This is a genomic window from Streptomyces sp. NPDC002324, assembly GCF_053593335.1.
In genome coordinates, this window is record NZ_JBSFCF010000034.1 from 1 (window position 1) to 56388 (window position 56388).

52 protein-coding genes, 1 tRNA gene and 2 pseudogenes are annotated in these 56388 nt (G+C 70.9%); 19 read left to right on the plus strand and 36 right to left on the minus strand.

What is annotated here, in order from left to right:
- Window positions 1-308: trypco2 family protein (locus tag ACWCRJ_RS33350; protein ID WP_450942796.1), on the minus strand; the 308-nt coding region annotated here is incomplete at its 3' end.
- Between the two features lie 219 nt (window positions 309-527).
- Between ACWCRJ_RS33350 and ACWCRJ_RS33355 the strand changes: the two are divergent.
- A pseudogene (locus tag ACWCRJ_RS33355) lies at window positions 528-650 on the plus strand (EamA family transporter); the annotation flags it as partial.
- 80 nt (window positions 651-730) lie between these two features.
- Window positions 731-1006, plus strand: coding sequence for a DUF1876 domain-containing protein (locus ACWCRJ_RS33360; protein WP_028797039.1), 276 nt, complete (start codon window positions 731-733; stop codon window positions 1004-1006).
- A 334-nt stretch (window positions 1007-1340) separates the two neighbouring features.
- Here the strand turns inward: ACWCRJ_RS33360 and ACWCRJ_RS33365 are convergent, their stop codons facing one another.
- The 6 genes from ACWCRJ_RS33365 to ACWCRJ_RS33390 all read right to left on the minus strand — a co-directional run bounded on the left by ACWCRJ_RS33365 (window position 1341) and on the right by ACWCRJ_RS33390 (window position 6863).
- On the minus strand, window positions 1341-2519 hold the full coding sequence (locus ACWCRJ_RS33365; RefSeq protein WP_450942797.1) for a serine hydrolase domain-containing protein: 1179 nt from the start codon (window positions 2517-2519) through the stop codon (window positions 1341-1343).
- 220 nt (window positions 2520-2739) lie between these two features.
- Window positions 2740-3210: an organic hydroperoxide resistance protein gene (locus ACWCRJ_RS33370; protein WP_450942798.1), complete on the minus strand. Its 471-nt coding sequence runs from the start codon at window positions 3208-3210 to the stop codon at window positions 2740-2742.
- A gap of 148 nt (window positions 3211-3358) precedes the next feature.
- Window positions 3359-3832 (minus strand): MarR family winged helix-turn-helix transcriptional regulator, encoded by a 474-nt coding sequence (locus ACWCRJ_RS33375; protein WP_450942799.1) that lies wholly within the window; start codon window positions 3830-3832, stop codon window positions 3359-3361.
- A gap of 388 nt (window positions 3833-4220) precedes the next feature.
- Window positions 4221-5042 (minus strand): energy-coupling factor ABC transporter ATP-binding protein, encoded by an 822-nt coding sequence (locus tag ACWCRJ_RS33380; protein ID WP_450942800.1) that lies wholly within the window; start codon window positions 5040-5042, stop codon window positions 4221-4223.
- The gene (cbiQ, locus tag ACWCRJ_RS33385; protein WP_046912800.1) at window positions 5030-5791 is read right to left on the minus strand and encodes a cobalt ECF transporter T component CbiQ; all 762 of its coding nucleotides are present in this window, start codon (window positions 5789-5791) and stop codon (window positions 5030-5032) included. Before cbiQ ends, ACWCRJ_RS33380 begins: the two co-directional genes overlap by 13 nt.
- 1 nt (window position 5792) lies before the next feature.
- Entirely contained in the window at window positions 5793-6863 is a 1071-nt protein-coding gene (locus ACWCRJ_RS33390; protein ID WP_450942801.1) for an energy-coupling factor ABC transporter permease, read from the minus strand.
- Window positions 6864-7152: 289 nt separating this feature from the next.
- Here ACWCRJ_RS33390 and ACWCRJ_RS33395 point away from each other — a divergent pair, with 289 nt between their 5' ends.
- Both ACWCRJ_RS33395 and ACWCRJ_RS33400 read left to right on the plus strand, forming a co-directional pair.
- Window positions 7153-7497 carry an SsgA family sporulation/cell division regulator gene (locus ACWCRJ_RS33395; protein ID WP_450942802.1) on the plus strand — a complete coding sequence of 115 codons (345 nt, stop codon included), beginning with the start codon at window positions 7153-7155 and terminating at the stop codon, window positions 7495-7497.
- Between the two features lie 74 nt (window positions 7498-7571).
- Window positions 7572-8255 carry a histidine phosphatase family protein gene (locus ACWCRJ_RS33400; RefSeq protein WP_450942884.1) on the plus strand — a complete coding sequence of 228 codons (684 nt, stop codon included), beginning with the start codon at window positions 7572-7574 and terminating at the stop codon, window positions 8253-8255.
- A 22-nt stretch (window positions 8256-8277) separates the two neighbouring features.
- On the opposite strand, the gene ACWCRJ_RS33405 is transcribed toward ACWCRJ_RS33400, so the two are convergent.
- On the minus strand, window positions 8278-9183 hold the full coding sequence (locus tag ACWCRJ_RS33405) for an intradiol ring-cleavage dioxygenase (RefSeq protein ID WP_450942803.1): 906 nt from the start codon (window positions 9181-9183) through the stop codon (window positions 8278-8280).
- A gap of 120 nt (window positions 9184-9303) precedes the next feature.
- On the minus strand, window positions 9304-9531 hold the full coding sequence (locus ACWCRJ_RS33410) for a hypothetical protein (protein ID WP_450942804.1): 228 nt from the start codon (window positions 9529-9531) through the stop codon (window positions 9304-9306).
- 234 nt (window positions 9532-9765) lie between these two features.
- Here ACWCRJ_RS33410 and ACWCRJ_RS33415 point away from each other — a divergent pair, with 234 nt between their 5' ends.
- Window positions 9766-10230, plus strand: a complete 465-nt coding sequence (locus ACWCRJ_RS33415; RefSeq protein ID WP_450942805.1) for a hypothetical protein — start codon at window positions 9766-9768, stop codon at window positions 10228-10230.
- A 14-nt stretch (window positions 10231-10244) separates the two neighbouring features.
- Here the strand turns inward: ACWCRJ_RS33415 and ACWCRJ_RS33420 are convergent, their stop codons facing one another.
- The 3 genes from ACWCRJ_RS33420 to ACWCRJ_RS33430 form a co-directional block, all read right to left on the minus strand.
- The gene (locus tag ACWCRJ_RS33420; protein WP_450942885.1) at window positions 10245-10736 is read right to left on the minus strand and encodes a DinB family protein; all 492 of its coding nucleotides are present in this window, start codon (window positions 10734-10736) and stop codon (window positions 10245-10247) included.
- 268 nt (window positions 10737-11004) lie between these two features.
- Entirely contained in the window at window positions 11005-13329 is a 2325-nt protein-coding gene (locus ACWCRJ_RS33425; protein WP_450942806.1) for an MMPL family transporter, read from the minus strand.
- A 148-nt stretch (window positions 13330-13477) separates the two neighbouring features.
- Window positions 13478-14083, minus strand: a complete 606-nt coding sequence (locus ACWCRJ_RS33430; protein WP_450942807.1) for a TetR/AcrR family transcriptional regulator — start codon at window positions 14081-14083, stop codon at window positions 13478-13480.
- A 619-nt stretch (window positions 14084-14702) separates the two neighbouring features.
- Here ACWCRJ_RS33430 and ACWCRJ_RS33435 point away from each other — a divergent pair.
- Window positions 14703-17936 carry a S41 family peptidase gene (locus ACWCRJ_RS33435; RefSeq protein WP_450942808.1) on the plus strand — a complete coding sequence of 1078 codons (3234 nt, stop codon included), beginning with the start codon at window positions 14703-14705 and terminating at the stop codon, window positions 17934-17936.
- A 123-nt stretch (window positions 17937-18059) separates the two neighbouring features.
- On the opposite strand, the gene ACWCRJ_RS33440 is transcribed toward ACWCRJ_RS33435, so the two are convergent.
- The 4 genes from ACWCRJ_RS33440 to ACWCRJ_RS33455 all read right to left on the minus strand — a co-directional run bounded on the left by ACWCRJ_RS33440 (window position 18060) and on the right by ACWCRJ_RS33455 (window position 21820).
- On the minus strand, window positions 18060-18329 hold the full coding sequence (locus ACWCRJ_RS33440) for a hypothetical protein (protein WP_450942809.1): 270 nt from the start codon (window positions 18327-18329) through the stop codon (window positions 18060-18062).
- A gap of 94 nt (window positions 18330-18423) precedes the next feature.
- On the minus strand, window positions 18424-19317 hold the full coding sequence (locus tag ACWCRJ_RS33445; protein WP_450942810.1) for an SDR family oxidoreductase: 894 nt from the start codon (window positions 19315-19317) through the stop codon (window positions 18424-18426).
- Window positions 19314-20249, minus strand: coding sequence for an alpha/beta fold hydrolase (locus tag ACWCRJ_RS33450; RefSeq protein WP_450942811.1), 936 nt, complete (start codon window positions 20247-20249; stop codon window positions 19314-19316). Before ACWCRJ_RS33450 ends, ACWCRJ_RS33445 begins: the two co-directional genes overlap by 4 nt.
- Window positions 20246-21820: a flavin-containing monooxygenase gene (locus ACWCRJ_RS33455; protein WP_450942812.1), complete on the minus strand. Its 1575-nt coding sequence runs from the start codon at window positions 21818-21820 to the stop codon at window positions 20246-20248. The genes ACWCRJ_RS33450 and ACWCRJ_RS33455 overlap by 4 nt, the downstream gene beginning before the upstream one ends.
- Window positions 21821-22009: 189 nt before the next feature.
- On the opposite strand from ACWCRJ_RS33455, the gene ACWCRJ_RS33460 reads away from it, so the two are divergent.
- The gene (locus ACWCRJ_RS33460; RefSeq protein WP_450942886.1) at window positions 22010-22642 is read left to right on the plus strand and encodes a MerR family transcriptional regulator; all 633 of its coding nucleotides are present in this window, start codon (window positions 22010-22012) and stop codon (window positions 22640-22642) included.
- 236 nt (window positions 22643-22878) lie between these two features.
- On the opposite strand, the gene ACWCRJ_RS33465 is transcribed toward ACWCRJ_RS33460, so the two are convergent.
- Complete coding sequence (locus tag ACWCRJ_RS33465) at window positions 22879-26085, minus strand: AfsR/SARP family transcriptional regulator (RefSeq protein ID WP_450942813.1); 3207 nt, start codon at window positions 26083-26085, stop codon at window positions 22879-22881.
- Window positions 26086-26409: 324 nt separating this feature from the next.
- On the opposite strand from ACWCRJ_RS33465, the gene ACWCRJ_RS33470 reads away from it, so the two are divergent.
- Window positions 26410-27672 carry a hypothetical protein gene (locus ACWCRJ_RS33470; RefSeq protein ID WP_450942814.1) on the plus strand — a complete coding sequence of 421 codons (1263 nt, stop codon included), beginning with the start codon at window positions 26410-26412 and terminating at the stop codon, window positions 27670-27672.
- Window positions 27673-27930: 258 nt separating this feature from the next.
- Here ACWCRJ_RS33470 and ACWCRJ_RS33475 read toward each other — a convergent pair whose 3' ends face one another.
- On the minus strand, window positions 27931-30165 hold the full coding sequence (locus tag ACWCRJ_RS33475; RefSeq protein ID WP_450942815.1) for an ATP-binding protein: 2235 nt from the start codon (window positions 30163-30165) through the stop codon (window positions 27931-27933).
- 127 nt (window positions 30166-30292) lie between these two features.
- Window positions 30293-31087, minus strand: coding sequence for an exodeoxyribonuclease III (locus tag ACWCRJ_RS33480; RefSeq protein ID WP_450942816.1), 795 nt, complete (start codon window positions 31085-31087; stop codon window positions 30293-30295).
- Between the two features lie 171 nt (window positions 31088-31258).
- On the opposite strand from ACWCRJ_RS33480, the gene ACWCRJ_RS33485 reads away from it, so the two are divergent.
- Both ACWCRJ_RS33485 and ACWCRJ_RS33490 read left to right on the plus strand, forming a co-directional pair.
- The gene (locus ACWCRJ_RS33485) at window positions 31259-31741 is read left to right on the plus strand and encodes a GNAT family N-acetyltransferase (RefSeq protein ID WP_450942817.1); all 483 of its coding nucleotides are present in this window, start codon (window positions 31259-31261) and stop codon (window positions 31739-31741) included.
- Window positions 31742-31798: 57 nt separating this feature from the next.
- Window positions 31799-32224, plus strand: coding sequence for a hypothetical protein (locus ACWCRJ_RS33490; RefSeq protein WP_450942818.1), 426 nt, complete (start codon window positions 31799-31801; stop codon window positions 32222-32224).
- Window positions 32225-32275: 51 nt separating this feature from the next.
- Here the strand turns inward: ACWCRJ_RS33490 and ACWCRJ_RS33495 are convergent.
- From ACWCRJ_RS33495 to galU, 7 genes are all read right to left on the minus strand, one after another.
- Window positions 32276-32349: transfer RNA gene (locus ACWCRJ_RS33495), tRNA-Ala, on the minus strand.
- A 124-nt stretch (window positions 32350-32473) separates the two neighbouring features.
- Window positions 32474-33895, minus strand: a complete 1422-nt coding sequence (gene sepX / locus ACWCRJ_RS33500; protein ID WP_450942819.1) for a divisome protein SepX/GlpR — start codon at window positions 33893-33895, stop codon at window positions 32474-32476.
- A gap of 222 nt (window positions 33896-34117) precedes the next feature.
- On the minus strand, window positions 34118-34759 hold the full coding sequence (locus ACWCRJ_RS33505) for a GNAT family N-acetyltransferase (protein ID WP_450942820.1): 642 nt from the start codon (window positions 34757-34759) through the stop codon (window positions 34118-34120).
- 17 nt (window positions 34760-34776) lie between these two features.
- Window positions 34777-35307, minus strand: a complete 531-nt coding sequence (locus ACWCRJ_RS33510; RefSeq protein WP_450942821.1) for a MogA/MoaB family molybdenum cofactor biosynthesis protein — start codon at window positions 35305-35307, stop codon at window positions 34777-34779.
- Window positions 35304-35786, minus strand: coding sequence for a cyclic pyranopterin monophosphate synthase MoaC (gene moaC, locus ACWCRJ_RS33515; protein ID WP_005485947.1), 483 nt, complete (start codon window positions 35784-35786; stop codon window positions 35304-35306). Before moaC ends, ACWCRJ_RS33510 begins: the two co-directional genes overlap by 4 nt.
- An 84-nt stretch (window positions 35787-35870) precedes the next feature.
- Entirely contained in the window at window positions 35871-37193 is a 1323-nt protein-coding gene (gene glp / locus ACWCRJ_RS33520) for a molybdotransferase-like divisome protein Glp (protein WP_450942822.1), read from the minus strand.
- A gap of 5 nt (window positions 37194-37198) precedes the next feature.
- Window positions 37199-38101 (minus strand): UTP--glucose-1-phosphate uridylyltransferase GalU, encoded by a 903-nt coding sequence (gene galU / locus ACWCRJ_RS33525; protein WP_450942823.1) that lies wholly within the window; start codon window positions 38099-38101, stop codon window positions 37199-37201.
- A 103-nt stretch (window positions 38102-38204) separates the two neighbouring features.
- Between galU and ACWCRJ_RS33530 the strand changes: the two genes are divergently transcribed.
- Window positions 38205-38813 carry a 5-formyltetrahydrofolate cyclo-ligase gene (locus ACWCRJ_RS33530; RefSeq protein ID WP_450942824.1) on the plus strand — a complete coding sequence of 203 codons (609 nt, stop codon included), beginning with the start codon at window positions 38205-38207 and terminating at the stop codon, window positions 38811-38813.
- A gap of 63 nt (window positions 38814-38876) precedes the next feature.
- Here ACWCRJ_RS33530 and ACWCRJ_RS33535 read toward each other — a convergent pair whose 3' ends face one another.
- The gene (locus tag ACWCRJ_RS33535) at window positions 38877-41714 is read right to left on the minus strand and encodes a penicillin acylase family protein (protein WP_450942825.1); all 2838 of its coding nucleotides are present in this window, start codon (window positions 41712-41714) and stop codon (window positions 38877-38879) included.
- A 247-nt stretch (window positions 41715-41961) separates the two neighbouring features.
- Between ACWCRJ_RS33535 and ACWCRJ_RS33540 the strand changes: the two genes are divergently transcribed.
- The 6 genes from ACWCRJ_RS33540 to mscL all read left to right on the plus strand — a co-directional run bounded on the left by ACWCRJ_RS33540 (window position 41962) and on the right by mscL (window position 48157).
- On the plus strand, window positions 41962-43581 hold the full coding sequence (locus ACWCRJ_RS33540; protein WP_450942826.1) for a potassium/proton antiporter: 1620 nt from the start codon (window positions 41962-41964) through the stop codon (window positions 43579-43581).
- Window positions 43582-43847: 266 nt separating this feature from the next.
- The gene (locus ACWCRJ_RS33545; RefSeq protein WP_450942827.1) at window positions 43848-45128 is read left to right on the plus strand and encodes an MFS transporter; all 1281 of its coding nucleotides are present in this window, start codon (window positions 43848-43850) and stop codon (window positions 45126-45128) included.
- Between the two features lie 70 nt (window positions 45129-45198).
- Window positions 45199-45543, plus strand: coding sequence for an FmdB family zinc ribbon protein (locus ACWCRJ_RS33550; RefSeq protein ID WP_450942828.1), 345 nt, complete (start codon window positions 45199-45201; stop codon window positions 45541-45543).
- Between the two features lie 178 nt (window positions 45544-45721).
- Window positions 45722-46585, plus strand: coding sequence for an S-methyl-5'-thioadenosine phosphorylase (locus ACWCRJ_RS33555; protein ID WP_450942887.1), 864 nt, complete (start codon window positions 45722-45724; stop codon window positions 46583-46585).
- 402 nt (window positions 46586-46987) lie between these two features.
- Complete coding sequence (locus ACWCRJ_RS33560; RefSeq protein ID WP_450942829.1) at window positions 46988-47578, plus strand: hypothetical protein; 591 nt, start codon at window positions 46988-46990, stop codon at window positions 47576-47578.
- Between the two features lie 99 nt (window positions 47579-47677).
- On the plus strand, window positions 47678-48157 hold the full coding sequence (gene mscL / locus ACWCRJ_RS33565; RefSeq protein ID WP_450942830.1) for a large conductance mechanosensitive channel protein MscL: 480 nt from the start codon (window positions 47678-47680) through the stop codon (window positions 48155-48157).
- A gap of 31 nt (window positions 48158-48188) precedes the next feature.
- On the opposite strand, the gene ACWCRJ_RS33570 is transcribed toward mscL, so the two are convergent.
- Entirely contained in the window at window positions 48189-48371 is a 183-nt protein-coding gene (locus ACWCRJ_RS33570; RefSeq protein WP_005485959.1) for a hypothetical protein, read from the minus strand.
- Between the two features lie 157 nt (window positions 48372-48528).
- Between ACWCRJ_RS33570 and ACWCRJ_RS33575 the strand changes: the two are divergent.
- Together ACWCRJ_RS33575 and ACWCRJ_RS33580 are read left to right on the plus strand one after the other, a co-directional pair.
- Window positions 48529-48852 (plus strand): annotated as a pseudogene (locus ACWCRJ_RS33575) (low temperature requirement protein A); the annotation flags it as partial.
- Window positions 48853-49128: 276 nt separating this feature from the next.
- Window positions 49129-49533, plus strand: a complete 405-nt coding sequence (locus ACWCRJ_RS33580; RefSeq protein ID WP_450942831.1) for a hypothetical protein — start codon at window positions 49129-49131, stop codon at window positions 49531-49533.
- Here the strand turns inward: ACWCRJ_RS33580 and ACWCRJ_RS33585 are convergent.
- The 8 genes from ACWCRJ_RS33585 to ACWCRJ_RS33620 form a co-directional block, all read right to left on the minus strand.
- Window positions 49530-50111 (minus strand): hypothetical protein, encoded by a 582-nt coding sequence (locus ACWCRJ_RS33585; RefSeq protein WP_450942832.1) that lies wholly within the window; start codon window positions 50109-50111, stop codon window positions 49530-49532. The genes ACWCRJ_RS33580 and ACWCRJ_RS33585 overlap by 4 nt on opposite strands.
- Window positions 50112-50567: 456 nt before the next feature.
- Window positions 50568-50789 (minus strand): hypothetical protein, encoded by a 222-nt coding sequence (locus ACWCRJ_RS33590; RefSeq protein ID WP_450942833.1) that lies wholly within the window; start codon window positions 50787-50789, stop codon window positions 50568-50570.
- Between the two features lie 90 nt (window positions 50790-50879).
- The gene (locus tag ACWCRJ_RS33595; protein ID WP_450942834.1) at window positions 50880-51728 is read right to left on the minus strand and encodes a helix-turn-helix domain-containing protein; all 849 of its coding nucleotides are present in this window, start codon (window positions 51726-51728) and stop codon (window positions 50880-50882) included.
- Between the two features lie 3 nt (window positions 51729-51731).
- Window positions 51732-52241 carry a DUF6879 family protein gene (locus tag ACWCRJ_RS33600; RefSeq protein ID WP_450942835.1) on the minus strand — a complete coding sequence of 170 codons (510 nt, stop codon included), beginning with the start codon at window positions 52239-52241 and terminating at the stop codon, window positions 51732-51734.
- Window positions 52222-52494 (minus strand): hypothetical protein, encoded by a 273-nt coding sequence (locus ACWCRJ_RS33605; RefSeq protein WP_450942836.1) that lies wholly within the window; start codon window positions 52492-52494, stop codon window positions 52222-52224. The genes ACWCRJ_RS33600 and ACWCRJ_RS33605 overlap by 20 nt, the downstream gene beginning before the upstream one ends.
- Before the next feature lie 699 nt (window positions 52495-53193).
- Window positions 53194-53550, minus strand: a complete 357-nt coding sequence (locus ACWCRJ_RS33610; RefSeq protein ID WP_450942837.1) for a P27 family phage terminase small subunit — start codon at window positions 53548-53550, stop codon at window positions 53194-53196.
- 609 nt (window positions 53551-54159) lie between these two features.
- On the minus strand, window positions 54160-55026 hold the full coding sequence (locus ACWCRJ_RS33615; protein ID WP_450942838.1) for a hypothetical protein: 867 nt from the start codon (window positions 55024-55026) through the stop codon (window positions 54160-54162).
- Between the two features lie 28 nt (window positions 55027-55054).
- Window positions 55055-55462: a hypothetical protein gene (locus ACWCRJ_RS33620; protein ID WP_450942839.1), complete on the minus strand. Its 408-nt coding sequence runs from the start codon at window positions 55460-55462 to the stop codon at window positions 55055-55057.
- Window positions 55463-56388: the final 926 nt, after the last annotated feature.

The following is a 56388-nucleotide window of genomic DNA, read 5'->3' on the forward strand; positions in this document are numbered from 1 at the left end:
CGCTGCGGGCTCCGGGCACCGATCTTCTGATCCTGGCCGTGCTCGTCGACCGGCTGCAACGTGATCTTCAGCCGGGACGTAGTACCGGCCGCGTATCCAGCCTTGGCCTCGGCGCTGGCACTCCAGGGCAGGATCGACACCTTCGCGCCGGCCTGGGCATCCTTCTTCACGTCCACAGCGAACTCCATCTCCACCGCACCGGCGCGGAACTGGATCGCATGCCCGTCACCATCGGCCATGGCCTGCTCCAACTCAGCCCGGATCGCACTGATCGCCTCAGACAAACCCGCCCACGGCTCCTGCGACATACCTAACTCCCCCTGGTCTGCTGAAGTGACGCCAGGCAGGCAGCGTAACGGCTGCCGCATACAGAAATGCCCCGGAATGACGATCTACTCCCCTGCCAGGAGGCGACCGGCAGCTGGCTCTGACACAGACCGTCGGCGCAGCACCTACGGGAGACACCCGGCAAGGCCTCCGAGACTGCAGCGAACCTGGGCGCACACACCTACCGCCGTCCTGCATGAGCATCGATCCTCGTGGGGGCGGCCATCGGGGCGGTGTTCTTCAAGGAGCGGTTCGGGGCGCCGCGGCTCGTGGCGGCCGGCCTGCTGGTGGTGGGGATCGGGCTGATGCTGCACGCCGGGTAGACGGAACGCGTGCCGGGCAGGCCGTGCGTCCCCGGGCACGGAGGGGCACTCTGGAAAGAGCGGTTCCGGAGGTGATCGTCATGATGAAATCCACAGTCGGATGGCATATCGAGCTGGAGTTCCAGGAGGACGACCAGCGCACCCGGGCGGCGGCCCTCGTACGGCTCCCCGACGGGCAGGAAGTACGTGCGAACGGCTACGCCAGCCGTCACCGCTCCGACTCCCGGCAGCCCCGGGTCGGCGAGGAGATTGCCGGCGCGCGGGCCTTGAACGAGCTGGCCATGAAGCTCCTCACCAAGGCCCACGACGAGATAGACGAGGCATCGGGCCGGACGTCCCACCCGATCGCGCTCTGACGCCGCGGGTCGGCGAGGACGGCCGGACGGCCGGACGGCGCCATCGTGCCCACCCGTTCGTGGCCGGAAGACGGCTGCGCGCGAGCGGGCGCGGTGGCGTCCGCGCATGTCGGCGCGCGAAGAGTGGACGCGTTGCCAAGTGACAGTGGACCGTCAGCCAACGACATTGGCCGGATTTCCGCGCATCCTGGTGATCGCCGCCGCGGAGTGCGGCCGTCCGGAAAACACCGGGACCGTGCCAGGACACCAGCGGGGGAGCCCTGGGCCGGTCCGGCCGCTCACCCGTGACGGCCCCTCCGCGGCGGCGATCCGTGCGGGTGCGGCCGATCGGCGCTCAGCGCCGGGCCAGCGCCTCCCGCACCGCCCTCACCAGGGCCTGCGCCCGGGGGTCCGCCGTCACCGTCTTGCGGTAGCCGTTCGTGACGTAGCCGAAGGCGATGCCGGTCTCCGGGTCGGCGAAGCCGAGGGGGCCACCCCGGCCGGGGTGGCCGAAGGAGCCGGCGCCGAGCAGTGGTGAGGCGGTGCCGTGGAGCATGTACCCGAGGCCGAAGCGGGTGTTGATGACGAGGACGCGGTCGGGACCGGCGGATTCCTCGGCACGGGCCGCCTCCATGGTCGCCGGACCGAACAGCCGTACGCCGTCGACCTCGCCGAGGAGCGCCGCGTAGAAGCGGGCCAGGCCGTCCGCCGTGGCGACGCCGTTGGTCGCGGGGAGGGCGGACGCGCGATACGCCGGGTCGTTCTGGTCCGGGAACGGGGTGATCGCGGCGAAGGCGCGGCGGGTGAGGGAGTCGGGGTCGTCGTAGGCCTCGGTGACCGACCGCTTGGCGCGTACCCGCAGGCCGCCCGTGGGTTCGGGGGCCGACTCCAGACGTCCCGCGCGGCCCACCCGGCCCGCCGCCGCCACCGTGTCCGGCAGGCCCAGCCACAGGTCGTCGTCCAGGCCCAGCGGGGCGGCGATGTCGGACGCGATCCACTCGCCCGTCCCCCGGCCGGTCACGCGCCGGACCAGTTCGTCGAGCATCCAGCCGTACGTCAGCGGGTGGTAGCCGTGGTCGGTGCCGGGCTCCCAGGCGGGGGTCTGCGCGGCCACGGCCGCCGGTCCCCGGCGCGGGTCCAGCGCCTCGGCGGGGGTGAGGGGCCGGTCCAGGACGGGGAGCCCCGTCCGGTGGCCGAGCACGTGACGCACCAGCGCGCGGTCCTTGCCGTGTGCCTTGAACTCCGGCCAGTACCGGCCCACCGGCGCGTCGAGGTCCAACTCCCCGCGCTCGACCAGCGTCAGCGCCACCGCGGCGGCCACGCCCTTCGTCGCCGAGCGCATGATCTGGGCGGTGCCGTGCCGCCAGGGCTCGTCGCCGTCGATGTCACGGGTGCCGGCCCACAGGTCGACGACCTTGCGCCCGTGCCGGTACACGACGACCGCCGCGCCTCGTTCGCCGAGCGCCTCGAAGTTGCGTACGAACGCGGTCCTGACCGGCTCGAAGTCCTCGGCGACCGTACCGTTCACGTCCACGCCGAGCTCCCTGTCCGTTCGTTCACCGCGACCACGCACCGCGACCGCCCACAGCGATCCGTTCGCCGCGATCCGTTCGCCGCGATCCGTTCGCCGCGATCCGTTCGCCGCGACGACGGATGCAACGTACAGGCAGGGTTCCGGATTCCTCCTGCCCGGGGCCGCTCCCGCCGCCCCGACCGCCCCCACCGCTCCCGTCGCTCCCGCCGCCGCGCCGCACTCAGCCCAGCAGGATCGAGACCTCGATGTTGTCGCGGGTGGCGTTCGAGTACGGGCAGACCTGGTGGGCCGCGTCGACGAGTTCGGCCGCGATGCCCTGGTCGATGATCGGGAGCGAGACGCTGAGGGCGACGGCCAGGCCGTAGCCGCGCTGCTTGTTGGGACCGATGCCGACCTTCGCGGCGACGGTGGAGCCGGTCAGGTCGTAGCCCGCGCGGCGGCCGACGAGGACCAGCGCGTTGTGGAAGCAGGAGCTGTACCCGGCGGCGAACAGCTGCTCGGGGTTGGTGCCGTCGCCGTCGCCGCCCATCGCCCGCGGCATCGCGACCTTGAGGTCGATCTGGCCGTCCTGGCTGGTGATGTAGCCGTTCCGGCCGCCGTGCGCGGTGGCCTCGGCGACGTACATGATCTTCGTCGGACGCGTGTCCGGACGGGTGTCCGCACCGGTCTCCAGCGCGGCGTCGTCAGTCATGCCCTTGGCCTCCCCCAGGACGAGCGCGTGGCCTCCCCAGGACAGGCGCGCACGAATACATCGTGCACAAGGTACCGGTCGGTAGGGGAGAGCGGTTACCAGGGGGTAGTAACCGCGGGTAACACGAGTATCACTGGGTCGTCTCCGCTCAGCGGCCCGCCGCCTTGGTCGCCCGTGCCGTGACCTGCCACAGTTCCTCGCGCAACCGGGCGACCTCGGGGCCCTGCAGGCCCGTGGCGGCGGCGAGGGTGGCGGGGACGGCCGCCGCGCGGTCGCGGAGCTGTTCGCCGCGGCCGGTGAGCGCGATGCGCACCGTGCGCTCGTCCCGCAGCGAGCGTTCGCGGCGCAGCAGTCCGGCCGCCTCCAGGCGCTTGAGCAGGGGCGAGATGGTGCCGTAGTCGAGGCGCAGGGCGCCCGCGAGTTCCTTGACAGTGGTCTCACCGCGCTCCCAGAGGGAGAGCATGACCAGGTACTGCGGGTAGGTGAGGCCGAGTTCGTCGAGCAGCGGGCGGTAGGCGGCGGTCACCGCGCGCTGGGCCGCGTACAGCGCGAAACAGAGCTGCTCGTCGAGGAGCAGCGAACCGTGCCGTCCGGGTTCCTCAGGATTCGTCACGGGGCCCATTGTCACGGACGCCTGTGGGGTACCGCCGGGGGGTCGTGGTCGTGTGCGGGTGAGTGGGGGTTGTTCGCGCAGTTCCCCGCGCCCCTGAGCAGCACCGGCGCGGGCGGGCCCGGGGCCGCTGTCGTCCGCGGGCCCGGTGGGGCTTCTCGCGCGGTTCCCCGCGCCCCTGAAGCCCTTAGCCCTGCAGCCCGGAGCCCCGGGCCCCCGCGGGCTCGGAAGCCCAAGGCTCTGCGGGCCCGGATGGCGGCGGCTCCGCGTTCCCTGGAAAGCAGTGGGCGCAGCCCCTGCTTTCCAGGGGCGCGGGGAACTGCGCGGCCCGCCCCCACCGGAGCCGCACCCGGCACACGAACCGCAGCCCCGCCCTCTGTTCAGCCCGCCGCCCGCCCCCCTACCCCGCCCTCACCGACCGAGGATCGAAGCCGAAGGGCAATTCGAGCCGATGCGCACGCATCAGGGTGTCGTCGGTGAGGAGTTCCCCCGTCGGACCGTCCGCCGCGATGACCCCCTCGCTGAGGATCAGGGAACGCGGGCAGAGTTCGAGCGCGTACGGCAGGTCGTGCGTGACCATGAGGACGGTGACATCCAACGCCCGCAGAATGTCCGCGAGTTCACGGCGCGACGCGGGATCGAGGTTGGAGGACGGCTCGTCGAGGACGAGGATCTCCGGCTCCATGGCGAGGACCGTGGCGACGGCCACCCGCCGCCGCTGCCCGAACGACAGGTGATGCGGCGGCCGTTCCTTGAACTCCGCCATCCCGACCTGCGCGAGAGCCCGGTCCACCCGGGCCTCCAGCTCGGGACCCGTCATCCCCGCCGCCGCGGGCCCGAAGGCCACGTCCTCCCGCACGGTCGGCATGAACAACTGGTCGTCCGGGTCCTGGAAGACGATGCCGACCTTGCGCCGGATCTCCGCCATGTGCCGCTTGCCGACGGGCATCCCGGCGACGGTCACCGTGCCCGCGCCCCCGGTGAGGATGCCGTTGAGATGCAGGACGAGCGTGGTCTTCCCGGCCCCGTTCGGCCCGAGCAGCGCGACCCGCTCGCCCCGCCCGACGGTGAAGTCGACGCCGAAGAGGGCCTGATGGCCGTCGGGGTAGGCGAAGGCGAGCCCGGCGACCTGGAGGGACAGGGGCACGGGGTTCACGGAGTTCGCGGGGTTCTCGGAGTTCTCGGGGTTCTCGGGGTTCTCGGGCGCGGTCACAGGCTCCATCCCAGCAGACAGACGACGAGCGCGGCGACCGGGAGGGCGAACGCGTACGACCACTGCGCCCGGGACGCGGTCACCTCGTCGATCACGGGCATGGTCCCCGCGTACCCCCGGCTGATCATGGCCAGATGCACCCGCTCGCCCCGCTCGTACGAGCGGATGAACAGCGCCCCGGCCGTCTTGGCGAGGACCCCCCAGTGCCGTACGCCGCTCGCCTCGAACCCGCGTGACTCGCGCGCGATCCGCATCCGCCGCATCTCGTCGGTGATCACGTCCCCGTAGCGGATCATGAAGGACGCGATCTGGACGAGCAGCGGCGGCAGTTTCAGGCGCTGGAGTCCGAGGAGGAGTGCGCGGAGTTCGGTGGTGGACGCGAGGAGGACGGAGGCGGCGACGCCCAGTGTCCCCTTGGCGAGGACGTTCCAGGCACCCCACAGCCCGCTGACGCTCAGCGACATCCCGAGGACCTCGACCCGCTCGCCCTGCGCCACGAACGGCATGAGCACGGCGAACGCGACGAACGGGATCTCGATCAGCAGCCGCCGGAGCAGGAACCCGGCGGGTACGCGGGCCAGGTGCGCGACCACGCCGAGCAGCACGGCGTACAGCCCGAACGCCCACATCGCCTCCCTCGGCGTCGACACCACGACGACGACGAAGGCGAAGACGGCCGCGAGCTTGGTGTGCGGCGGCAGGGCGTGCACGGGCGAGTGCGCGTGCCGGTAGAGCTTGTGGGCGTGGCCGGCGCCCATGTCAGGCGTTCTCGCGGAGGTCCGGGACGGCGGCCGGGGAGGTGTCGTTCGTACGGCGCCTGCGGACGGCCCAGAAGACGCCGGTACCGGCGGCGACAGTGACACCGACTCCGATCACGCCCGCGAGACCGCCCGCGAGCCGGGCGTTGTCGAGGCCCTCGACGCCGTAGTCGGCGAGCGGGGAGCCGGCGGCGGCGTGGTCCTCGACCTCGGCGTCGATGCCCTTGTCGGCGGCGACCTTCTCCAGCCCGTCGGGGTCGGCCGACGCGTAGAAGCTGACGACACCGGCGAGGAGGAGGGATGTGCCGAGGCCGGCGAGGAGGAGGGTGCGCGGGGAGCGGGCGGCGACGGGGGCGGGCGCGGCGGCCGGCTCGGCGGCGGGGGCGTCGACCAGTTCGCCGTCGACCCGCAGCTTCAGCGGCGCGGTCAGACCGCGGGCGCCGTGGACGAGGTCCGGGCGTACGGCGATGACGGCGCCGACCGTGGCGGCGGTGATCGCGGCCTCGCCGATGCCGATGAGGACGTGGACGCCGACCATGGCGGTGAGCACCGAGCCGATCGGTACGTCCGTGGTGCCGCCGACCGCGTAGACGAGCGTGAACGCGGCGGCCGCGGCGGGGACGGAGATCAGGGCGGCAACGAAGGCGGAGACGGTGATCGAGCGGCGCGTCTTCGGCAGGACCTTGGCCAGCCCGCGGAAGACGGCGTAGGCGACGACGGACGTGACGACCGCCATCACGCTGATGTTCACGCCCAGCGCGGTGAGGCCGCCGTCGGCGAAGAGGATGCCCTGCATCAGGAGCACCACGGACACGCACAGGATCCCTGTGCAGGGGCCCACGAGTATCGCGGCCAGGGCCCCGCCGAGCAGATGCCCGCTGGTCCCGGCCGCGACCGGGAAGTTCAGCATCTGCACGGCGAAGATGAACGCCGCGACGAGACCGGCGAGCGGCGCCGTCCGCTCGTCCAGCTCACGCCGGGCGCCACGCAGGCTCACGGCGACCGCACCGGCGGCGACGACTCCGGCGACCGCCGAGACGGGGGCGTTGATGAATCCGTCGGGGACGTGCATACGAGGGCTCGCTCTCCTGGTGCGGGGGCCGGGCCACCGGGTGGGGACGCGCTGGCTGAGGGCTGCCTGTCCGGCCCGGGGGCCGGAGTGGCTGGAACCTTACGATGATAGAGCCTTGTTGCGACCCTCTTGCAAGAGCGCCTTAACGCTGAATAGCGAACGGCTCGCCGCGGCCGCGGGGCCTCCGGGGGCGCCGGGCGGAAAATATGCGACATTGGAGAGGCAGCGGAAGCGATGGACAGCGGATTCACAGCTTCTGCCTGGGTCACTCAGCGTGAGGAGCAGCCCGATGTCTGTCACCGTCGAGCAGTACGCCCGGGCCCATGTCGTCACGGACTCCCCCGATGACCGGGACACCGTGCCGGTCGTCCTGCGCTACGACCCCGACGCCGATGCCTCCGCCGTCCGCGTGCGCCTGCCCGGTCCCGACGAGTGGACCTTCCCCCGCGACCTGCTCGAACGCGGCCTGCGCACCCCCACCACCTCCGGCCCTGTGAGCATCTGGCCCTGCGGGCGGGTCCAGGCCGTCATGGAGTTCCACTCCGCGCAGGGGGTGGCGGTGATGCAGTTCGACACGAAGGCCCTGATCCGCTTCCTGCGGCGGACGTACACGGCCGTGCCGGTGGCGCACTGAGCGCGTCCGGCGCGGGCCCGGCTCCCCCGCCCGGTGAGGGGCTGCCGCCCCCGTACACCCTCGCGTCGTTGTGGGTGGTGCGGCACGGGCAGAGCACCGCGAACGTGGCGTACGCCGAGGCCGAGCGGACCGGGTCGACCGTGCCGTTGCCGGGCCGGGGCAGGGATGTTCCGCTGTCGGCGCTGGGCCGTACGCAGGCCGGGGCGCTGGGCGGGTGGCTGGCGGGGATCGCCGGGGAGGGCGGCGAGGAGGCTGCCGGCGGCGGACCGGGGCCGGACCTGGTGGTCTGCTCGCCGTACGTACGGGCCCGGCAGACCTGGGAGGTGATGGCCGGGCACCCGCGTGTGGTCCCGCCTCCGCTTCTCGTCGACGAGCGGCTGCGGGACCGGGAGACGGGGATCTTCGAGATGCATCCGCCGGGCGCGCGGCGGGCCCGCGCGCCCGAGGAGGCGGCACGGTGGGCTCTCGTCGGCGACTGGTTCTACCGGCCGCCGGGCGGGGAGGCGCTGACCGATGTGGTGCTGCGGGTGCGGGACTTCGTCGGCGAGCTGGACCGGGTCGCCCCCGGCCGGCGGGTGCTGCTGATCGCGCACGACGCGATCGCCGTCGCCGTACGCCTCGTGTGCGCGGGCCTCGGCGCGGCGTGTCCCGACGGGCTGCCGCCCGTCCCCAACGCCTCGGTCTCGCGGTGGGAGAGCGAGGGGGGACGGCTGCGGCTGACGCGGTGGGGGGACACGGCGCACCTCGACCCGGGCTGAGCGAGAGATTCCTGCTGCCGCCTTACACCGGCACGGTGAGGGTGGCCGTGTATCCCTTGTCGGTGCCGCCCTTCATGGTGGCGAGCTGCTGGTCGTAGCCGTCGCTGAAGATGTTGTCGGTCTCCAGGGAGAGCCGGCTGAGGTTCTCGACGCTCGCGCTGTACCCGTCCGTCGCGTACACGGTGTCGCAGACGTCCTTGGGGAAGGCGAGCTGGGAGGTGGCGGCGATGTTCTCGGCGGCGGTGGCGTCGTCCAGGCTGTCGTAGACCTCGAAGTGGATGTGCGGCCAGCGGCCCGTGTAGCAGCCGGGGAAGATCGACGTGAAGGTGACCTGGCCCTTGTCGTCGGCCTCCTGTACGCCGCGCAGGTAGTTCTCCTCGGTGACGCCGTCGGAGTAGAGGGAGTACCGGCCCTCCCGGTCGCAGTGCCACAGGTAGACGGCGGCGCCCTCCTTCGGGGTGTCGCAGCCGGAGGCCTGGTCGACCAGCGTCAGCGTGATCGTCAGCGGGATGCCTTCGGCGACGCCGTCCGCCGAGCCGAAGCTCTTGGTGATGTCCCGCCGGACGACACCGCTCTCCTTGAGGACGTTCGGGCCGTTCGAGCCGTCACCGGGGTACGGACCGGCCGTCTCGGTGGGGATGACCTCGCAGTCCGCGCCGGAGGTGCTGGAGGTGCCGGACGAGGACGAACCGGAGGAGGACGAACCGGAGGAGGACGCGTCCGACGCGGTGCCGCCGCCGGAGCCGTCCGTGGAACAGGCCGCGACCAGCGGGACCATGCTCGCGCCGGCCAGCAGTCTGATCATGCGGCGGCGGGCGAACACGGGGAGGTCGTACGAGAGCCCTCTGTCGAACTCGTCGTCGTGGTCGTGCCCGTGGCCATGGCCACGGCTGCCGCTGCCGCTGCCGTTCGTGGGTGCTGTGCTCATGATGCCGAACCACGCCTTCCGAAGATTCCCGTCATGGAATGCGCGTGATGCTATGAGCGTTTCCTGTGCGCTTCCCAGCCGCCTGCCATGGGCACGCTGTCAGCCGGGCGCCGTATCCGGTCACCGTACGGACCACAGCACCACGAGCGTGAACAGCGCCGGAGGGGTCGCGATCATCGTCGTCAGGTGGACGACCAGCGCCCGCCTCAGCCCCAGCACCGGGAACAGCGCCAGCCCGCCGAGCAGGCACCAGCCGTAGATCCGCCCCGCGAGATGCCAGGCCGCGGTCTCCTCGGCCCGGGTGGCCGGCTCCACGAACAGCGCGCCGACGGCCACGAGAAGAAGCACGCAGCACAGAAGCACATTGCCCGCACCGACGCCGACCGCGACCCGCCTGTCCGCCTGCCGTACCCGCCGCCGCACCTGCCGTGCAAGCCGGATCGCGCGGGGCGGAGGCGGCTCCGTAAGGCTCACAGTCTCCCCAGCTGTCACTCGGCAAAGGCGGCTCTGTGGACCGGGGTCGAGATCGAGCGCATACCGCCGAGAGTGACCCCGGCCGTCACCGCGTGATCAGCTTGGCGGGTGGAGACCATCATCGCCAGTGGCATAGCCGTACTCGGCACACTCCTCGGCTCCGGGCTGACCCTGGCCCTCCAGCAGCGCGCGGCCGACCGGAGTCACGCGTTGGCGCGCCGGGAGAAGCTGCGCCAGGAGCGCCTCGACGCTTACTCCGTGTACGCCGGTGCGCTGATCAACTACCGTCGGGGCCTCGTCCACCTGTGGTTCTGCGAGCACGAACAGCCGCCGCCCGAGGACCCGGACGCGGTCCGGGTACGTACGTACGACATGCGGTCGAACGCCCAGGAGGCGCTGTTCCGGGCGCAGATGCTCACGGACGACGCGGCGCTGAGCCGGAGCGCGGCGACGGTCCTCTCGGACATCACGGCACTGTCGAAGATCGACGACCGGCCGCGGTTCGACGAGCACAGGCTGGCGAGCCTGGACGGCATCACCCGTCTCATCATGACGGCCAAGCAGCACCTCTGAGGGGCCCGCACGGGTCACGCCCCGACCGTCCCGTCCACCCCCTCCCGCAGGAAGTCCGCGTGGCCGTTGTGGCGGGCGTACTCCAGCAGGACGTGGATCATGACCATCCGGAGCGAGACTTCCTCGTTCCAGCGCGGCTGGTGGCCGACGAGGTCGAGTGACTCCGCCTCCCGTTCGATACGGCGCGAAATCTCCACCTCCGCCTCCCACGCCCCGAACGCCTCCGCCCGCGTCGACGCGCTCGCGTCGTACGCCGCCTGGAAGTCGATCTCCTTCGACCACACCATGGGGGCGCCCTGGTCCTCGAACACCCGGCGGAACCAGGCGCGTTCGACCTCCGCCATGTGCCGTACCAGGCCCAGCAGCGAGAGGGTCGACGGGGGCATCGACCGGCGGCGCAGTTCCTCGTCCGTGAGGCCCGCGCACTTCATGGCGAGGGTCGCGCGGTGGTAGTCAAGGAAGGCGCGGAGTGTGGCGCGTTCCGTGCCGAGGTGAGGCGGGCCCACACGGGTGTCAGGAGTCTCGCCGGGCGCATCGGTCTCGTCGGTCGCGCCGGTCGCATCGGTCGCATCGGTCGCGTCGGTCTCTTCGGTCGCGTCGATCGCATCGGTCGCGCCGGTCGCATCGGTCGCATCGGTCGCGTCGATCGCATCGGTCGCGCCGGTCGCGTCGGTCTCTTCGGTCATCCGTCATTTTCACCCCTCACGCGGAAGCCGGTGAGGGCGCCCGTCCTCACGGGCCCTCACCGGCGGTCCTGCGTGTCCGTCCCGCGTGTCAGGCGCGGATCAGCTCCCTGTCCTCGTCGTCCTCCGCCGAGGCCCCGGTGGCGTCGTGCGCCCGCAGCCCCTCACCCTCGACGTCGACGTTCGGCAGCGCCCGGTCGAGCCACTTCGGCAGCCACCAGGCCTTGTCGCCCAGGAGGGCGAGAACGGCCGGGACGATGGCCATGCGGACGACGAACGCGTCGAAGAAGACGGCGATGGCGAGGCCGAAGCCGATCATCTTGATCATCGACTCGCCGGAGCCGATGAAGCCGGCGAAGACGGCCATCATGATCGCCGCGGCGGCCGCGACCACCCGGGCGCTGTACCTGAAGCCCGTCACCACGGCCTGGTGCGCGTTCTCGCCGTGCACGTACGCCTCGCGCATCCGGGTCACGAGGAACACCTCGTAGTCCATGGCCAGACCGAAGACCACGCCCACCATGAAGATCGGCATCATCGACATGATCGGGCCGGTCTCCTCGACCCCGATGAGCCCCGCCAGCCAGCCCCACTGGAAGACCGCGACCACGGCGCCGAGCGCGGCCAGCACGCTGAGCAGGAAGCCGAGGGCCGCCTTCAGCGGAACCAGGATCGACCGGAAGATCACGATCAGCAGGAGGAAGGCCAGGCCCACCACCAGCGCGAGATAGGGGAGCAGCGCGTCGGTGAGCTTCTGCGAGAAGTCGATGTTCATCGCGGTGGCACCGGTGACCAGCACCTTCGCGTCCGTGTCCGCCGTCACGCCGGCGCCCGCGTCACGGATGGAGTGCACCAGGTCCTCGGTCTGCGTCGAGGACGGCTTGGACTTCGGGATCACCGTGATCATCGCGGTGTCGCCGGCCTTGTTGAACGTCGCGGGCGTCACCGTCACGACGTCGTCGAGACCCTTGATCTCGTCGGTCACCGCGGTGGCGGCCCGCTGCGGGGACGCGCTGTCCTTGGCGTCGACGACGACCATCAGGGGGCCGTTGAAGCCGGGCCCGAACCCTTCCGAGAGCAGGTCGTACGCCCGGCGCTGCGTGGTGGACGTCGACTGCGAACCGTCGTCGGGCAGGCCCAGCTCCAGCTGGGTGGCCGGGAGCGCGATCGCCCCGAGGCCGACGACGCCGAGCAGCAGCACGGCCACCGGACGACGGACGACGAAGCTCGCCCAGCGGGTGCCCAGGCTGGGTTTGCCCGCTGCGGCCTCCTCGCCGGTCTGCGCGGCGGAGACCTCGGCAGATCCCTGGGTGGATCCCTGGGTGGATGCCTGGGTGGATCCCTGGGCGGATCCCGGGGTGGACTTCTTCGCCCTGCCGCGTGCGAGCAGTCCGCCCTTCTCACCGGCCGGCCGGACCTTGCGGCCCGCGTAGCCGAGCAGCGCCGGGACCATGGTGAGGGCGATGAGGACCGCGACGACGACCGTGCCCGCCGCCGCGAGACCCATCTTGGTCAGCATCGGCACGTTGACGACCGCGAGACCGGCCAGCGCGATCACGACCGTGAGCCCCGCGAAGACCACCGCCGAGCCGGCGGTGCCGACGGCCCGGCCGACCGCCTCCTCGCGTTGCCTGCCCTCGGCCAGTTCGGACCGGTAGCGGGAGACGATGAACAGGGCGTAGTCGATACCGACCGCGAGACCGATCATCAGGGCGAGGGTGGAGGTGGTGTCGCCGAGGTCGAGCGCGCTGGCGAGGGCGGTGATGGTGGAGACCCCGATGCCGACGCCGATGATCGCCGTCAGCAGCGGCAGCCCGGCCGCGACCAGGGAGCCCAGGGTGATGACGAGGACGACCGCGGCGAGGGCGAGACCGATGATCTCGCCGGTGACCGCCGTCTCCGGCTCGGGCTGCAGGGCGTCGCCGCCCATCTCGACCGTGAGCCCGGCGGCCTGCGCCTTGTGCGCGGTGGTCTCCAGCGCCTCCTTCGAGGAGTCCTTCAGCTCCATGGCCGGGACCTTGTACGTCACCGAGGCGTAGGCGACCGTCCCGTCCTGGCTGACCGCGCGGGTGGTGAACGGGTCGCTGACGGAGACGACTTCGGAGCCGTCGGCCAGTTCCCCGACCGTCTTCTCGACGGCCGCCTTGTTGGCGGCGTCGGTCATCTTCTCGCCCTCGGGCGCCTTGAAGACGACCCGGGCGGTGGCACCGTCGGCGCTCATACCGGGGTAGCGCTGCTCCAGCAGGTCGAAGGCCTTCTGGGCCTCGGTGCCGGGGATGGAGAAGGAGGAGGATCCGGCGGCGGGCGCGGAGGCGGCGCCGACGCCCGCGAGCGTCAGCAGTGCCACCCAGATCAGGGCTACGAAATGTCGTCGCCGGAAGGCGAGTCGACCGAGTTTGTAGAGGAAAGTGGCCACGGGGGCGGTACTCCCGTTCAGGTCGTGGACGTGCAGGAGGGCAGGACGGATCAGCCCGTGCCGGAGGCGGGGAAGGCGAGAGGGGCAGGGGTGATCAGCCCGACGACATGAGCGGTGGCGTCAGGTACGGGTGTTCGCCGACTTCGGGTTACTGAGTGGTCGACACACCGAGGGCGGGGAGGACCACGGCGTCGATGTACGAAGCGAGGAAGCCCTGGGTCGGTGGCAGGTCCTCGATCATGCCGCGCGCGACGAAGGCCCCGATGAACATGTGCAGCACGTAGTCGATGGCGGGGTTGTCCTCGCGGACCTCACCCCGGTCGACGGCACGCTGCAGCATGCGGCGGGTCTCCTCCACCTCGGGCTCGATGATCAGCTCGCGGAAGGCCTTCAGAAGGTCGGGATTTCCGTGGATCGCCATGGCCAGGCCCCGCATGAGCGCGGAGTTCTGTTCCATGGTGCAGTCGTCCTGGGTCCCGATCATCGCGTGCATGTCGCCCCGCAGGGACCCGGTGTCGACGGAGTCGATGTCGGGGCCGGGCTTGTTGGCCCGCATCGCCTTCGCCACCAGCTCGGCCTTGCCGCCCCACTGGCGGTAGAGGGTGGCCTTGCTGGACCGGGTGCGGGCGGCCACGGCGTCCATGGTGAGAGCGTCGTAGCCGACCTCCCGGAGCAGGTCGAGGACGGCCGCGTACAGCTCGGCCTCGCGCTCGGGCGTGATCCGACTGCGGCGCACCGTCGCGGTCTCAGTCATCGCACTCCCCTTGCTCCGGCTTCGCGTTCGGGACGACAAGGCTACCGGCCGCACCGCTGGGGCACGGGCCGACGACCCCGTTCCCGAACGAAACGGTTTCGTACGCTTAAGAAGATACCCCGGCCCACTAAGAAAACGAAACCGTTTCGTACGTGTCCTGGGTCACGGCGGTGAAGTTGCCGGTGCCTCCCGGGCGGAAAAGCATGGGTAGGTGAGCGACACCCATGAGCGAGGGATGAGCCGGGAGCGGGGGCCGGGCCCGGAACAGGGGACGAGCCCGGAACAAGGGACGCACCCGGAACAAGGGACGCACCCGGAGCAAGCGACGGGCCGGAAGCAGGAGACGAGCCCGGAGCGAACGACGGACCCGAGACACGGGACGAGCCCGGGACAAGGGACGAGCCCGGAGCGAACGACGGACCCGAGACACGGGACGAGCCCGGGACAAGGGACGGGCCAGGAGCAAGGGACGCACCCGGAGCAAGGGGCAAGCCGCGAGCAAGAGGCAAGCCGCGAGCAGAGGGCCGGCCGCGAGCAGGCGGCCGGTTATGGTCGAGCGACGGCCACGGACCCCGGCTACCTCCGCTTCCCCCACCTCAGCGGCGACCACCTCTGCTTCGTGGCCGAGGACGACCTGTGGCTGGCCCCCCTCGACGGCTCGGACCGCGCCTGGCGGCTCACCGTCGACCGTACGAAGGTCGCCTGCCCGCGTTTCTCGCCCGACGGCCGGTACATCGCGTACACGAGCTGGCGGAGCATCACCCCGGAGATCCATCTGACCCCGGTGGACGGCGGGGCCCCCGCACGCCGGCTCACCCACTGGGGCAGCCCCGACACCGAGGTCCGCGGCTGGACGCCCCAGACCGCCGGCACGAAGGGCCGGTCGGACATCCTGGCCGTCGCCTCCCACGGCGAGCCCTTCTCGTACTTCACCTGGGCCTACAAGGTCCGCACCGACGGCGACCCCGGCCGCAAACTCCCCTGGGGCCCGGTCTCCGACATCCAGTCCGCCGAGATCGACGGCGAGCGCCGCACGCTGCTGCTCACCGGAACGCCCCCGCACGAACCGGCTTCCTGGAAGCGCTACCGGGGCGGGGCCACGGGCCGCCTCTGGCTGCACGGCGAACGGCTGCTGGCCGACCTCGACGGGCATCTGCACTCCCCCATGTTCGTCGGCGGCCGGATCGCCTTCCTCTCCGATCACGAGGGCGTCGGCAACCTCTACTCCTGCGCGTACGACGGCTCCGACCTGCGCCGGCACACCGACCACGACGCCTTCTACGCCCGGCACGCGGCGAGCGACGGCACCCGGGTGGCGTACCAGTGCGCCGGCGACCTGTGGATCGTCGACGACCTCGCCGCCGACGCCACCCCCCGCCGCCTGGACGTGACGCTCGGCGGCGCTCGCACCGGGCGGCGGCGGTACCAGGTGCCGGCCGCCCAGCACGTCGACGGCCTCTCGGTCGACGAGACGGGCCGGGCGAGCGCGGTCGTCGTACGCGGCAGCCTCTACTGGCTGACCCACCGCGACGGCCCCGCCCGGACCATCGCCGACACCCCCGGCGTACGCGTCCGGCTGCCCGAGATGCTCGGCTCCGGCGGGCAGGTGGCGTACGTGACCGACGCGGACGGCGAGGACGCGATCGAGATCGCCCACCTCCCCCGGGCCACCGGCGACCGTGCACCGCGCCGCCTCGCCTCCGGGGGCCTCGGCCGCGTCCTGGAACTGGTGGCGGACCCGCGCGGCGAACGTCTCGCCGTCGCCGCGCACGACGGCCGCGTCCTCCTCCTGACCGTGCCTGACAGAGCGGCTGCCGCCGCGGGGACGGAGGAGTCGGACGGCGAGGTCACCGAACTCATCGCCTCCCTGAACGGCCCCGTCCGCGACCTCGCCTTCTCCCCCGACGGCGCCTGGCTGACCTGGTCCCACCCGGGCATCGGCCGCACCCTGCGCCAGATCAAGATGGCCCGGATCAAGGACCGGCTCATCGTCGACGTGACGAGCGGCCGCTTCGAGGACGAGAACCCGGTCTTCACGCGGGACGGCCGCTACCTCGCCTTCCTGTCCTGGCGCGGCTTCGACCCGGTGTACGACGTGCACACCGGCGACCTGTCCTTCCCGCTCGGCTGCCGCCCGTACCTGGTCCCGCTCTCCTCCGCCACGCCCTCCCCCTTCGCCCTGAACCCCGACGGCCGCCCGGTCGCCGGGGGCATGGACCCGACCGAGGACGAGGACACCGACGGGACGGTCACCGTCGAGACCGAGGGCCTGGAGAACCGCGTCACCCCCTTCCCCGTCACCGCCTCCAAGTACTCGGCGCTGTGCCCGGTCTCCGGCGGCGGCCTCGTCTGGCTGCGCTGGCCCATCTCGGGCGCCCTGGGCGAGACCTTCGCCGACCCCGACGACATGACCGGCCGCCCGACCCTCGAACACTTCGACATCAGCAGGGCGAAGAGGTCCGAACTGGTGGAGCACCTGGACTGGTTCGCGGTCAGCGGCGACGGCTCACGGCTGGTCGTGGTGGACGAGGGCGACCTGCGCGCCGTCCCCTCCACCGAGTCCGGCGACGGCGACTCGACCGTCTGGATCGACCTCCGGCGCGTCCTGCACGAGGTCGACCCGGCCGCCGAGTGGCGCCAGTCGTACGCGGAGGCCGGCCGCCTGATCCGCGCCCACTTCTGGGACCCGGACATGAGCGGCATCGACTGGGACGCGATCCTCGACCAGTACCGCCCGCTGGTCGAACGGGTCGCCTCCCCCGACGAGTTCGCGGACCTGCTGCGGGAGGTGCTCGGCGAACTCGGCACCTCACACGCCTACGTCACCGCCGCCCGCCGCAACGAGGGCCCGCCCCACTACCAGCGCCGCCAGGGGCTCCTCGGCGCCAACCTCGTCCGCCGGGACGGCGACTGGACGGTCCGCCGCATCCTGCCCGGCGACTCCTCCGACTCCAAGGCCCGCTCCCCGCTGGCCGGCACCGGCATCAGGGAGGGCGCCGCGCTGACGCACGTCGACGGCCGCCCGGTCGACCCGACGACCGGCCCGTATCCCCTGCTGGCGGGCGCGGGCGGCACGACCGTCGAACTGACCTTCTCCCCGGCCGAGGGCGAGGGCCGCTCCCGCCGCGTGGCCGTGGTCCCGCTGCTCGACGAACGCCCCCTGCGCTACCAGGACTGGGTGGCCAAACGCCGCGAGGTGGTCCGGGAGTTGAGCGGCGGCCACTGCGGCTATCTGCACATCCCGGACATGGGCGGCTCCGGCTGGGCCCAGTTCAACCGCGACCTGCGCATGGAGGTCTCCCGGCCCGCCCTGATCGTCGACGTGCGGGGCAACGCGGGCGGCCACATCAGCGAGCTGGTGGTGGAGAAGCTGAGCCGCACGATCCTCGGCTGGGACCTGACCCGGGGCGCCCAGCCGGTGTCGTACGCGTCGAGCGCCCCGCGCGGCCCGGTGGTGGCCCTGGCCGACGAAGCGACCTCGTCCGACGGCGACATGATCACCGCCGCCTTCAAACTCCTCGCGCTCGGCCCCGTCGTCGGCCTGCGCACCTGGGGCGGCGTCGTCGGCATGACCGGCCGCCACCAGCTCGGCGACGGCACGGTCATCACCGTCCCCATGAACGCCGCCTGGTTCGACGCGTACGGCTGGACCATCGAGAACCGAGGCGTCACCCCGGACCTGGAGACCCTGCGCACCCCCCTCGACTGGGCCGAGGGCCGCAACACCCAGCTGGAGGCGGCGGTGACCCTGGCCCTGGACCTCCTCAAGACCCACCCCCCGGCGGACCCCCCGGACTACGCGAACACCCCGAACCGGTCCCGCCCGAAGCTGCCGAACCGCCCCCGCCCCTGAGGGGGTTCTCGCACTCCTACGGCTCTCCTTGACGGTTCTTCTTGCGGGCGGACAACGACGCAGGGCGCCCTCCCGGAAGGAGGGCGCCCCACGTTCGGCGTCGCCGAAGCCAGGTCCGGACGACTACACGTCCTGCCGGAACCGGTCCTCGTCGTCCCGCATCAGCCGCTCGGACTCCTCGTCCCGCCGCTGCGCACCACGCTGCGGCTGACCGTGCTCACGCTGCGGCTGACGCTCGCGCTGCGGCCGGCCGTGCTCACGACCGGGCTCGTGCCCGTGCTGCTCGCGCTCACGTTCACCAGGCCGCTGAGCCCGCTGCCGCTCCTCCGGCGACTGTCCGGCCTTCCGCTTCAGCTGCTCAGCCTTGTCCTGGAACTGGTCCTTCATGCCCATGTGGATTCACTCCCGTTGTGGGTGAGGGGATCGGGCCTCGACCAGACAAACACGCACGAACACGCCCCGCATGTCGATCAGTCACGCTCGGTCATCAGGCGTCCGGCGCCCCGACCCCCCGCGTCCGCTCGTCCGCGGCCCCACCGGCCCCCACCAGCCCCTTGGCGACCCCCCGGAGCCGAGGCTCCATCCGCCGCACCTCGCGCGGCGCGAACGTCCCGATGAGCCCCGGGAGATACCCGCGTACGCCCTGCATCCCCCGCAGCCACCACTGCCCGTACACATGACTCGACCGCCGCTCGATCCCGGCGACCAGCCGGTCCACCGCCGGCCCCAGCGGATATGTCTTCCCGGCCGGCCACGGCAGCCGCTCCCGCAACTCCCGCAACGCCTCGTCCTTGTCGGCGCCCCGCACCATGTCCGTGTCCGTCCAGGACAGATACCCGACCCCGACACCCACGCCCTGATGCGCGACCTCGGCCCGCAGACAGTGCGCGTACGCCTCGACGCCCGACTTGGACGCGCAGTACGCCGTCATCATCGGCGCCGGGGTGATCGCGGCGAGGGAGGCGATCTGCAGCAGATAGCCCCGGCTCTCGATCAGCGCCGGCAGGAACGCCCGCCCGGTGACGGCCGATCCGACGAGGTTGACCTCGATGACCCGCCGCCAGGACTCCGGGTCGGAGTCGACGAAGGGCCCGCTGTTGGCGACGCCCGCGTTGGCTACGACGATGTCGACCCGCCCGAACCGCTCCTTGACCTCCTCGGCGACCCGGGCCATGGCCTCGTGGTCGGTGACGTCGGCGTGCCAGTGGGCGCTGTCCCCGTAGAGCCGCTCCGACACCCGCTTCAGTTCGTCCGGTTCGAGGCCGACGAGCGCGACCTTCACCCCCCGCACCGAGAGTTTGCGCGCGAGGAGTTCCCCGACGCCCCGCGCGGCCCCGGTGACGACCGCGACCCGCCCCTCCAGCCTGCTGCCGTCGCTCATGCGCCCGCCTCCTCCAACTCGTCCTGCCCGGCACGTACATACAGCGCGGCCAGTCCGCGTATCCGGGCGCTGACCGCTTCCGGCGCCTCCACCGGCGCCATGTGTCCGACCCCGGTCAGCTCGCTCACGCCCACGCAGTCGGGCAGCGCTGCGGCCAGCGCCCGCGCGTGCACGGGCGGCGTCATCCGGTCCGCCGTACCCACGACGACGGCCGTCGGCACCGTCAACTCCCGTATTCGGTGGTCGAGATCGAGCGAGGCGAGGACGTGCGACCAGGCGTGCCGCACCCGGGCCGGGCACGCGTGCACGATCCGCGCGCACGCCTCGACCATCACCGGCGACGCGCCGGGGCCCATGGTCGCGTACTTGAGGATGCGCCGGGCGACCGGCGTGACCGGCCCGAGCGGCGCCCGCGCGCCGAGGACCCTCTCCGTGAGCCAGGTGCGTACGCGTCCGGGCCGCATCGGCACGACCAGCGACTCGACGGCCAGCTTCGAACTGCCCGTGCTGCACAGCAGGACCGCCGCCGCGTGCTCCCGCAGGCCGGGCCGTCCGGCGGCCGCCATCAGCGTCATGCCGCCCATGGAGTGCCCGGCCAGCACCGCCTTCTCGCCCGGCGCGAGTGTCGCGGCGAGCACCGCCTCCAGGTCGTCGGCGAGGGCGTCGGCGGTGCACACGGCGGAGGCGGGGCTGCGGCCGTGACCGCGCTGGTCGTAGACGATGACCCGGTGGTCGACGGCGAGGTCCCGCACCTGCGCCGCCCAGTACGCCGTCGAACACGTCCAGCCGTGCACGAGCACCACCGCCGGCGCGTCCTGCGGGCCGTGCACCTCGACGTGCAGCCGCGCCCCGTCGGCGGACTCGGCCGCCAACTCCCTTACGGCGACGGGCGGCGCGTAGGGCCCGTGCTTCACATGGGTCAGTCGGGTCACGCTCCGGCCTCCACCTTCGCCAGGTCGCCCGTCCCGGGCGTCTCCTCGTTCTCCGTACCCGGCCGGGCCGCCCGCAGCACCGTGTACTCGCTCAGATCGACCCGCCGGGTCGCGCCCCGGAACTCGGACGTCGTCCCCGGCCAGACGGTCGTGTTGCGACCGCTGGCGTCGAGATACCAGCTGGTGCAGCCGCCGGTGTTCCAGACCGTGCGCTCCATGCGCTTCTGGACCCGCTCGTTCCAGGCGTCCACGGCCGCGGGCCGGGCGTCCAGGGCGACCCGGCCGCCCAGCACGTCCAACTGCCGTACGAAGTCCGCCATGTAGTTCAGCTGCGACTCGATCATCAGGATCATGCTGGAGTTCCCCAGGCCCGTGTTGGGCCCGATGATCGTCATCCAGTTCGGGAACCCGGTGGCCGACGCCCCGCGCAGTGCCCGCATCCCGCCGTCCGCCCACGCCTCGGCGAGGGTCCGGCCGTCCGCGCCCACGACCCGGTCGGCGATGGGCATGTCGGTGACATGGAACCCGGTGCCGAAGACGATCGCGTCGACCTCGGCGGCGGACCCGTCGGCGGCGACCAGCGTGGAGCCGTCGACCTTGGCCAGCCCGGACGCGATGACGTCGACGTTCGGCCGGGTCAGCGCCGGATAGTAGGTGTTGGACAGCAGGATGCGCTTGCAGCCGATGCGGTAGTCGGGAGTGAGCCGGGCGCGCAGGTCCGGGTCCTTGACGGTCCGGGCCAGGTTCCGCTTCGCCACCCGCTCCACCACGCCCAGCACCTTGGGCCGCTTGGTGAAGGCCTGCACCTGCAACTCCCGCATGCCCCACAGCAGTCCGCGCCGGGCCTGCGCGGTGAAGGGCAACTGCCGGTGCAGCCACCGCTCGACGCCGCCGATGCCCCGGTCGACCCGCGGCAGCACCCAGGGCGGGGTCCGCTGGAAGAGGGTCAGCCGGCCGACCTCGGGCGCGATCGCCGGCACGATCTGGGCCGCCGAGGCCCCCGTGCCGATCATCGCGACCCGCTTGCCGCGCAGGTCGTAGCCGTGGTCCCAGCGGGCGGAGTGGAAGACCTTGCCGGGGAAGGAGCCGAGCCCCGGCAGCTCGGCCTCGGTGGGGATCCGCGGATCGGAGAGCGGGCCGGTCGCGGAGACGACCATGTCGGCGGAGAGCCGCCCGCCGCTGGTCTCGATGTCCCAGCGCAGCCGCTCCCCGTCCCAGGCCATCCTCAGCACCTCGGAGTCGAAGCGGATGTGCGGCCGCAGCCCGAAGACGTCCGTCACATGCTCCAGATAGGCCCGGATGTGCTCCTGCCCGGAGAAGGCGCGCGGCCACGCGTAGTCGGTCGCGAAGGAGAACGAGTACAGATGGGACGGCACGTCACAGGCGCACCCGGGGTAGTCGTTGTCGCGCCAGGTGCCGCCGACGGCACCGGCCCGCTCCAGGACGACGAAGTCGGTGATCCCCTCGCGCCGCAGCCGCACGGCCGCGCCGAGCCCGCCGAACCCGGACCCGACCACCGCCACCCGCACATGCGGCACCCGCTCCCGCCCGCCCTGACCCTGCTCGGCCATCCGGTACCTCCACGCCTCATCGCGTGCGCACACCGCGTTCGCACCTCATATCCGCGCCAGTAATCACTGGCGCAGTGGGAGCGTAGGGCAGGACCGTACCGATGGGTAGGGGTTCGGCACTCTGGGGTTACCAGCGGTACGACATAGGCTGCGCGCGTGGCAGAAGACGGCGAGCGACACGAGTACCGCATGGAGGAGCTGGCCGAGGAGGCCGGCATCACCGTACGCACCCTGCGCTTCTACCGGGAGCGCAAGCTGATCCCGCCACCCCGCCGCGAGGGCCGTATCGCCTGGTACGACGACACCCACCTGGCCCGGCTGCGCACGATCTCGGCGCTGTTGGAGCGCGGCCACACGCTCAGCGGGATAGCCGAGCTGGCCGAGGCCTTCGACCAGGGCCGCGACGTGGGCGACCTGCTGGGCCTCGGGGACCCCACCGACGAGGTCCCGGTCCGCCTCTCCCCCGAGGAACTGGCCGACCACTTCGGCGACCAGTCGACCCCGGAGAACCTGGCCGCCGCCCTGGACCTCGGCTACCTCGCCACCGACGGCGGCGAGATCGTGCACATCAGCCGCCGCCTCCTGGACGTCTCGGCGGCCCTGGTCCGCGAGGGCGTCCCCCTCGCCGACGTCCTCGCCGTCGGCCGCCGCGTACGCGAACACGCCGAGGCCCTCGCCACCCTCTTCACCGACCTCATCCTCACCCAGCCCGGCCGCACCCCCGAAGACCTCCACCGCCTCCGCCCGTTGGCGAAGAGCGTGACGGAGGCGGAGCTGTCGCTGGCATTGGACAGGCGACTGAGGAAGTCGACAAATAAATAAGGGGCGAATAGTCCCGGCAGGCGTCACATTCACTCGAACGAGTGAGCAGAATCGATTCGACTGATCGCCAGGTGAGCTAACGTAAGCTCAAACGTCGATCTGACGTTCCACTTTCTGATACTTTTTCGACCGGGAGAGAAGTGCGCACGCTCGCCGTTTGTTTCGCCACCGCCGCTATTCTCGTCATGAACATGACCTCGGCGCACGCCGAGTGCATTTGGTAGGCCCACCGGCCCTCAGGAGCCGGTAGCACCCCAGTCGTCGAACAGGCGGTGCAGTTCAGCCGCCTCCCCGTCCGCCCCGAGCCTCCGGTACACCGCCAGCGCGCGTTCCGCGTGGGCTCGGGCGGACCGAATGTCGTGCATGCGCAGGCCCACCCGGGAAATACCGGCCAGTGCGCGCGCCGAGCACAGTGAATACCCGTGCTCGTGCGCAATGGACAGCGCGTTCCGGTAGGTCTCCAGCGAGATTCCCCACCGCCTCTCCCGGTAATGCGTGTCGGCAATTCCGAGGAGAGCCCTCTGCCGCTCGTACGCATTGTCAATACGGCGGGCGACCTCCTCCGCCGCACCGAAGTGCGTCAGGGCTTCCGCCGTGCGCCCGGCACCCGCGCACGTCTCGCCCAGGGAGATCAGGGTGTTGACCTCACCGATGGCGTCCCCGCCCGCCCGATGGCTCGCCAGAGCCCGGCGGAAACAGGAGAGCGCCCACTGCGACTGACCGGTCGCGGCGTACACGGCACCGAGATTGGTGTCGAGGATCGCGAGCTCCTTCTTCCCGCCGATCTCGCGCATCAGGGCCAGGGCGTGCTCGTAGTGGTAGCGGGCCTCATCGTGGAGTCCCAGAGCGAGCCGGATGTCGCCGAGGTTGTTCCATGCGACGGCCTCACCGTGACGGTCGCGCAGCTCCCGGTTGATACCCAGCATCGTCCGGAAGCAGTGCGTGGCCTCGGCGTACTCCGCCCTGTGCACCCGGGCCGTGCCCTGCACGTTGAGGGTCGCGGCGATTCCGTGCCGGTCGCCGACAGCGCGGTAGAGCACCAGGCACCGGTCCAGTTCCCGCAGGCACGCCTCGCCGCGCCCCGCCCCCAGATGGGCACGGCCGATCTCCAGCGACGCGTCGGCCCGCCCCCGGGTGTCGCCGAGCTCGTCGAACAGGGTCAGCGCCTCGGCCGCGGCGGCGAGAGCCGCGCCGTGGTTCTCCCGGGCCAGCACGCTCGCCCGCTCCACCAGCGTCCGCGCCAGCGCCGACCGGTCCTCGCCCGCGCGCAGCGCGGTCAGGGCGGCGGCCTGCAGTTCGGCGGTGATGTCGTGCGTCCCCCAGCGCTGCAGGGAGTGGGCCAGGACGTGCGGGAACAGGGCGGCGAACTCGGGGAACTCCGTCGCGGCCGTGCGCGCCACGGCCAGCAGGTTGCCCCGCTCGACCGTCAGCCACACCGACGCCTCGTCGGCGGCGGACTCGGCGTGCGGGGCCGTCGTGAAGCCGGGGCCGATCGGCGCGACCAGTTCCGGCGGGACATCGCGTCTGCGGCGACGCGGATGGGCGAGCCGGTCCGCCCGGTCGGCAGCCGTGAGGTAGTACGACATCAGCCGCCGCAGGGCCGCACGGCGCTCGGCCGGCGGATCCTCCCGGCGGCCGAGACGGCCGCCGAACGCGCGTGCCAGATCGTGCAGTTGATAGCGGTCCCGGACCGGCTCGTCCAGCAGGTGACGGTCCAGCAGCGATTCGGCGGCACGGCGCACCGCACCCGGTTCGACATCGCCGGAGAGCGCCATCGCCGCCTCCAGGGTGATGTCGGGGCCCGGGTGCACGGCCAGCACGCGGAAGAGTCTGCGCGCCGAGGCGTCCAGGTCGGCGCAGGACATCTCCAGGGCGGCGGCGACCCGCTCGTCGAACTCCTCCAGCCGGTCGGTGGCGCCGTCCAGCCGGTCCGCGACGTACTCCAGATCCCAGGTGTCCCGGTGCCGGAACCGGCTCGCGTGCAGTTGCAGGGTGAGCGGGTGCCGGCCGCACAGTTCCACGACGCGACGCAGGGCGGCGGTGTCGCAGACGCGGGCCGCCCCCGCGATCCGGGCGAAGAGCGCGGCGGCCTCGGACACCGGGAGCACGTCCAGCGACAGCGAGGTGGCGCCGTCCAGTTCGGTGAGCCGGTTGCGGCTGGCCACGATCGCGTGGCAGTCCGGGGAGCCGGGCAGCAACGGGCGGATCTGCTCGGCGTCCCGGACGTTGTCGAGTACCACCAGCACCCGGTGCCGGGCCGTCCACTCGCGCCAGCGCGCGGTCCGCTCGTCCAGGGTGACCGGCAGCGGATCGGGGACCCCGACGGTGTGCAGCAGGAACGCCAGCGCGTCCGCGGGATCGCAGGGCGGCTGGTCGCTGTAGGCACGCAGGTCCACATAGAACTGACCGTCCGGGTAGCGTCCCCGCATCCGGTGCGCGGCGTGCACGATCAGCGCGGACTTGCCGACACCGGGCATGCCGTGCACCACGGTGACCGGCAGAGCGGTGCCACTGTCGCCGGGTCCCCGGTCGGCGAGCAGCATGTCGATCTCGCTCGCGCGGCCGGTGAAGTCCCTGGTGTCACGCGGCAGGCTGCTTCCCGGATGCCTGGCCGCCGGGTCCGTCGCCCCCGGGGCACCGCCCCGGCCGGCCCCGAGTCCGTCGGCCGCGGGGGGCAGTTCCCGCAGGGTGGGGTCCTGTCCGAGGATGCGGAGCTGCAGTTCCCGCAGCTCCGTGCCGGGGTCGATGCCGAGTTCCTCGTTCAGCCGGGTGCGTGTCGTGCGGTACAGCGCCAGGGCCTCGCCGTCCCGGCCGGACCGGTACAGGGCCAGCATCAGGGCGGTGACGGCCTGTTGGGCCAGCGGGTCGAGGGAGACCAGCTCGTGGAGTTCGCCCAGGAGATCGGCGTGGCGGCCCAGCTCCAGTTCCAGTCGGATGCGCTCCTCCCGGACCCGGCGGTGGTCCTCGGTCAGCCGCGCGCGGGCGGACGCGGCCCAGTCGCCGGTGAACTCCGCGAACGGCTCCCCCCGCCACAGCGAGGCGGCTTCGTGCAGCAGCCCGACCGCGTACTCCCGGTCACCGCGCCCGGCCGCCGCGCGGGCCTCGCCGCGCAGCCGCTGCAGCCGTACGAAGTCCACGTCGTCCGCGTGCTGGACGCGCAGCCGGTAGCGGCGCGGGGACGGGCGCTCCAGCAGTGCCCGGTCACCGACGGCGCGCCGCAGCCGGTTGCGCAGCCGGGAGAGGTAGGTGTGCAGCGTCTCCACGGCGGTCACGGGTACCTCGTCGTCGTCCCAGACCCGTTCGACGAGCGTATCGACGGCGACGGGATCACCCTGGGCGTAGAGCAGGACCGCGAGCACCCGGCGCTCCTTCAGGGATCCGAGCGGGTACTGCCGTCCCTCGTGCCACAGTTCGAGCGGCCCGAGCGCAAGAAGGTGCACCACTTCCCCCAGGTGGTTCGCTTCGTCCAGGCGTCCTTGGCGGTCGTGCTTTCCTCGCGCCGGCGGTCTCCGCACGGGCGGCCGGTGGATCGCACATCTGTCCACCTCGTGTCTCACTGTCGCCACCCCGCCGGAAGGAACAGAGGTGCAAGGAAGGGCGCACAGTCGCGCGAAGGGGCGCACAGGGCGGGGTGGGGAAATCCGCGGGGCAAGGTGCAAGTTTTCTGCAAGCCCGCCGTCCAGCCTCCCGGGGATACCCAGGTCTGTGGCCGCGCACCAACCGGAGGCGGCCACACCTCAACTCGGTTGATCCACGGGGGAGTTCAGATGAGTCTGCTGATGCCGGACGCCGACCGGCGCCCTGCCGTGCCCTTGCGTCTGGATGTCGAGCGCTGGGCGACCTTCCGCATCCGCAAGCGTGTGCTCGCGGTGGTGCACACCGTGACCTCCGCCCGCCGGCTGCTCGACGCGGTCCGGCTGCTGGAGGGGGATCCGCGGGTGCAGGTCATGTTCACGGTGGCCGGTGACGTCTTCAACCACGGCGTGGACGAGTTCCTGGACGACACCCGGGCGCTCGTCGTGCCCTGGGGCCAGGCGGTGCACACACGCTTCGACCTCGCGCTGGCCGCGAGCTACGGAAGTCTGCACGAACTGAACGTCCCGGTGATCGTGCTCCCGCACGGCGCCTCCTACAACAGACGGGTCTCCCTGCCCCAGGACCGCCGCGTCCGGCTGCCCGCCGTGCGCGAGGTGTACGGACTGGGCCGGCAGTGGCTGATCCGCGACGGGGTGGTGGTGCCCGCCGCGATCGTTCTGGCCCACGAGGACGACCGGACCCGTCTCGGCCGGGAGTGCCCCGAGGCACTGCCGGTGGTCGAGGTGGTCGGGGACCCCTGCTACGACCGCGTCGCCGCGAGCCTGCCCGCACGGGACCTGTACCGGCGTGCGCTCGGCGCGGCGCCCTGGCAGGAGCTCGTCCTCGTCTGCTCGACCTGGGGCCCCGACTCCCTGCTCGGACGCCACTGGGGCCTCCTCGAACAGCTGACCGCCCAGCTGCCCCGGGAGGAGTTCCGGGTCGTGGTCATGCTCCACTCCAACGTCTGGAACGCCCACAGCGAATGGCACATCCGCAGCGCCTTCGCCGGGCTGAGCCGCTGCGGCATCGGGCTGGTCAGCCAGCACGCGGAATGGAGCGGTGCGGTGGTCGCGGCCGACTACATCGTGGGAGACCACGGCTCCGTGTCGCTGTACGGGACGATGACGGGCGCCCGGCTGCTGACGTCCGGCTCTCCGGACACGGACCTCGATCCCTCGTCGCCGATGGCCGAGCTGCGCTCGCTGGCGCCGTGGATCGACACGGACCGGCCGCTGCTCCGCCAGCTGCGGCAGAGCTCCGTCGCCTACCGCCCGGACCGGTACGCGCGCGTCGCGGCCCGGATCAGTTCCGAACCGGGCCGGTTCGCCCGGCGGATGCGCGCCCTCCTCTATCGGAAGCTGCGCCTGCGCGCTCCGGTCGCCCGCCTCGCCCCGGAGGCGGCGGCGCCGCCGGTCCTGGTGCGGTACGGGGCGCCCGAGGGCACCGGGGCGTGAAGCCGGGTCGCGCATACGACTGGGGAGCCGGTGCGGGGGCCGTGCGCGCCCTCGGGCCGGCCGGGACGTACGTGTCGTACAAGTCATACGTGTCGTACGTGTGCCGCACCGAGCGGGGTCGCCACGGTCGGGTACGTGTCGTACGTGCCGGACCGGGCGGCGTCGCCACGGTCGTCGACGAGCGGTTGTACGTGCGACCGCCCGCCCCACACCCTGTCATCCGGCACCACCCCGGCCTCAGGCTTCCGGCCCCCGGCCTCAGGCCTCAGGCCCGGCCACAAGTCGCAGTCGCTCGCGCAGTTCGTCGGCCTGTCCCGGCTGGTTCGCCGCGACGGCCAGCGCGAGCGCCCGCTCGTAGCGGTCCCGGGCGAGAGCACGCTGCCCCCGGCCCTCGGCCACCGCGCCCAGCGCGTGCAGCGCCCGGGCCGTCTCGGAATCCGCTCCCACGGCGCCGAGATCGGCGAGTGCTCCGGAGAGCAGTCGTTCCGCCTCGTCATGTTCGCCTCGTGATAGGGCGGACCGGCCGAGCAATGTGGCGGCGCGGGCGGCGTTGTAGAGGTCGTCCGCGTCCAGCAGCACGGCCCGTGCCGCGGCAGCCCCTTCGGCGGCCTGCCGCGGACGGCCGAGGGCGAGGTCGACGTCGGCCGCGTTGAGCCGGGCGAGTCCGCCCGCGCGTTCGTCCCCGTGTCGGGGGAGTTCGACGGCAGCACGGGCGAACAGGGCGGCCGCTTCGTCCAGTTGCCCCAGGCGCTGGTGGGCCAGACCCGCATAGTTGAGCGTGCGGGCGTGGCCGAGCGGGTCCCCCAGGGAGACGAACAGCCGGGACGCCTCCTCGAACATCTCCAGCGCCCGCCCGTGCCCGCCGCGCCCGAGTTCGCCCTGGCCCCCGGAGGTGAGCATCCGGCACACGGCCTCGGTGTCGCCCACCTCGCGGGCCGCCGCCAGCCCCTCCTCGTACGCGGCGAGCCACTCGTCGTAGTGCTTGCGCCGGATGAAGAGGGGCCCCAGGGCATCGGCGAGCTGCCAGCAGGTCTCCGGCGCGCCCGCCGCCCTGGCGCGCCGGAGCACGGCCATGAGCTGGGGCAGTTCACGCTCCAGCCAGTCCAGTGCGGCCCGTGGTCCGGGGCCCGGGGCCCCCTCGACCACCGGCCCGGGGCCGTAGGAACGCGCACGCAGTGGGTGGTACGGCTCGATGGCCCTCTCCGCCCGAGTCGCGGTGGCCAGACAGTGGTCAGCGACCCGGCGGAACGCGGCCGACCGTTCCGCCTCGGACTCGTCCTGCGCGGCCTTCTCCACCGCGTGCAGCCGGACGAGGTCGTGGAAGCGGTAGCGGTCCTCTCCGGCGTCGATCAGCAGATGGGCGTCGTACAGGTTCTCCAGCGCGTGCTCCGCGCCGGAGTGACGGGCGGCGGTGCCACCGCCGGGCGGCCCGGAGGCGTGGTCGGGCTCCGGCCCGTCGGCGGTGGGCACGCGGGCCAGGACCGCCGCCGCGACGGTGTTCTCGAACTCCCTGCCGGGGTGCACGCCGAGCAGTCGGTAGAGCCGGGCCGCCGTCTCGGGCAGTCCTCGGTACGACAGGTCCAGCGCGGCCCGCACGCCCCTGTCGCCCTCGATCGCGAGCCCGTCCAGCCTCCCCTGCTCGGCGGCGAGGGCTCGCACCATCGCGCCGATCCGCCGCCCCGGCCGTGCGGCGAGCCGTGCGCCCGCGACGCGCACGGCGAGCGGCAGCCCGGCGCACAGAGCCACCAGGGCCCGGGCGTCGTCGGACTGGGTGGCCACGCGGTCGTCGGCGAGGGTCGCCGCGAGCAGTTCCACCGCGGCTTGCGGAGCCAGGGGTTCCAACTGCAGCTGGTGGCACCCTTCGAGCGCCAGACCCGACATCCGCCGCCGACCGGTCACCAGGGTGAGGGTCTGTCCGCCCGGCAGCAGCGGCCGTACCTGGGCGGCCGTGTCCGCGTCGTCGAGCAGGACCACGAGCGCGCGCTCGGCCGTCAACGACCGGTACAGCGCGGCCCGTTCCTCAAGGCCGTGGGGCACCTGCCGCGGGGGCACTCCCAGCCCACGCAGAAATCCGCTCAGCACCTCGGCGGGGTCGGCCGGCCCCGCCGGCGACTGGGCGCCCAGGTCCACGTACAGCTGGCCATCGGGGAAGTCCGCCCGCAGTCCGTGCAGCCAGGACAGGGCGAGGGCGGTCTTTCCCACCCCTCCGAGGCCGCTCACGGCGGCGAGGACGGGATGCCCTCGGCGGGAAGCCGAGGCGCGGTGGTGTTCCAGGCGCTCGATCTCGGCCGTGCGGGCGGTGAGTGGCACCGGAGGAGGAAGCTGCCACGGCACCGTCGCGGGCGGCCGCGGAGTGGCCGGAGCGACGGTCCGGACCTGCACTCCGCCGTACACGACGGCGGCCTGCACGCTGGGCCCGTGCACGACGCCGCCGAGTTCGTTGTGACTGTCCGGCCCCTGCCCTCGTTCTCGCCCCTGCCCCTGCCCCCGCACGACTCCCCCTCCGACCGGTAGGCACCGTCCGCCGGTAGGGAGTATGTCCGCACAGCGATCGAACAACCGATGCCGCTCGGCGCGGAGCGTCAGGAACGCGGGACCCGGGTCGCTCGCAGGGGCCTCCTCAGAGGTCGTAGACGACCGTCACCGGCGCGTGGTCCGACCACCGCTCCGCGTGCGTCGCGGCCCGCTCCACGAACCCCTTGACCGCCTTGGCGGCGAGCCCGGCCGTGGACATCTGATAGTCGATGCGCCATCCCGAATCATTGTCGAAGGCCCGCCCCCGGTACGACCACCAGGTGTACGGCCCCTCGACATCGGGGTGCAGGTCACGCACGACATCGACGTACCCCCCGTCCCCCGCGTCGAGGACCTGCCCGAGCCAGGCCCGCTCCTCCGGCAGGAACCCGGAGTTCTTCTGGTTGGCCCGCCAGTTCTTGAGGTCGGCCTGTCGGTGGGCGATGTTCCAGTCGCCGCAGACCACGACCTCGCGTCCGTCGGCGGCGGCCCGCTCCCGGAGTTCCTTCAGATAGGGGAGGAACTCCCCCATGAACCGCACCTTCTCGTCCTGCCGCTCGGTGCCGACCTCGCCGGAGGGGAGGTAGAGGCTGGCCACGGTGACGCCGGGCAGGTCGGCCTCGACGTACCGCCCGCTGCCGTCGAACTCGGCCGAACCGAAGCCGATCCGGACCCGGTCGGGCTCACGACGGCTGTAGAGCGAGACCCCCGCACGCCCCTTGGCGGCGGCCGGGGCGTGCACGACGTGCCACCCCTCGGGCTGCCGTACCCCTTCGGGGAGTTGCCCGGGCTCGGCCCGCACCTCCTGCAGGCACACCACGTCCGCCGAGGTCCCGGCGAGCCACTCGACGAAGCCCTTCTTCGCGGCGGCCCGCAGCCCGTTCACATTCACAGAGGTCACAGTCAGCACCCGGGCACGATACCCGTACCGTGGACGGGGTCCGGATTCGGCACAGATCACCCCGGACGCCCGTGGTCCCGGACGCCCGCGGTGCCGGACGCCCGCGGTGCCGGACGCCCGCGGTGCCGGACGCTCCGAAGGAGACTCATGCATAGATGTACGATGCTTGGCATGATTATCCGCCCCGTGCCCTTCGACCACCCCGACGCCGTCAAGCTGAACGACGAGGTCCAGGCCGAGTACAGCGTCCGCTACGGCGACGACGGCGACGCCACCCACATGGACCCGGCGCACTTCCTGCCACCGAGGGGCCTGTACCTGATCGCCTACGACCCGCACGGCAGACCCCTGGCCACGGGCGGCTGGCGCAGCCAGGACACCAACGACGAGGGCAACCTGGACGGCGATGCCGAGATCAAGCGGATGTACGTCACCCCCGAGGCACGCGGCCTGGGCCTGGCCCGCCGCATACTCACCGCGCTGGAGTCCGACGCCCGCGCCGCCGGCCGCAGCCGCATGGTCCTGGAAACCGGCACCAAGCAGCCCGAGGCCGTCTCCCTCTACACCTCCAGCGGCTACGAGCCCTGCGCGAAGTTCGGCTACTACCGCTTCCACGAACTGAGCCTGTGCTTCGCGAAGCGGCTGCACACCTGACCCCTGGCCCGTAAATCCCGGTGCCCTCCAGGGTGTCGGGCCCCTACCGTGTGCCCGGTGAAGAAGAACACGCGTCTACGCCGTCTCGTCGTGGGCGACACCACCTGGCACTGGACCGTCCGCCAGAGGTCCCGCGTGGCCTACGACCACTGCCACCTCAAGCTGTCCCTCTACCCGCAGGGCCCCGGGCGCCGCCGCCTGGTCCTGCTCTTCAGCCCCGCCGAGGACCGCGCCGTCTCGAACTGCTACTTCGACTCCGGCGCCCTGGTCCGCCTTCCGGACCACACCTACCTCAACCTCCACGAGCCCGGCACGGTCCGGCGCCTCCTGGACGCCGCTGCCCCGAACCTGGACCTCCGCCCGTCCGCGCAGGAGGTCGAGGTGGACGGCTGGCCGTACTTCGACGCGATCACGGAACCGGAGCCGAGCGCCCCCGCCGGCCTGTCCGCCCATGACTCCGGCGCTGACGGAACGTCGTCCTGACAACATGTCAAAGCCCCGGTCAGGAGAACCCGACCGGGGCTTTGAGCTGCGTGGACCTGTGGGGATTTGAACCCCAGACCCCCTCGATGCGAACGAGGTGCGCTACCAGACTGCGCCACAGGCCCTTGCAACGAGTGAAACTCTAGCATCCCGATCGCGGTGCTCGGAAATCCGTATCCGAGAGCCCGCCGGGCGGTCTGCGGCCGGCTCCTGGCTGGTCAGCGGAGTGGGAGATCCGGGGCCGTGTGATCACTCGTTGGCCGCTCGGGGGCGGTCGCCGTCCTCGTACTGGTCGAAGAGCGGCGTGCGCCCCCGCTCGCGGGAGCGGCGCGCGGACGCGGCCCGGCGGGCGTCGGAGCGGCCGCCGTCGGGGGCGTCACCCGCCTCGCCCGCGCCGGCGTCCTCCGCCCCCTCCTCACCGTCACGCTCGCCCTCCGGCTCGCGCCCGGGGGCGTGCGCGGAGTGGGACGGGGCGCCCGAGGAGCTGTGCGGGTCGGCCGCGCTGGAGCGCGCGGAACTCCACGCGTCCGGGGCACCGAGGTCGACGCCGGAGGTGGCCCGGGGCGCGACCGGCGCGGTGACGTAGGTCGGGAGCGGCACGGGGACGGGGTCCCAGCTGTCGCCCTGGCCGGGCCGCCGCTGGCGCTCCCGCTGCTGGTCGACCCACTCGGCGTGGTCGGTCTGCTCGACGAGTGCGCGGCGGTCGGCCGCGAGGGCGGTCAGCTCGGCCCGGCTCTCCTCGCTCTCGGGTCCGTCCTCCGGCTCGTCGGTGTCCACCGGGTCCGGTGCGGGGCGCCGCCGCTGGGGCTGCCGCTCCCGCAGTCGCTGCGCCGCCACCTCGGCCTGGCGCCGGTCCATCGTGTACGCGAACCGCTTCAGCTCCTGGCGGCGCAGGTGCGCGATGTACGTGCTCAGCAGCACCGCCGGTACGGCCGGCGCCCACAGGAAGGCGAGTCCGCCGACCGCCGCGACGATCGCGCCGAGCGAGAAGGCGAGGAAGAGCAGCACCGTCGTACGCCGTCGGCGCGCGAGCACCTTCGAGCGCTGGGCCCGCGCCTTGGCCTCCGCCGAGTTGGCCCGGCGTGCGCCCGCCGTCTGCTTGTCGGCATGCTGCTTGTCCGCATGCGGCTTGTCCGGCCGCTGCGTGTCCGGCCGCTGCGTGTCCGCACGCTGTTTGTCCGCACTCTTCGCGCGCGCGGGAGCCGACGGGTGAGCCGCCCCCTGCTTGGCGGCGGGCGCGCCCGTGTGCTTGGCCTGCGGCGCCCCGCCCTGCTGGGGCAACGGCTTCGACTGTGCCGGCGCGGGCGCCTGCCCCGCCGGTTTCCCCTGCTGGGGCTGGTGTCCCTGCTGCGCCGACTCACCTCGCTCCGCCGGCAATCGGGCCTTCGTGTGCTCCCGGTGCGGGGGCATGGCGAAGGCCCGGACGTCCACCGAGTCGGTGACGCCGTCCGGTTCGGCGCTGGGCTCCCCCTCGTCGGTGGAGCGCGCCCGCAGGTCCTTGGCGTATCGGCGCTCCATCCCCGCCCGGCCGGAAAGCAGCCGGATGGCGGTGCTGAAGCGTTCCGTCGGACGGGCTTCGTTCAGCTCGTCCTGCCTACGGAGCCACATCGGCACCAAGTAGGCGGCCCAGGCCCCGACGATGACTGCGTAGATGAGGCCGCTGCTGCTCACGACTCACACGGTAGAGGGGTTTGCGTGAGGCCATCCGCCAATTGAGCCGGTGTGTCGCACGATCCGGCTGATATTTCGAGCTTTTTTTGTGACCGATCCGATCAGCGGGCCGCCGAGAGCGCGAAATTAACGTGCCGAGAACGTCCCGAGAACGCCTCGACTCGTTCAAGCCGGTCGTCGACCGATCGCCGCCGGGGCATTTTCTTCGAACACTTATTTCATTTATTGCGGAGGTCCGGGCTTGCCGGCGTCGGAACCGGCGTTCCGCGCGTTCCTCGTCCGTTCCCGCTGCCAGCGCCCGAGCAGCCCCTCGGGGACCTCCTCCGCGGTGAGCGCGAAGACGAGATGGTCACGCCAGGCACCGTCGATGTGAAGATATCGTGGACGAAGACCCTCCTCGCGGAATCCGAGTTTCTCCACCACCCGTCGGCTCGGCCGATTCTCGGGGCGAATGCAGACTTCGACGCGGTGCAGTCCGACGGTCCGGAAGCAGTGGTCCACGACGAGCGCGACGGCCGTCGGCATCACCCCGCGCCCGGCCACCGACTCGTCGACCCAGTAGCCGACATGGCCCGAGCACATGGAGCCCCAGGTGATCCCGGCGACCGTCAACTGCCCGACCAGCCGCCCCTGGTACTCGATCACGAACGGCAGCATCCGGCCCGCGTTGGCCTCCGCCCGCAGATGGCGGACCATCTGACGGTACGTCGGCCGGTGCGCGACGGGCCCGCTGGGCGTGGGCGGCGGGATGGTCGCCTCCCAGGGCCGCAGCCAGTCCCGGTTGCGCCGGTTCACCTCGCGCCAGGCCCGCTGGTCACGCATCTTTATGGGCCGGAGGACGACCTCGCCGTCCACCAGCGCCACGGGCCAGGATGGGGTGTTCAGCTCGCACCCCCGTGGCCGGTTCTCGGGTGGTCCCCGCCGCGGAGCTGGTCGACGGCGTGGGTGAGCAGGGGTTCCAGTACGGCCAGGCCGTCCCGGACGCCGCCGGTCGAGCCCGGCAGGTTCACGATGAGGGTCCGGCCCGCGACTCCCGCGAGGCCCCGGGAGAGCGCCGCCGTCGGCACCTTGTCCCGGCCGTAGGCCCTGATGGCCTCGGGGATGCCGGGCACCTCGTGGTCGAGGACCGCGCGGGTGGCCTCGGGGGTGCGGTCGGTGGGCGAGACGCCGGTCCCGCCGGTCGTCACGATCACGTCGTACCCGGCGGCGACACCGGCCCGCAGCGCGGCCTCCACGGGGGCGCCGTCCGGCACGACCTGAGGGCCGTCGACGGCGAAGCCGAAGCCCGTGAGCCCCTCGGCGATCAGGGGCCCGCCCCGGTCCTCGTAGACGCCGGCGGAGGCGCGGTTGGAGGCGGTCACGACCAGCGCCCGGTAAGGCGCGGACCCGGTGTCGTCGGTGTGCGGCGTCATGTCCGGCTCCAGTCGCCCGACTTGCCGCCCGTCTTCTCCTCGACACGGACGTCCGTGATGACCGCGCCCTTGTCGACCGCCTTCACCATGTCGATCACGGTGAGGGCGGCGACGGAGACCGCGGTGAGGGCCTCCATCTCGACGCCCGTACGGTCGGTGGTCTTCACGGTGGCGAGGATCTCCACGGCGTCGTCCGCGACCGACAGGTCGACCTTGACGCCCGACACCGCGAGCGGGTGGCAGAGCGGGATCAGGTCCGGCGTGCGTTTGGCGCCCATGATCCCGGCGATGCGCGCGGTGGCGAGGGCGTCGCCCTTGGGCACCCCCTCGCCGCGCAGCAGTTCGACCACTTTCGGCGAGACCAGGACCCGGCCGCTGGCGCGGGCGGTGCGCGCGGTCACGTCCTTCCCGGAGACGTCGACCATGCGGGCGGCGCCCGCCTCGTCGATGTGGGTCAGTCGGTCCTGCGGCGTACTCATGGTGGTGTGACGCTCCCGGTCGGGGCCCGTCGCGGTGCGGCGCGCGCTCGGTTGTGCGCGACACGGTACGCCACCCCCGACGGTTCAGCCGAGCAGGACGACCTCGACCTCCGCGGCGGGCTCGACCGACTCGGTGTCCTCGGGGATCACGATCAGCGCGTCGGCGTGCGCGAGGGCCGCGACGAGGTGCGATCCGGCGCCCCCGACGGGCGTGACCTCGCCGTCGGCGTACGTCCCGCGCAGATACTGGCGGCGTCCCGCGGGTGAGGTCAGCGCCTTGGGTGCCCGGAGGATGGCCGTGGCCGTCGGACGGTGGACGTCGGGCAGGCCCATCAGGGTGCGGATGGCGGGCCGGACGAAGATCTCGAAGGAGACGTACGACGACACCGGGTTGCCGGGCAGCGCGAGCAGCGGGGTGTGGTCGGGGCCGATGGTGCCGAAGCCCTGGGGTTTGCCGGGCTGCATGGCGAGCTTGCGGAAGTCGATGCCGGCGCCCTCCTCGTCCTCGTCGCCGACGGACTCCAGGGCCTCCTTGACGACGTCGTACGCGCCCACGCTGACCCCGCCGGTGGTGACGACCAGGTCGGCGCGGACGAGCTGGTCCTCGATGGTGGAGCGGAGGGTCTCGGCGTCGTCGGCGACGGCGCCGACGCGGTAGGCGATCGCGCCCGCGTCCCGCGCGGCGGCGGTGAGGGCGAAGCTGTTGGAGTCGAAGATCTGGCCGGTGGCCGGGGTCTCGCCCGGCGGGACCAGTTCGCTGCCGGTGGAGAGCACGACCACGCGCGGGCGCGGGTGGACCCGTACCGAGGCGCGGCCGATGGCGGCCAGCAGGCCGAGCTGCGGCGGGCCGAGGATCGTCCCCGCGGCCAGGGCGCGCTCGCCGGCCTTCACGTCGCTGCCCTGCGCGCGTACGTGCGCGCGTGCCTCCGCGGCGCGGTGCACGGCGACCTGGCCGGTGGCGCCCTCGGGGTTGACGCTGCGGGCACGCATCCCGGAGACGGGTCCCTCGCCGAGGCCGCCGTCGGTCCACTCCACCGGGACGACCGCCTCCGCGCCGGGCGGCAGCGGGGCGCCGGTCATGATGCGGGCGGCCTCGCCGGGCCCCACGTGGGGCTGTTCCGCCTGACCCGCCGCGACGTCCCCGATCACCGTGAGCACGGCCGGGAACTCCTCGCTCGCGCCCGCGATGTCCGCGACCCGTACCGCGTACCCGTCCATCGAGCTGTTGTCGAACGGCGGCAGTGACACCGGCACCGTGACGTCCTCGACCAGGACACAGCCCTGGGCGTCGAGGAGTTGCAGCTCGATGGGTTCCAGGGGGCGGACGGTGGCGAGGATGTCCTCCAGGTGCTCGGTCACCGACCAGAGGTGGTCCGGGTCGGTGGCGCGGGTCGCGGCGGTGCTCAATGTGGCTACATCTCCTCGGCTACGTAACTGCGGAGCCAGGTCCGGAACTCCGGGCCCAGGTCCTCACGTTCGCATGCGAGTCTGACAATGGCACGCAAGTAGTCGCCACGGTCACCGGTGTCATAGCGGCGGCCCTTGAAGACGACGCCGTGCACGGGGCCGCCGACCTTCTCGTCGGCTGCGAGCTGCTGGAGGGCGTCGGTGAGCTGGATCTCGCCGCCGCGGCCCGGCTCGGTGCGGCGCAGCACGTCGAAGATCTGCGGGGCGAGGACGTACCGGCCGATGATCGCGTAGTTCGACGGGGCGTCGGCCGCCTCCGGCTTCTCGACCATGCCCGTGACCTTGACGACGTCGCCGTCCGCCGTGGCCTCGACGGCGGCGCATCCGTAGAGATGGATCTGCTCCGGCGCGACCTCCATGAGCGCGATGACGCTGCCGCCGTTCTCCTCCTGGACCTCGACCATGCGCTTCAGGAGGGGGTCGCGGGGGTCGATCAGGTCGTCGCCGAGGAGGACGGCGAAGGGTTCGTCGCCCACGTGCGGGGCGGCACACAGGACGGCGTGGCCGAGGCCCTTGGGGTCGCCCTGGCGGACGTAGTGCATGGTCGCGAGGTCGCTGGACTCCTGGACCTTGGCGAGCCGGTGGGCGTCGCCCTTCTTCTGGAGGGCCGACTCCAGCTCGTAGTTGCGGTCGAAGTGGTCCTCAAGGGGGCGTTTGTTCCGGCCGGTGATCATCAGGACGTCGTCGAGACCCGCCGACGCGGCCTCCTCCACCACGTACTGGATCGCCGGCTTGTCGACCACCGGCAGCATCTCCTTGGGGGTCGCCTTGGTGGCCGGCAGGAACCGGGTTCCCAGACCCGCGGCGGGGATGACAGCCTTGCTGATCCTGGGGTTCGCCTCACTCATGGGCGGAACCATATCCGGTGCCTTTGTGCGGAATCTGTGGCTCCGATGAATTCGTTCTCATATGAGCCGATTACGAAGAATACTGGAGCTACCTGTGAGCCGGATGGGACCTGAACCGGAGCTTTCCAAGCGAATGTTGCGACGAGAGCTCCTCCTGGTGAGGAACGGGTTGACACCGGATGACGTCCGGAACACGACGGGCGCCCTTGCGGATCGGGCCCTCGGCCTGCCCGAGCTGGCGCACGCGCGCACGGTCGCGGCGTATGTCGCCGTGGGGAGTGAACCGGGCACGCTCACGCTCCTCGACGCGCTCCGCGCCCGGGGCGTGCGCGTCCTGCTCCCGGTCCTGCTCCCCGACAACGACCTCGACTGGGGCGCCTACGAGGGAGAGGCCTCCCTCGCGCGCGTGCGGCACGGGGGCGGACGCATGGCGCTCCTCGAACCCGTCGGCGAGCGCCTCGGCCCGGAGGCCGTGACCACCGCCGACGCCGTCCTGCTGCCGGGCCTGGCGGTCGACGCGCGCGGGATGCGGCTGGGCCGGGGCGGCGGCTCGTACGACCGCGTGCTGGCCCGCCTGGAACGCGCGGGCGCCGACCCGGCGCTGGTGGTGCTCCTGTACGACACGGAGGTCGTGGACCGGGTCCCCGAGGAGCCGCACGACCGCCCGGTGCACGCGGTGGTGACCCCGGCGGGGGTGCGACGGTTCCGGTGACCCGGACACGGAAGCGGCCCCCCACGCGTGCGTGGAGGGCCGCTTCCGGCGTTCAGGAGGGCGTCACGGTTTCAGCAGCAGCGTGTCGCTCGTGCCGCGCTCGACCGCCTTGTCCGAGAACGGCCATGTCAGCAGCTCACCCTTGGCCCACTTGTCGGTCTGGTCGGTGTAGTGCGCGTTGTACGCGTGCCCGGAGGCGCCGGTGAGGTTGATCCACTTGGACTTGTCGAGGTCCCCGAGGTTCACCACCATGCGCATCGAGGGCACCCACACGACCTCGTAGCCGCCCGCCGCGTTCCAGCCGGTGGCGTTGACCGTGGCCTCGCCGCCGCCGAGCTTCCAGGGGCCGCGGTTGAGCATGTACTTGAGGAAACCGGGGCCCGCGGTGCCGAGGGTCTGGTTCTTCAGGAACAGCCGGTGCAGCCGGCCCCAGCTCCAGGTGTCGATGTCCTTGCCGAGCTTGGCGGTGAGCTCCCAACGGGCGTCCCGCATGGCCCGCTTGAACAGCTCGTCACGGGTGTCGGCGGCCTTCTCGGTGCGGGTCTTCGGCGTCGACCACCAGGCGTTGTCCTGGTCGTCGATGATCTTGCGGACCACCTCGAACCAGCGGTCGCCGCCGTCCGGCTGCGCCTCGTCGGCGTCACGCCTGCCGCACTCGCGCACCCGCCGGTCCTCGTCGGCGGGCCCGGTGGCGTCGACCGGCTCGACCGACAGGCACTGGCCCTCGACGCGCAGTTCCTTGGGCAGCTTGTTGCCGAAGGCGAGCTTGAGGATGTTGCGCCAGACCGAGTTGAAGTACGCGGCCGCCGCCGAGTCGGCGTCCTGGGTGTAGTCCCAGCCCTCCAGGAGCTTCTGCGCCTCGCGGACGTGCGGGTCGTTCACGTCGATCTTGAGCAGCAGCGGCACCAGCAGCTTGGCGATCTCGCTGCTGTTGTCCATCTGCATCTGCCGCATGTCGTCGGTGGAGATCTTGCCGCCACCCTTGATCTTCGACTCGATGAGACTGGTGATCCGCTGCGCGCGCGTGCCGTAGCCCCAGTCCGTGGTGAGCGTGTACGGGTACTTCTTGTCGACGACGGCCTGGTTGGCGGTGACGATGTAGCCGCGCTTCGGGTCGTACTCGTAGGGCAGTTCGTCCTGGTCGATGTACCCGGTCCAGCGGTACCTGGCGTCCCAGCCGGGCGCCGGGATCGAGCCGTCGCCCTTGCCCCGGGTGGGGATCTTGCCGGGCAGCTGGTAGCCGATGTGGCCCTCGGTGTCGGCGTAGATCAGGTTCTGCGAGGGGACGTCGAACAGGGTGGCCGCCTTGCGGAAGTCCTCCCAGCCCTTGGCCTTGTTCATGGCGAAGACGGCGTCCATGGATGTGCCGGGGTCGAGCGCGGTCCAGCGCAGGGCGATGCCGTAGCCGTCGCCGCGGTCGGGGGCGTCCTGGTCCACGGTGGCCTTCTTGCCGACCTGGACCAGTTCGTTGCTGCGGTCGGAGAGCAGGGGGCTGCCGTCCTCGGTGAGACGGACGACGATCTTCTTCGACTCGCCGCCGGCGACCTCGATGGTCTCCTCGCGGGTGTCGAAGGGCAGGACCCTGCTGCCGTACTGGTAGCCGTCGCCGGTGAGCTTCTCCAGGTAGAGGTCGGTGACGTCGACGCCGGAGTTGGTCATGCCCCAGGCGATGTCCGCGTTGTGGCCGATGACCACGCCGGGCATGCCCGAGAAGGTGTAGCCGGAGACGTCGTACTGGCACTTGGCCGAGACGGCCTTGCAGTGCAGCCCCATCTGGTACCAGACCGAGGGCAGCGCCGCCGACAGGTGCGGGTCGTTGGCGAGGAGCGGCTTGCCGGTGATGGTGTGGTCACCGGAGACGACCCAGGAGTTGGATCCGATGCCGTTGCCGTTCACGCCGACGGCCTCGGGCAGGTCCTCCAGGACGTTGTAGAGGCCGTCCAGCTGGGTCTGGAGGGCTCCGGAGTCCGTGGAGGTCCCGGCGGTGCCGGTGCCCGTCCCCGTGCCGCCGGTGCCCTGCGTGGAGCCTTCGACGCTCTGGCCGGTGCCGGTGCCCGTTCCGGTGCCGCCGGTGCCCTGCGTGGAGCCGTCGGCGTTCTGCGTCGAGCCGGACCCGTCCGACCAGGTCTTGGTCAGCTCGTCGTACTGGCCCTCCCGCACGATCGTCCCGTTGCGGTCGTACGGGTACTGCGGGTACAGGTCGGCGATCTGCTTCGGGCCGAGGCGGCTGGTCATCAGGGCGCGGTCGATCTCGTCCTGCATGTTGCCGCGCAGGTCCCACGCCATCGCCTTCAGCCAGGCGACCGAGTCGACCGGGGTCCACTCCTCGGGCTTGTAGTCGTTGGCGAAACCGAGGGCCGCGTACTCCAGCGAGATCTCGTCGCCGTCCTTGCCCGCGAGGTAGGCGTTGACCCCCTTGGCGTACGCGTCGAGGTACTTCCTCGTCTCGGCCGAGAGCGTCTTCTTGTACTCCTCCTCGGCGATGCGGTGCCAGCCGAGGGTGCGCAGGAACTCGTCGTTGTCGACCTGGCTCTCGCCGAACATCTCCGAGAGACGGCCTGCCGTCATGTGGCGGCGCACGTCCATCTCGTAGAACCGGTCCTGCGCCTGGACGTAGCCCTGCGCCATGAACAGGTCCTCGTCCGAGGAGGCGTAGATCTGCGGGATCCCGTAGCCGTCGCGCTTGACGTCGACCGGCCCCGACAGACCCTCCAGGGTTATCGAACCCTTGGTCTGGGGGAAGGAGGCGCGCACGGTGGAGACGGACCAGAACGCCCCGTAGCCGACGCCACCGATGATGGCCAGGACCAGGACGATCAGGAGAAGACGGACTTTGCGTCCCTTCTTCCTGCCGGACTTGCCGGACTGCTGGCCGGAGGAGGCGGGATTGTCGGTGGGCATCGCTGTCCTTGCTGTCCTAACACGAGCGGCAGGTCGGGCTGTGCTTTGTACTGAACGCTGGAGCAACCATAGGCGCAGGGCCCGACACGACTTGACGCGGAGTCGGGAACTGGCGCGGACGACTGTTCGATCTTGCCCTCGCAAGCGTCAAGAAATCGTCAAGAGTTAGGTAAGGTAACGAAGTACTCGCACTGACGTAACCGCAATCGCACGGTTTCCGTGATCGGCTCGGCATGCCCCCACGCGCGTGTGCCCCGCATCCAGTGCTCGGCAATCCCAACCGGAACCACGTGCGGTTCGGCGAGAAAGGTACGGCCCTCTGACTGTCCACGACCTCAACCAGCTCCTGCTCGTCTGCTCGCTCGTCCTGTTGGTCGCGGTCGCCGCGGTCCGGATCTCGTCGCGCAGCGGGCTCCCCAGCCTGCTCGTCTACCTGGGCATCGGCATCGCCATGGGCCAGGACGGCATCGGCGACATCCACTTCGACAACGCCGAACTGACCCAGGTCATCGGCTACGCGGCCCTCGTCGTGATCCTCGCGGAGGGCGGCCTCGGCACGAAGTGGAAGGAGATCAAACCGGCTCTGCCGGCCGCCGCCTCACTGGCGCTGGTCGGGGTCGCGGTGAGCGTCGGCGTCACGGCCGCGGGCGCGCACTATCTGATCGGGCTGGAGTGGCGACAGTCACTCATCATCGGCGCGGTCGTGTCCTCCACGGACGCGGCGGCCGTCTTCTCCGTGCTGCGCAAGATCCCCCTCCCCGCGCGCGTGACAGGCACCCTGGAGGCCGAGTCCGGCTTCAACGACGCCCCGGTCGTGATCCTCGTCGCCTCGCTCTCCATGGCCGGACCGGTCGAACACTGGTACGTCCTCATCGGCGAGATAGCGCTGGAACTGGCGATCGGCGCCGCCGTAGGACTCGCCGTGGGCTGGCTGGGCTCCTGGGGCCTGCGGCATGTGGCGCTGCCCGCCTCCGGCCTCTACCCGATCGCCGTCATGGCCATCGCCGTGACCGCCTACGCGGCCGGCGCCATGGCCCACGGCAGCGGCTTCCTCGCCGTCTACCTGGCCTCCGTGGTCCTCGGCAACGCCAAGCTGCCGCACTGGCCGGCCACGCGCGGCTTCGCCGAGGGCGTCGGCTGGATCGCCCAGATCGGCATGTTCGTCCTGCTCGGCCTGCTCGTCACCCCGCACGAGATGGGCGACGACATCTGGCCCGCGCTCGTCATCGGCCTGGTGCTGACCATGGTGGCGCGACCGCTCAGCGTCATCGTGGCGCTGACGCCGTTCCGGGTCCCGTGGCGGGAGCAGACACTGCTGTCGTGGGCCGGCCTGCGCGGCGCGGTGCCCATCATTTTGGCGACGATCCCCATGGTGAGCGGGATCGAGGGCAGCCGCCGGATCTTCAACATCGTCTTCGTGCTGGTCGTGGTCTACACCCTCGTCCAGGGGCCGACACTGCCCTGGCTGGCCCGCAAGCTGCGCCTCGGCGGCTCCGGCGACGAGGCCGCCGACCTCGGCATCGAGTCGGCACCGCTGGAGCGGCTGCGCGGCCACCTGCTGTCCGTCGCCATCCCCGAGAAGTCCCGGATGCACGGCGTCGAGGTCAACGAACTACGGCTCCCCCCGGGCGCCGCCGTCACCCTCGTCGTCCGCGACGGCACCTCCTTCGTGCCGCTGCCGACCACGGTCCTGCGCCGCGGTGACGAACTGCTCGTCGTCGCCACCGACCCGGTCCGCGACCAGGCCGAACGCCGTCTCAGGGCCGTCGGCCAGGGCGGCAAGCTGGCGGACTGGCTGGGGACGGGCAACGGGAACAGGGACGGGAACGGGAACAAGAACGGGAAGAAGGGTGGGGCGGGTCGTTAAGAGCAGGTTTCGTCCTGTTCACACCCTCCGAAATCGGGGGTGCGACCGCCCATGGTGCTCGTTTTCACAGGCGACCCGGCCGATCACCCCTGTACGATGAAGGCGCACTTGATCGGACCAACTCTGCCTGACGCAGAGCTGGCGCGACCGTATGGCGGCCGGAACACCCCTCGCAGTGGGCTCCGGCATCTACCGCAGTAGCGCAAGAGGACAGCTCTCGGCGCCCCCCGCACGGGCGCGCTACCAGGCGGCGGAAAGGCACGGCCGTGGCATCCACGGTCACCTCGAACACCTCGAAGGCGTCCCGCCCGGGCTACGGGCAGTTGCTGCGCACCCCGCGCGCGTGGACGTTCCTTCTCCCCGGCTTCGCGGCCCGTCAGCCGTTCGCCATGCTGACCATCTCCATCGTGCTGCTGGTCCAGCACACCACCGGCTCGTACGGGGCGGCCGGCGCCGTGGCCGCCGCCACCGGTGTCTCCATGGCCCTGTTCGCCCCCTACAGCGGCCGCCTCGCCGACCGCCACGGGCAGCGGGCCGTCCTGATCCCCGGCGTCCTCGTCCACGGGGCCGCCGGTCTCACCCTGACGGCGCTGGCCCTGACGGACGCCCCCCTGTGGGCCCTGTTCGTCGCCGCCGTGCCGACGGGCGCCTCGGTGCCGCAGGTCGGCCCCATGGTGCGGGCCCGCTGGGGCGTCAAGCTCCAGGACTCGCCCCTGATGAGCACCGCCGCCGCCTTCGAGTCCGTCACCGACGAGCTGACCTTCGTGCTCGGCCCGCTGCTCGCGACCGCGCTCTGCACCGCCGTGCACCCGGCCGCAGGCCTGCTCACCGAGGCCGGGCTCACCCTGATCGGCGGCCTGCTGTTCGCCGCGCAGCGCGCCACCCAGCCCAAGGTCGTCTCCGTGGCGCACGCGCGCGTGGAGCGCGTCTCCGCCCTGTCCGTCCCCGGGGTGCGCGTCCTGATCGTCACCTTCCTGGGCATCGGCTCCGTCTTCGGCGGTATGCAGGTCTCGCTCGCCGCCTTCTCCGAGTCGATCGGCGAGCCCGGCCTGAACGGTGTCCTGTACGGCGTCTTCGCCGCCGGCAACATGCTCTCCGGCATCGTCTGCGGCGCCATCGCCTGGAAGGCCGCCCCTCAGCGGCGCCTGATCGTCGGCTACACGGCCCTCGCGGTGGTCGCCTCCGCCCTGTGGACCGCCGATTCGGTGTTCGTCCTCGCCGCGCTCGGCCTGCTGGTCGGCATGTGCATCGCCCCCGCACTGATCACCGGCTACACGCTGGTCGACTCGCTGGTCCCGTCCGGCGCCCGCACGGAGGCCTTCACCTGGCTCACCGGCGCGGTCGCGCTCGGCCAGGCGGCCGCCGTCACGGCCGCCGGACAGCTGGAGGACCGGCTGTGGACCGGCGCCGGATTCCTGGTCCCCGCGGCCGGTACCGTACTGGCCCTGGCCACCCTGTTCGCGCTGCGTACGCGGCTGGTGGGCAGGTCCCGGAGCCGTACAGTCGCGCGTGTCGTCGGTCACCGAGTGCCGGTGACAGTGGACTGATCCCGGGGGAATAGGTCACTATGGACCGTCGTTAGCACTCATCGAGTGAGAGTGCCAGGAGGAAGAGCCAGTGCCGACGTACCAGTACCAGTGCACCGAATGCGGTGAGGGCCTCGAAGCGGTGCAGAAGTTCACCGACGACGCCCTGACCGAGTGCCCCGCCTGCAACGGCCGCCTCAAGAAGGTGTTCTCCGCGGTCGGCATCGTCTTCAAGGGCTCCGGTTTCTACCGGAACGACAGCCGTGGCTCCTCGTCGAGCAGCAGCCCGGCGACGTCGAAGGGCTCGTCGGACACGAAGTCGTCCTCGGACACGAAGTCCTCGTCGTCTTCGTCGTCCTCGTCTTCGTCGTCGTCCTCCGACTCGAAGTCGTCGTCCGCGGGCTCCTCCTCCACGAGCAGCACCTCGGCCGCCTAGCGCTCCCGTCCGGGACCCTGCCGTCGTATGCGAGTCGTACGCGACGGCGGGGTCTTCGGCGTTTTCCCGGCCCGGTTAGGGTGCGGGCATGGCGAACACGGAGCACGTGGCGGACGGAGCGGGGCCGGTGGGCGGGACGGGCACGGCAGGGACGGGCTCGGCGGGCGGCACCGCGGCCATGGGCTCCGCCGGTACGGGCCCGGCGGGGACGGACCTGGCGGAGATCGGGGTCATCGGGGGGTCGGGGTTCTACTCCTTCCTCGACGACGTGACCGAGATACAGGTCGACACCCCCTACGGGCCGCCCAGTGACTCCCTCTTCCTCGGTGAGATCGCCGGACGCCGGGTCGCCTTCCTCCCCCGCCACGGGCGTGGGCACCATCTGCCGCCGCACCGCATCAACTACCGGGCCAACCTGTGGGCACTGCGTTCCGTCGGAGCGCGCCAGGTGCTCGGCCCGTGTGCGGTGGGCGGTCTGCGGCCGGAGTACGGACCGGGCACGCTTCTCGTCCCCGACCAGCTGGTGGACCGCACCAAGTCCCGCACCCAGACCTACTTCGACGGCCTCCCGCTGCCCGGCGGGGCCGTCCCCAACGTCGTCCATGTCTCGCTCGCCGACCCCTACTGCCCCGTGGGCCGCGAAGCCGCGCTCGAAGCGGCGCGCGGCCGGGACTGGGAACCGGTGGACGGCGGCACCCTGGTAGTGATCGAGGGGCCCCGTTTCTCCACCCGCGCCGAGTCCCTGTGGCACCAGGCCCAGGGCTGGTCCGTCGTCGGTATGACAGGCCACCCCGAGGCCGTCCTCGCCCGCGAACTGGAGCTCTGCTACAGCACCCTGACCCTCGTCACCGACCTCGACGCCGGCGCCGAGACGGGGGAGGGCGTCTCCCACGAGGAGGTGCTGCGGGTCTTCGCCGCGAACGTCGACCGGCTGCGGGGCGTCCTCTTCGACGCGGTCGCCGCCCTGCCGCCGAACGGCAGCCGCGACTGCCTGTGCGCGAAGGCGCTGGGCGGGATGGATCCGGGGTTCGAGCTGCCGTAGTCGGTACCGGCGGGCGCCGTCACGGGCCGATCGGGGGGCGTGTTGGGGGGCGGGAGCCGACCGCAGGCGGCGGGCGGCCGTGGGGCGGCTCGTGGCTGGCGAGGGGCGGGCGGCAAGCAAGCGGCTGGGCCGACGGCTCGTGACTGGCGGCCGGCGACTCGTGACGGGCGGCCGGCGACTCGTGACGGGCGGCCGACGACTCGTAACGGGCGGCCGGCGACTCGTAACGGGCGGCCGGCGACTCGTGACGGGCGGCTGGCGGCTCGTGGCGGGAGCGGAATTCCTCGTTCGGGCGGTGGAGTTGTCCACATTCCGCCGCCGGTCCACAGCCCGCAGCAGCAGCCGCCGCGAAGCCTCATCGTGGGACCGCAAGCCGATCTCACACAGCAGGTGGTGGTCCCCATGTCCTCTTCCATGTCCCCTTCCACGTCCCGGTCCCCTTCCACGTCCCGGCCCGCGTCCGCACGGCTTCCCTCCTGGGCCGCCGGCCCGCCCGGCACCGACTCCCCTCCCACCTGCGAGGTCCCGCACTTCGCGCCGCTCCGGGTGCGCGGCGGGGCGCACCGGCTCCGCCGTCTCGCCCGCTGCCGACGACGGGCCATGGCCGCGGGCCTGGCGGTGACCGCGGCCGCCCTGCTGGTGACGGGAGCGGGGCCGGGGGAGACCGGACGGGTCAGGGGCCACCCCGTGGCCGACCCGGTCCCCGGTCGCCCCACCGCCGCCGGGACGGTGACCGCGCCGGTCCGCATCTCCGACGGCGCGACGGTACGGCTGCTGCGCCCCGGCGACCGCGTCGACGTGATCGCGGCCGAGGAGTCCGCCACGGGCGCCGGGGCCGCGCGGATCGTCGCCCGCGGTGCCCGTGTGTCCAAGGTGCCGGCCGCCGACGCCACCGAGAGCGGAGCCCTGGTCGTCCTGACCGTGCCCCGCCGCACCGCGGCCCGGCTGGCCGGCGCGGGCGCCACGTCCCGGTTGGCGGTGACGCTGTGGTGACGTCAAGTCCCACGATGGTGGGACCCGACTGGACACCCGAGCCCGGCCCTCACGTAGGTTGCGGAGTCGTTTGTTCCACAATCAGCGCAGAAGGGCCTCGTGGTGAGCAAGCAGAAGCAGGCGAGCGTCTGGGAGGGCTTCAAGGCCTTCCTGATGCGGGGGAACGTGGTCGACCTGGCCGTCGCCGTGGTCATCGGCGCGGCCTTCACCAACATCGTCAACTCGGTGGTGAAGGGCGTCATCAGCCCGCTGGTGGGGGCGTTCGGCACGAAGAACCTCGACCAGTACCGCTACTGCTGGAAGGATCCCTGCACGGTGGCGGCGGACGGCACGGTCACCCACGGTGTCGCGATCCTCTGGGGCACGGTGCTGAACGCGACGCTCACGTTCCTCATCACCGCGGCCGTCGTCTACTTCCTGATGGTGCTTCCCATGGCCAAGTACCTGGCCCGCCAGGAGGCCCGCCGCAAGGCGAAGGAAGGCACGCAAGAGGTCATCGAGGTGACCGAGCTGGAGGTTCTGAAGGAGATCCGCGACGCCCTGGTGGCCCAGCGCGGTTCGGGTCACGACCGCACCTAGCGGCGGCGTTCGCAGCGCTCGGCCGACGGTGTCAGAGGTGGTGGGGCGGCTTCTCGTCGAGGAAGCGCTTCAGGTCGGCCGCGCTGTCCCCACCGTCGCCGGGCCGCTCGCCCCACCCGTGGTCGGTGTCGTCGGACGACGGCCGGCTGAGCGGGTCGTCGAAGACCAGCGCGGCCTTGGGGTCACGCGGTTCGGGGGCGGGAGCGGTACTCATGCCTCCAGGGTACGGCCCCGAGCCCGGCCGACGGCGGCCTCTTCCCTCGCCCCACCCACACGTTCGCCGGGCCCGTCCGCGCACTCTCCCGGTCCCGCCAGGCACGTGTGCGCCCCCGAGCGGGAATTCCCTCGGGTTATCTGGTGTGCTTGGCCCCATGACGTCCAGTTCCACACCCTCGGGCCCCTCGGCTCCGGAACCGGCCCCGGACTCCGGCACGGCCTCGGCCGCGTCCTCCTCCTCGGCCTCCGCCTCCCACTCCGGCGGCGGCCGGGCCCCGGTGCGCAGGCTGGTCGCACGGGGGCGTGGGGAGGAACACCGGGTCGCCTCACCGCTGGAACTCTTCTTCGACCTCTGCTTCGTGGTCGCCGTGGCCCAGGCGGGCGTCCAACTCGTGCACGCGGTCGCGGAGGCCCACGCGGCCGAGGGCATCGTGAACTACGCCATGGTCTTCTTCGCGATCTGGTGGGCGTGGCCTAACGGTGCAACAGGTTGATCTGAGCCTAGCGTCTCCCCTGGTCCGGGGGCCATCGGCACAGCAGGAAGCCCCGTCCGCCTACCTCGGGGGAAGCACGCGAACGGGGCCGTACGGGGCCGTCACGGCTTGCGCCGGGGGTCTGCCCCTCATCCTCTGCGGAGTGCACCCAATGGCCCCCGCAGAGGGTCCTGCAACCGCTCCAGCCGACTCGACCTGTCCATGGGTTGTCCCGGCCGGAACGGGCGTCTCTGGCACCCCAGTTGGGGCTAGGCTCGGCCTATGGCTGCGCCTTTCGTCAACGGTGACGTGCTCCACCGCGCTTGCGGAATTTGCCCCTCGCGCTCTCACGCTGTCGGGGAGTTCGACGTATTCGAGCGACCGACCAAGGAATGCCCGTTCAATCCCGACGACGGGCACCGGTACACAGCGGATGGCACACCGGTCTGCGTCCACCCGGACAAGGTGGGACTACCGGCCGCGCGATACAAAAGCGAGGGTGCACCGCTCACTGCGACACTCGAATTGCCAGCGGACGAAACCGAAGTGGTTCCGTATCTGCGAAGCCTGCTTTACGGCACTGCGCCCGTGTTGCTCGAAAGCCTCATTGAGCAGGCCACGACCGAGATTCCGCGCGCATTCCCGAACCTCGACGCTCTCGCAACGCTGCGCCGCGCACTTAGCTAGGCCGCGACCATTTCGCCGAACTCGATCACGTGGGCCTGTCCCATGTTCAGGAACCCGGCCGCCGCGTACTTCTCGCGCAGGATCGAGAGGCGGCGCGTGACCTCCTCGTGGTCGATCCAGTAACGGGCGGGCGGCTCCCCCCACGCAGCGCGGTACGCCTCATGCGTGTAGTCGTCGGTCCGCCAGTCGGTGTGTTCCTGGTTGGTCTGGTGGATGATCTGGACGCCGACTCGCGCGGCAATGCGCGCCAACAGTTGCGGCTGCGCGATCATCGCGTGCGTCATCTCGTCCACGGGAACGGCGATCGGGATTTCTGCCGTGTTCTCGTCGCCGGTCATCTCGAATACGGCGGCCTTGAGACAGAGCGCCCGCAGACCTTCCGCGAACAGCGGGGCCGCGTCGGTCTCCTGGTTGTACTTGCTGATGACCGGGGTGCCGCTGTAACACGTCCAATCCTCGTCGTACTTGAGACTGGCCGCGACGAACGCGGGGAATTCCTCGTCCGCGTGAATGGCAACGTGGATTTCCCGCGCCCGCTCCGCCACCTTGCCAGCGGCGGGAAGACTCTTTGCGCTCACTGCTGCACTCTCCTTTTCGGTTGCGTGCATGACGTACCACTCCGGCCGCTAGCCCTTCCTGTTGCATAACGGTCGGAGTGGAGATTGCGCCGCCCCTGCCGGATTTCCTGGTGGGGGAACACCTCTGCGGATATGCGTCCGGCAGGGACGGAGATTTAGGCGGCCCAGCCTCGGGCCACGATGACAGCGACGACGTAAACCCACGCAGCGGCAGCGAGACCCACCACCAGGCCGCGCGCGTGCCTCACGTCTCGTCGCTGTGGAGCGAGTACGGGGGTCGCTTCCCGCCGGGCGGTATGTAGACCACTCCCGAGCGCGGGTCACGGGCACCGCCGTACTCGGTCCACCAGCCCTCCTCAGAGCCCGCGTACGGTCCTTCCGGGTCGTCTACGAGGCTGACTAGCTCGGGGGCCGGTAGCGGGCGCGTACGGCGCTTGTGGAGCCTCGCGGGAGCCGTCACGACTTGGACCCGGACTTGAGCCCCTGCGGGTCGTTGCAGTCGAGATGCCGGTAGACCACGGCCGGACCGGCGGACTGCCGCTCGATCTCACCCCGTCGGCAGCGCTCAAGGCTCTTGATCGGCTTCCGGCAGTTGGGGCACGTCTCCCCCGAGGGGGCGAAGGTCGTGTACTCCCGCTGTCTCGCGTCGGTCTCCGGTTGCTGCGTCGTGCTCGCCATCCTCGCCGTCCCCTCAAGTGGTCCGATGACGACCACGCTAGGAAGGCCGGAGCGCCAACTCACAGCGGATTGCGCGCGATTGCGAGCGGATCACACGAGAGAGTCACGGACCCTGGTGATCAGCGCGCGGGCCTTGGTGCCAACAACCGCCATGTCGGCCAGCGTGGCGAACGCGTCGGCGTACGCCTTCACCTCGCTGGGTTGCGTCAGAGTCAGGTACCCGGAGACAAGCTCTACGTTGACCTGCGTCATGTCGTGCAACCAGAAGCCTTCAATGGGCATACGCGCCCGGCCCAGACGGTTCGGAATCACGCCGACGCTGACGTTGGGTAGCGCCCCGACCGTCAGCAGGTGGTCAAGCTGTTCCGCCTGAGTGCCGGCCTCACCGAGCCCGTTGTTCAAGACGGACTCCTCAACCAGGAACGCGAACTGTCGGTGCCCCTCGAAAAGCACACGCTGACGCTCCATACGGACGGCCACGGCATCGGCCACGTCATCGACCACAACCCGTCTCCGCTGGACGGCGCGCAACACGTCTTCCGTGTAGCCGTAGGTCTGGATCAGGCCCGGTACGAAGTTGGGCGAGTAGGCGCGGAATCGGGTGGTGCGCTCGTACAGCGGGAGAACGGACTCCTGGGCGCGTCGCAGTCCCGAACGCTCCATGCGGTGCCACTGCACCCACATGCCCTCGACGGCGCGGAGAGAGGCGATCAGGTCGTCTGTCTGATCCTCGCGCCCGCACGCCTCGCACCACGCCCGAATGTCAGCGGCGGATGGGGTGGCTTTCGCCGTTGAGATACGGGACACCTTGGACGGGTGCCAGCCGCACGCCGCTGCAAGGTCCTTGCCGTCCATCCCGGCGTCCCGGCAAAGCTCACGAAGACGATCCGCAAGAGCCTGCCGGGCCGCCTGGACGCTGGACGATGACGAAGTTGCCATGGATCAGACGGGCCGATACTCCTCATGCGGGGTGGCCCGCTCCCACACGGACTCGAACGCGTCAGCGCACAGCTTCACCACACCGGGGTCATCGAAGGGTTCCGGCCCGGCGGAGGCCCCCTCGCCCGTGAAGTGATTGAACGCTCCGCGTGCGCCGTCGAAAATCCAGAAATCGTTACCGGGCAGGGCGATGTCAGATGCGCGACGGCGGGGCAACCAGCGCACTTGCTCGCCACCCGCGAGGTTCACCGGTCCGGTTACGTCGTACTCAAACCGGCAGTAGTCCGAAAGGGGCTCGCTGACGATCCGGGCGCGACGCACCACCACTCCGCGCGCCGTCGCCTGCTTCATCAGCTCGGTCCACGCCTGATACCTGGCCGCCGCTTCAGCGGTCCGCCCTTCCTGCCAGGCAATGAACCCCGGATCATCCCGGATGTAGCCGTCTCGCATCTCCAGATGGACAGCACTCCTGGTGACGCTGGCCCACTCTTCCTCAAGCGTCTTCGCTGGCACCGTTCGCCTTGTCCTCACTGTCGGGCCGGGGGATGAACTTCAACATCACCTTAGGCAGTCGGATGATCGCCTCATGATCCGGAACGTCCGTCCCGTGACCAGGAATCGAGCCGATCTCCTGGCACGCCTTCACCTCCGCCTCAGTGGCCTTGTAGGACTGGATCAGCAGGTCCCCGCTGTCCTCGTCCAACCAAAGGGTCGGAGACTCGTTACCGGGCGAGTTCGGGATGATCCCTAGGAAACGCAACCTCATGTCCACTCCCTGTGTCGATCCGATTGCGGCGGATTGCTTGACCATCACCCCATCCGGCCATCCCGTCAAGACCGCCGATTCGTAGGCCACTTGTTCCCGCCAAGGGGTCGATCCACAAGATCACCTGACTACCCGTCAGCAAATGAAGAACCCCCGACAACCAGACCCACAGCGGGGCCAGTCATCGGGGGCCAGGCACACCTAAACGTTGAGGCGTGGTCACCTACGGCCGTAGGCGTCGAACAGTTCGCGCAGTACCGGCATCGTCCCGCCGCCCAGTCCTAGGCCGAGGACACCAGCGAACAGGACCGCATCCGTCGCGCTGTCACGGTCGGGGGCCGGGCCGTCCTGGGTGAACGAAATAAATGCCTGGTGCCAAAGGCGGCAAGGTTTCGTGCAGTACGGCTTAAAGCCTCTCGGGCCCCGATAGCACGCCTCTGCACAGCCGGGGCGCCGACACGTTTTTGCCAACATATGCAATCTCCTAGAGTTCAATACGATTCGATGCGGGCTGGTCGCGTTCAGAACAGCGTGGACATGCGATGGATTCGCCCGGCCCATTCCTGCACCTCGGCTTCAATCTCGCCGTCAGCAAGCGGGCGGCTGAAATCCTGTACCGGTAGGGAATGGCCAGCGGCGACGTACCGGCGCGCTAGCTCAACCTCCGCAGCGGAAGGGCCGGTATCAACTGACGCGTCATTACGCCGACGCCGAGCCAATCGAACGCACCCCCCAGCGCGCCCGGTTCATTGCGCGGGCAGCAGCAGACGCCGAACCCTTTCCCGTCACGCTGTCTGCGTCGCTCAGACCGAGGGAGCGCACCAAAGCCATGAACGATCCTTCGGCGGCGCGCAGTTCCTTTAGCGAGGGATTCGGGTACAGGCCGCCCCGGATTCCCCGGACGATTACGCCGCGCGTGTTCACGTCGTGTTCTAGGCCCTGGATCTGATCGAGCACAGCGCAGGCCCGGTCAAGGGTGGTCACCTCGTATGCCTCTAGGTCGAATTCCTCGACCACGGCCCGGCGGAATTCCGCGCTGATCTTCTGGTTACTCATCGTGCCCCCTTCCCGGGGATTGTCTATCTGCGCTGGTCACAGCGGGTTAACTGGTTCTGGTGCTCCGGACGGAGAATCAGGGGTGCTATACGCTTGCGGTCGGGAAAGGGCCGAAAAGGGGGTCACCCCCCACCCCTTTGGGCACTCTAAGTGACCCGAGCCGGCCGTCACCTAGCGTGAAATCACAGACGAATTTACAGAGAACGAGACGCGCCAATGGTCACCAGGGATCAGGCGTGGGCTCATTGCGGCCCGTGGGCTCCGGCCTTTTGGTTGCGGCCCTCTTGATTGCTTTCGCTACTGCCGCCTCGGCTTGCGTCTTCCTGGTGTGGTGCCAGCGACACAGCAATTGCAGGTTGTCTAGCGCGTGATTATCGCCGGGGGTGATGTGGTCAACGTCCGTGCCGGGGTATGTGCAGCGCTGGCCGGTCTCCTCTATGACTCCCTGGCATACACCCCCCGCCCGCCGAATTGCACGCTGCCGCAGCTTTGCCCAGTTGGCCGGTAGTCGCTCGCGTCGATTGCTGGTCTCCCATGCCATAAGCGCGGGTCCTTTCCAAAACAGCGGGGCCGGTGGCTAATGCCGGGCCGACCCCGCGTAGCGTGACGTCAGATCATCCGGCTACTGACAATTCCATCGGGCGAGTAATGGTTCTGCCGACTCTTATCGATCTCAGCCTTGACCCTCTCGGCCGTCTCAATCGCCGTAGCGTTGATTTCTTCCATAGGTGCAGTCAGGAACTCACCCGAAAGGAATGGGTCGGTCTCGCCCACCTGGCGAGAAATGATGTCGATGGCAGACGATAGATCAGCCTGCCCCCAACCCTTTCCAGTAAGCACCAGGTACCCCTGTGCATCCTCCGGGATATCGAGTAGGCCACCCATGGTCAGCGAGTGGAGCACACCAAAGCGACGGCGAGTCTCACCAATGGCACCGGCCACAGCGGAAAACACCTCGGCGGCCCGCTTCCGCTGTGTGTTGAATTCAGCGATGACGGTCTCACGGTACTTGTTCAGGAATCCGCGATCCTTTAGCAGGGCCTCATACTCGGCACGTGCCCGGCGGAGGTCCGTCACAGTCTCGCTAAGGGCCAGCGAGCATCCCTCTAGGGCTGCGTCAGCCTCGAATGCCTTAGCGGCCGTAGCGGGAGCCTTAGTACCCTTGCGCATAGCCTCAGCGTGAGCCTTTGCGGCATTCTGGCGAATATCCTCAGCCTCGGTCTCTAGCTCATTCCAGCGGGCCTCTAGGTCATCGCAGGCCCCGCTCAATTCCAGCACCTTGGCCCAACGCTCGACGGCCACGGCCGGAGCTAGGTCGCAGTGCCACGAGTCAATGCCAAGTAGCTGCGCTTCCTCGGTCCAAATATCCTCGGGCCGCTTTGCGCGCTGGACGACACGCTCTAGTTCGGTGATTCGCTTCTTAGCGGCGTCGGAGTAAGACAGCGCAATGCGCATGTCCTGGTTTGCTAGTTCCATCGGGGTTTCCTCTCGGGTGGTGTGGTTATCAGCGGCGGGAAATGCGGGCGGCTAGTTCCTCGCCCTCGGCACGCTGTAGGAATTGGTCGCGCCGGTTCTCCCAAGCCTGCTGCTCTGTGGATGCTTCGGAAATGTCGTTATCGGGATCGCCGGGGATCGGTAGCCCAAGGGGCCATGGCTCCGGATCGTCAGCGCGGAACTTGAGCAGCCTCAATTCGCGCTCATCCCGCTCACGCGAACTCTCGGTCCATTCGCGGTCTTCCTGAGCCCTGCGCTGTTCCCGCTCGCGCGCTGCCGCCTTTTCCGCGTAGTGGTCGGCATAGTCGGAACTGCTGACCCTGGGTGCCGCGCTACGGGATCGGCGCTCGGCGTACTTTCGGTCGTAACTGGTAGATCCACCCGCGCCGCTTATTTCGGCCCAACTCCATGCGGTCATGGAACGTCCTTCCGGATACACAAAAGGGCCCCCTTACTCGCCGGGTCTCTGTCACAGACCACAGCGGGCAAGGGGGCCCATCGGGGAGGAGTACGCCGACTATGCGCGCGTGACTACAACTCGCCGAAGATTTAAGGGATTGCGGGTGACAGCCGCAGAGTGAGGGGTCGTCTACCACACCTAAACGTTTAGGTGTGCCGACGGGCGGACCGGCTGAGGAGAGCCAACCGGCCACGCGCCGACCGAGAGGAGAACACCGAGGTTCCCGGAGACGAGAGGTAACACCCTCACCCTCAAGAGAGGCAGTACGTAAAGCACAAAGCCGGAAAGGTGCGGGATTTCGAACCCCCGCAAGCATTCGTTACCCAACCGTGACGGCCGGCTCGGAGTTGCAGAATGGCTCAGCGCCCCTCTGAGCGCCTATCTCTGCCTCGCTGGCACTCGGTACCGGCTTACCCCTCAGCGGCTCCCAGAAGCGCGCTCAGCGGCCTTGCGTAGGCGGTATGCCTTTTGCTGGTGAGCGCGGGAGCAATAGCGCTTTGCACGTCCTGCGCCCTCCCAACCGGCGTTCTCCTCGCACCCCTCTAGCTGGCACACAGCCTCTTCCCGTTCCTTGACTTTCTCGTCCTTGGCCAGCAGCGAGCAGTTCGAGCAGCAGAACCGCTGACGCTTGGTGTCCGGGTAAAAGTCGCGTTCGCAGAAGTCGCAAGCGCGCTTGCCAAGGGCCGCACCGTCGGTCAGCGCGGATAGTCGCCTATGTGTCTCTCGGCAAATGTTCGAGCAATACCGCTCCTGTCGGCCGGTCAATGGGCGGGAGCAGATCACACAGTGGCTCTCGTGAGCCTGCCACGGATAGTGGCCCATCTTGGTTCCTCCTCGGAGTTGGGGAGGTGTGACGTTTCTCAGTGCAGGAAACACAGTGGACC

Coding starts and splice junctions, on each gene's coding strand:
- ACWCRJ_RS33360 (WP_028797039.1), top strand. CDS start 731: ATGATGAAATCCACAGTCGGATGGCATATCGAGCTGGAGTTCCAGGAG.
- ACWCRJ_RS33370 (WP_450942798.1), bottom strand. CDS start 3,210: ATGACTGACGACGCCGCGCTGGAGACCGGTGCGGACACCCGTCCGGAC.
- ACWCRJ_RS33375 (WP_450942799.1), bottom strand. CDS start 3,832: ATGGGCCCCGTGACGAATCCTGAGGAACCCGGACGGCACGGTTCGCTG.
- ACWCRJ_RS33380 (WP_450942800.1), bottom strand. CDS start 5,042: ATGGAGCCTGTGACCGCGCCCGAGAACCCCGAGAACCCCGAGAACTCC.
- cbiQ (WP_046912800.1), bottom strand. CDS start 5,791: ATGGGCGCCGGCCACGCCCACAAGCTCTACCGGCACGCGCACTCGCCC.
- ACWCRJ_RS33390 (WP_450942801.1), bottom strand. CDS start 6,863: ATGCACGTCCCCGACGGATTCATCAACGCCCCCGTCTCGGCGGTCGCC.
- ACWCRJ_RS33395 (WP_450942802.1), top strand. CDS start 7,153: ATGTCTGTCACCGTCGAGCAGTACGCCCGGGCCCATGTCGTCACGGAC.
- ACWCRJ_RS33405 (WP_450942803.1), bottom strand. CDS start 9,183: ATGAGCACAGCACCCACGAACGGCAGCGGCAGCGGCAGCCGTGGCCAT.
- ACWCRJ_RS33430 (WP_450942807.1), bottom strand. CDS start 14,083: ATGACTGAGACCGCGACGGTGCGCCGCAGTCGGATCACGCCCGAGCGC.
- ACWCRJ_RS33440 (WP_450942809.1), bottom strand. CDS start 18,329: ATGGGCATGAAGGACCAGTTCCAGGACAAGGCTGAGCAGCTGAAGCGG.
- ACWCRJ_RS33445 (WP_450942810.1), bottom strand. CDS start 19,317: ATGAGCGACGGCAGCAGGCTGGAGGGGCGGGTCGCGGTCGTCACCGGG.
- ACWCRJ_RS33455 (WP_450942812.1), bottom strand. CDS start 21,820: ATGGCCGAGCAGGGTCAGGGCGGGCGGGAGCGGGTGCCGCATGTGCGG.
- ACWCRJ_RS33460 (WP_450942886.1), top strand. CDS start 22,010: ATGGAGGAGCTGGCCGAGGAGGCCGGCATCACCGTACGCACCCTGCGC.
- ACWCRJ_RS33470 (WP_450942814.1), top strand. CDS start 26,410: ATGAGTCTGCTGATGCCGGACGCCGACCGGCGCCCTGCCGTGCCCTTG.
- ACWCRJ_RS33485 (WP_450942817.1), top strand. CDS start 31,259: ATGATTATCCGCCCCGTGCCCTTCGACCACCCCGACGCCGTCAAGCTG.
- ACWCRJ_RS33510 (WP_450942821.1), bottom strand. CDS start 35,307: ATGACGCCGCACACCGACGACACCGGGTCCGCGCCTTACCGGGCGCTG.
- moaC (WP_005485947.1), bottom strand. CDS start 35,786: ATGAGTACGCCGCAGGACCGACTGACCCACATCGACGAGGCGGGCGCC.
- galU (WP_450942823.1), bottom strand. CDS start 38,101: ATGAGTGAGGCGAACCCCAGGATCAGCAAGGCTGTCATCCCCGCCGCG.
- ACWCRJ_RS33530 (WP_450942824.1), top strand. CDS start 38,205: ATGGGACCTGAACCGGAGCTTTCCAAGCGAATGTTGCGACGAGAGCTC.
- ACWCRJ_RS33535 (WP_450942825.1), bottom strand. CDS start 41,714: ATGCCCACCGACAATCCCGCCTCCTCCGGCCAGCAGTCCGGCAAGTCC.
- ACWCRJ_RS33555 (WP_450942887.1), top strand. CDS start 45,722: ATGGGCTCCGCCGGTACGGGCCCGGCGGGGACGGACCTGGCGGAGATC.
- ACWCRJ_RS33560 (WP_450942829.1), top strand. CDS start 46,988: ATGTCCTCTTCCATGTCCCCTTCCACGTCCCGGTCCCCTTCCACGTCC.
- ACWCRJ_RS33570 (WP_005485959.1), bottom strand. CDS start 48,371: ATGAGTACCGCTCCCGCCCCCGAACCGCGTGACCCCAAGGCCGCGCTG.
- ACWCRJ_RS33580 (WP_450942831.1), top strand. CDS start 49,129: ATGGCTGCGCCTTTCGTCAACGGTGACGTGCTCCACCGCGCTTGCGGA.
- ACWCRJ_RS33590 (WP_450942833.1), bottom strand. CDS start 50,789: ATGGCGAGCACGACGCAGCAACCGGAGACCGACGCGAGACAGCGGGAG.
- ACWCRJ_RS33595 (WP_450942834.1), bottom strand. CDS start 51,728: ATGGCAACTTCGTCATCGTCCAGCGTCCAGGCGGCCCGGCAGGCTCTT.
- ACWCRJ_RS33605 (WP_450942836.1), bottom strand. CDS start 52,494: ATGAGGTTGCGTTTCCTAGGGATCATCCCGAACTCGCCCGGTAACGAG.
- ACWCRJ_RS33610 (WP_450942837.1), bottom strand. CDS start 53,550: ATGAGTAACCAGAAGATCAGCGCGGAATTCCGCCGGGCCGTGGTCGAG.
- ACWCRJ_RS33615 (WP_450942838.1), bottom strand. CDS start 55,026: ATGGAACTAGCAAACCAGGACATGCGCATTGCGCTGTCTTACTCCGAC.
- ACWCRJ_RS33620 (WP_450942839.1), bottom strand. CDS start 55,462: ATGACCGCATGGAGTTGGGCCGAAATAAGCGGCGCGGGTGGATCTACC.